This window comes from Citrobacter sp. wls710, from assembly GCF_005281115.1.
Lineage (GTDB): Bacteria > Pseudomonadota > Gammaproteobacteria > Enterobacterales > Enterobacteriaceae > Citrobacter > Citrobacter werkmanii.
The window spans coordinates 1-57,671 of the sequence record NZ_SZXD01000002.1; the positions used below are offsets into that span (position 1 = coordinate 1).

Annotated in this window: 53 protein-coding genes and 4 tRNA genes (1 of these 57 running past the window's edge); 45 read left to right on the plus strand and 12 right to left on the minus strand. The window is 53.2% G+C overall.

The features are described 5' to 3' along the window. Nucleotides 1–2: 2 nt before the first annotated feature. The 3 genes from FDX14_RS00650 to rep all read left to right on the plus strand — a co-directional run bounded on the left by FDX14_RS00650 (nt 3) and on the right by rep (nt 3,548). On the plus strand, nt 3–692 hold the full coding sequence (locus FDX14_RS00650) for a nucleoside phosphorylase (RefSeq protein ID WP_252182509.1): 690 nt from the start codon (nt 3–5) through the stop codon (nt 690–692). Further along, the gene (gene pnuC, locus FDX14_RS00655; protein ID WP_042314067.1) at nt 692–1,420 is read left to right on the plus strand and encodes a nicotinamide riboside transporter PnuC; all 729 of its coding nucleotides are present in this window, start codon (nt 692–694) and stop codon (nt 1,418–1,420) included. The genes FDX14_RS00650 and pnuC overlap by 1 nt, the downstream gene beginning before the upstream one ends. 103 nt (nt 1,421–1,523) lie before the next feature. Beyond that, the gene (gene rep, locus FDX14_RS00660; protein WP_061381060.1) at nt 1,524–3,548 is read left to right on the plus strand and encodes a DNA helicase Rep; all 2,025 of its coding nucleotides are present in this window, start codon (nt 1,524–1,526) and stop codon (nt 3,546–3,548) included. Between the two features lie 37 nt (nt 3,549–3,585). Here rep and gppA read toward each other — a convergent pair whose 3' ends face one another. Both gppA and rhlB read right to left on the minus strand, forming a co-directional pair. After that, the gene (gene gppA, locus FDX14_RS00665) at nt 3,586–5,067 is read right to left on the minus strand and encodes a guanosine-5'-triphosphate,3'-diphosphate diphosphatase (RefSeq protein WP_042314061.1); all 1,482 of its coding nucleotides are present in this window, start codon (nt 5,065–5,067) and stop codon (nt 3,586–3,588) included. Between the two features lie 136 nt (nt 5,068–5,203). Beyond that, nucleotides 5,204–6,472, minus strand: a complete 1,269-nt coding sequence (gene rhlB, locus FDX14_RS00670; RefSeq protein ID WP_003829013.1) for an ATP-dependent RNA helicase RhlB — start codon at nt 6,470–6,472, stop codon at nt 5,204–5,206. 131 nt (nt 6,473–6,603) lie between these two features. Between rhlB and trxA the strand changes: the two genes are divergently transcribed. The 20 genes from trxA (at nt 6,604) to FDX14_RS00770 (ending at nt 23,765) form a co-directional block, all read left to right on the plus strand. Beyond that, the gene (trxA, locus tag FDX14_RS00675) at nt 6,604–6,933 is read left to right on the plus strand and encodes a thioredoxin TrxA (RefSeq protein WP_001280776.1); all 330 of its coding nucleotides are present in this window, start codon (nt 6,604–6,606) and stop codon (nt 6,931–6,933) included. Between the two features lie 158 nt (nt 6,934–7,091). Beyond that, entirely contained in the window at nt 7,092–7,193 is a 102-nt protein-coding gene (locus tag FDX14_RS00680) for a rho operon leader peptide (RefSeq protein ID WP_110496374.1), read from the plus strand. Between the two features lie 78 nt (nt 7,194–7,271). Next, the gene (gene rho, locus FDX14_RS00685) at nt 7,272–8,531 is read left to right on the plus strand and encodes a transcription termination factor Rho (protein WP_002437993.1); all 1,260 of its coding nucleotides are present in this window, start codon (nt 7,272–7,274) and stop codon (nt 8,529–8,531) included. Between the two features lie 238 nt (nt 8,532–8,769). Further along, nucleotides 8,770–9,873: a UDP-N-acetylglucosamine--undecaprenyl-phosphate N-acetylglucosaminephosphotransferase gene (gene wecA, locus FDX14_RS00690; protein WP_042314058.1), complete on the plus strand. Its 1,104-nt coding sequence runs from the start codon at nt 8,770–8,772 to the stop codon at nt 9,871–9,873. Between the two features lie 12 nt (nt 9,874–9,885). Continuing rightward, nucleotides 9,886–10,932, plus strand: a complete 1,047-nt coding sequence (gene wzzE / locus FDX14_RS00695) for an ECA polysaccharide chain length modulation protein (RefSeq protein WP_061381059.1) — start codon at nt 9,886–9,888, stop codon at nt 10,930–10,932. Nucleotides 10,933–10,987: 55 nt separating this feature from the next. Continuing rightward, nucleotides 10,988–12,118, plus strand: a complete 1,131-nt coding sequence (gene wecB / locus FDX14_RS00700) for a non-hydrolyzing UDP-N-acetylglucosamine 2-epimerase (protein WP_079225755.1) — start codon at nt 10,988–10,990, stop codon at nt 12,116–12,118. Continuing rightward, nucleotides 12,115–13,377: a UDP-N-acetyl-D-mannosamine dehydrogenase gene (wecC, locus tag FDX14_RS00705; RefSeq protein ID WP_042314050.1), complete on the plus strand. Its 1,263-nt coding sequence runs from the start codon at nt 12,115–12,117 to the stop codon at nt 13,375–13,377. The genes wecB and wecC overlap by 4 nt, the downstream gene beginning before the upstream one ends. Continuing rightward, nucleotides 13,377–14,444, plus strand: a complete 1,068-nt coding sequence (gene rffG, locus FDX14_RS00710; RefSeq protein ID WP_137348860.1) for a dTDP-glucose 4,6-dehydratase — start codon at nt 13,377–13,379, stop codon at nt 14,442–14,444. The genes wecC and rffG overlap by 1 nt, the downstream gene beginning before the upstream one ends. Before the next feature lie 33 nt (nt 14,445–14,477). After that, nucleotides 14,478–15,359 carry a glucose-1-phosphate thymidylyltransferase RfbA gene (rfbA, locus tag FDX14_RS00715; RefSeq protein WP_042314045.1) on the plus strand — a complete coding sequence of 294 codons (882 nt, stop codon included), beginning with the start codon at nt 14,478–14,480 and terminating at the stop codon, nt 15,357–15,359. Further along, a complete protein-coding gene (rffC, locus tag FDX14_RS00720) occupies nt 15,337–16,014 on the plus strand; it encodes a dTDP-4-amino-4,6-dideoxy-D-galactose acyltransferase (RefSeq protein WP_079225752.1) in 678 nt (225 codons plus the stop codon). Before rfbA ends, rffC begins: the two co-directional genes overlap by 23 nt. Before the next feature lie 4 nt (nt 16,015–16,018). After that, entirely contained in the window at nt 16,019–17,149 is a 1,131-nt protein-coding gene (rffA, locus tag FDX14_RS00725) for a dTDP-4-amino-4,6-dideoxygalactose transaminase (protein WP_079225751.1), read from the plus strand. A gap of 1 nt (nt 17,150) precedes the next feature. Then, complete coding sequence (gene wzxE, locus FDX14_RS00730; protein ID WP_137348861.1) at nt 17,151–18,401, plus strand: lipid III flippase WzxE; 1,251 nt, start codon at nt 17,151–17,153, stop codon at nt 18,399–18,401. After that, nucleotides 18,398–19,477: a TDP-N-acetylfucosamine:lipid II N-acetylfucosaminyltransferase gene (locus FDX14_RS00735; protein ID WP_061381054.1), complete on the plus strand. Its 1,080-nt coding sequence runs from the start codon at nt 18,398–18,400 to the stop codon at nt 19,475–19,477. Before wzxE ends, FDX14_RS00735 begins: the two co-directional genes overlap by 4 nt. Further along, nucleotides 19,474–20,829: an ECA oligosaccharide polymerase gene (wzyE, locus tag FDX14_RS00740; protein ID WP_042314032.1), complete on the plus strand. Its 1,356-nt coding sequence runs from the start codon at nt 19,474–19,476 to the stop codon at nt 20,827–20,829. Before FDX14_RS00735 ends, wzyE begins: the two co-directional genes overlap by 4 nt. Beyond that, on the plus strand, nt 20,829–21,569 hold the full coding sequence (gene wecG / locus FDX14_RS00745; protein ID WP_137348862.1) for a lipopolysaccharide N-acetylmannosaminouronosyltransferase: 741 nt from the start codon (nt 20,829–20,831) through the stop codon (nt 21,567–21,569). The genes wzyE and wecG overlap by 1 nt, the downstream gene beginning before the upstream one ends. Nucleotides 21,570–21,844: 275 nt before the next feature. Further along, nucleotides 21,845–23,230, plus strand: coding sequence for a bifunctional threonine/serine APC transporter ThrP (thrP, locus tag FDX14_RS00750; protein ID WP_042314025.1), 1,386 nt, complete (start codon nt 21,845–21,847; stop codon nt 23,228–23,230). 102 nt (nt 23,231–23,332) lie between these two features. Continuing rightward, a tRNA-Arg gene (locus tag FDX14_RS00755) sits at nt 23,333–23,409 on the plus strand. Nucleotides 23,410–23,465: 56 nt separating this feature from the next. Further along, nucleotides 23,466–23,541: transfer RNA gene (locus FDX14_RS00760), tRNA-His, on the plus strand. Between the two features lie 20 nt (nt 23,542–23,561). After that, nucleotides 23,562–23,647, plus strand: a tRNA-Leu gene (locus FDX14_RS00765). Between the two features lie 41 nt (nt 23,648–23,688). Continuing rightward, a tRNA-Pro gene (locus FDX14_RS00770) sits at nt 23,689–23,765 on the plus strand. A 417-nt stretch (nt 23,766–24,182) separates the two neighbouring features. Here the strand turns inward: FDX14_RS00770 and hemY are convergent. The 4 genes from hemY to hemC are packed head-to-tail and all read right to left on the minus strand — an operon-like array spanning nt 24,183 to nt 28,260. Continuing rightward, nucleotides 24,183–25,382, minus strand: a complete 1,200-nt coding sequence (gene hemY / locus FDX14_RS00775; RefSeq protein WP_137348875.1) for a protoheme IX biogenesis protein HemY — start codon at nt 25,380–25,382, stop codon at nt 24,183–24,185. A 2-nt stretch (nt 25,383–25,384) separates the two neighbouring features. Continuing rightward, the gene (hemX, locus tag FDX14_RS00780; RefSeq protein WP_137348863.1) at nt 25,385–26,560 is read right to left on the minus strand and encodes a uroporphyrinogen-III C-methyltransferase; all 1,176 of its coding nucleotides are present in this window, start codon (nt 26,558–26,560) and stop codon (nt 25,385–25,387) included. Between the two features lie 21 nt (nt 26,561–26,581). Then, a complete protein-coding gene (gene hemD, locus FDX14_RS00785; protein WP_042314019.1) occupies nt 26,582–27,322 on the minus strand; it encodes a uroporphyrinogen-III synthase in 741 nt (246 codons plus the stop codon). Beyond that, nucleotides 27,319–28,260 (minus strand): hydroxymethylbilane synthase, encoded by a 942-nt coding sequence (hemC, locus tag FDX14_RS00790; protein WP_042314016.1) that lies wholly within the window; start codon nt 28,258–28,260, stop codon nt 27,319–27,321. The genes hemD and hemC overlap by 4 nt, the downstream gene beginning before the upstream one ends. A 395-nt stretch (nt 28,261–28,655) precedes the next feature. On the opposite strand from hemC, the gene cyaA reads away from it, so the two are divergent. Next, nucleotides 28,656–31,202, plus strand: coding sequence for a class I adenylate cyclase (cyaA, locus tag FDX14_RS00795; RefSeq protein WP_079225747.1), 2,547 nt, complete (start codon nt 28,656–28,658; stop codon nt 31,200–31,202). A gap of 77 nt (nt 31,203–31,279) precedes the next feature. Here the strand turns inward: cyaA and cyaY are convergent, their stop codons facing one another. Next, nucleotides 31,280–31,600, minus strand: a complete 321-nt coding sequence (gene cyaY, locus FDX14_RS00800; RefSeq protein ID WP_042314014.1) for an iron donor protein CyaY — start codon at nt 31,598–31,600, stop codon at nt 31,280–31,282. A gap of 138 nt (nt 31,601–31,738) precedes the next feature. Here cyaY and lptM point away from each other — a divergent pair, with 138 nt between their 5' ends. The 8 genes from lptM to corA all read left to right on the plus strand — a co-directional run bounded on the left by lptM (nt 31,739) and on the right by corA (nt 38,795). Next, nucleotides 31,739–31,942: an LPS translocon maturation chaperone LptM gene (lptM, locus tag FDX14_RS00805; protein WP_032940199.1), complete on the plus strand. Its 204-nt coding sequence runs from the start codon at nt 31,739–31,741 to the stop codon at nt 31,940–31,942. A 48-nt stretch (nt 31,943–31,990) separates the two neighbouring features. Then, the gene (gene dapF / locus FDX14_RS00810; RefSeq protein ID WP_042314013.1) at nt 31,991–32,815 is read left to right on the plus strand and encodes a diaminopimelate epimerase; all 825 of its coding nucleotides are present in this window, start codon (nt 31,991–31,993) and stop codon (nt 32,813–32,815) included. Next, on the plus strand, nt 32,812–33,519 hold the full coding sequence (locus tag FDX14_RS00815; protein ID WP_038634510.1) for a DUF484 domain-containing protein: 708 nt from the start codon (nt 32,812–32,814) through the stop codon (nt 33,517–33,519). Before dapF ends, FDX14_RS00815 begins: the two co-directional genes overlap by 4 nt. Next, entirely contained in the window at nt 33,516–34,418 is a 903-nt protein-coding gene (xerC, locus tag FDX14_RS00820; RefSeq protein ID WP_006686068.1) for a tyrosine recombinase XerC, read from the plus strand. The genes FDX14_RS00815 and xerC overlap by 4 nt, the downstream gene beginning before the upstream one ends. Beyond that, complete coding sequence (gene yigB, locus FDX14_RS00825) at nt 34,418–35,134, plus strand: 5-amino-6-(5-phospho-D-ribitylamino)uracil phosphatase YigB (protein WP_042314011.1); 717 nt, start codon at nt 34,418–34,420, stop codon at nt 35,132–35,134. Before xerC ends, yigB begins: the two co-directional genes overlap by 1 nt. Nucleotides 35,135–35,222: 88 nt before the next feature. Next, a complete protein-coding gene (uvrD, locus tag FDX14_RS00830) occupies nt 35,223–37,385 on the plus strand; it encodes a DNA helicase II (protein WP_038634502.1) in 2,163 nt (720 codons plus the stop codon). Between the two features lie 247 nt (nt 37,386–37,632). After that, nucleotides 37,633–37,689, plus strand: coding sequence for a YsgD/CorL family protein (ysgD, locus tag FDX14_RS25270; protein ID WP_212723238.1), 57 nt, complete (start codon nt 37,633–37,635; stop codon nt 37,687–37,689). A gap of 155 nt (nt 37,690–37,844) precedes the next feature. Next, nucleotides 37,845–38,795: a magnesium/cobalt transporter CorA gene (corA, locus tag FDX14_RS00835; protein ID WP_038634499.1), complete on the plus strand. Its 951-nt coding sequence runs from the start codon at nt 37,845–37,847 to the stop codon at nt 38,793–38,795. 69 nt (nt 38,796–38,864) lie between these two features. On the opposite strand, the gene rarD is transcribed toward corA, so the two are convergent. After that, nucleotides 38,865–39,761 (minus strand): EamA family transporter RarD, encoded by an 897-nt coding sequence (gene rarD / locus FDX14_RS00840; protein ID WP_137348864.1) that lies wholly within the window; start codon nt 39,759–39,761, stop codon nt 38,865–38,867. Between the two features lie 51 nt (nt 39,762–39,812). Further along, the gene (yigI, locus tag FDX14_RS00845) at nt 39,813–40,280 is read right to left on the minus strand and encodes an acyl-CoA thioesterase YigI (protein WP_003017917.1); all 468 of its coding nucleotides are present in this window, start codon (nt 40,278–40,280) and stop codon (nt 39,813–39,815) included. A gap of 165 nt (nt 40,281–40,445) precedes the next feature. Here yigI and pldA point away from each other — a divergent pair, with 165 nt between their 5' ends. From pldA to rhtC, 3 genes are all read left to right on the plus strand, one after another. After that, on the plus strand, nt 40,446–41,315 hold the full coding sequence (pldA, locus tag FDX14_RS00850) for a phospholipase A (RefSeq protein WP_042314001.1): 870 nt from the start codon (nt 40,446–40,448) through the stop codon (nt 41,313–41,315). A gap of 88 nt (nt 41,316–41,403) precedes the next feature. Next, a complete protein-coding gene (gene recQ, locus FDX14_RS00855; RefSeq protein ID WP_042314000.1) occupies nt 41,404–43,233 on the plus strand; it encodes an ATP-dependent DNA helicase RecQ in 1,830 nt (609 codons plus the stop codon). Nucleotides 43,234–43,296: 63 nt separating this feature from the next. Next, nucleotides 43,297–43,917, plus strand: coding sequence for a threonine export protein RhtC (gene rhtC, locus FDX14_RS00860; protein ID WP_061381047.1), 621 nt, complete (start codon nt 43,297–43,299; stop codon nt 43,915–43,917). A 45-nt stretch (nt 43,918–43,962) separates the two neighbouring features. Here rhtC and rhtB read toward each other — a convergent pair whose 3' ends face one another. Beyond that, nucleotides 43,963–44,583, minus strand: a complete 621-nt coding sequence (gene rhtB / locus FDX14_RS00865; RefSeq protein ID WP_042313996.1) for a homoserine/homoserine lactone efflux protein — start codon at nt 44,581–44,583, stop codon at nt 43,963–43,965. Nucleotides 44,584–44,693: 110 nt separating this feature from the next. On the opposite strand from rhtB, the gene pldB reads away from it, so the two are divergent. The 3 genes from pldB (at nt 44,694) to FDX14_RS00880 (ending at nt 47,506) form a co-directional block, all read left to right on the plus strand. Beyond that, on the plus strand, nt 44,694–45,710 hold the full coding sequence (pldB, locus tag FDX14_RS00870) for a lysophospholipase L2 (RefSeq protein ID WP_137348865.1): 1,017 nt from the start codon (nt 44,694–44,696) through the stop codon (nt 45,708–45,710). A gap of 15 nt (nt 45,711–45,725) precedes the next feature. Next, complete coding sequence (gene yigL, locus FDX14_RS00875; RefSeq protein WP_042313992.1) at nt 45,726–46,526, plus strand: sugar/pyridoxal phosphate phosphatase YigL; 801 nt, start codon at nt 45,726–45,728, stop codon at nt 46,524–46,526. 80 nt (nt 46,527–46,606) lie between these two features. Continuing rightward, nucleotides 46,607–47,506, plus strand: a complete 900-nt coding sequence (locus FDX14_RS00880) for a carboxylate/amino acid/amine transporter (RefSeq protein ID WP_137348866.1) — start codon at nt 46,607–46,609, stop codon at nt 47,504–47,506. Here FDX14_RS00880 and metR read toward each other — a convergent pair. Further along, a complete protein-coding gene (gene metR / locus FDX14_RS00885; protein ID WP_038634477.1) occupies nt 47,394–48,347 on the minus strand; it encodes an HTH-type transcriptional regulator MetR in 954 nt (317 codons plus the stop codon). The two genes, FDX14_RS00880 and metR, sit on opposite strands and share 113 nt — an antisense overlap. A 248-nt stretch (nt 48,348–48,595) precedes the next feature. Here metR and metE point away from each other — a divergent pair, with 248 nt between their 5' ends. Further along, complete coding sequence (gene metE / locus FDX14_RS00890) at nt 48,596–50,857, plus strand: 5-methyltetrahydropteroyltriglutamate--homocysteine S-methyltransferase (RefSeq protein WP_137348867.1); 2,262 nt, start codon at nt 48,596–48,598, stop codon at nt 50,855–50,857. A 54-nt stretch (nt 50,858–50,911) separates the two neighbouring features. Here metE and FDX14_RS00895 read toward each other — a convergent pair whose 3' ends face one another. Then, on the minus strand, nt 50,912–51,718 hold the full coding sequence (locus tag FDX14_RS00895) for a dienelactone hydrolase family protein (RefSeq protein ID WP_061381042.1): 807 nt from the start codon (nt 51,716–51,718) through the stop codon (nt 50,912–50,914). Nucleotides 51,719–51,983: 265 nt separating this feature from the next. Between FDX14_RS00895 and udp the strand changes: the two genes are divergently transcribed. From udp to tatA, 6 genes are all read left to right on the plus strand, one after another. Next, a complete protein-coding gene (gene udp, locus FDX14_RS00900) occupies nt 51,984–52,745 on the plus strand; it encodes a uridine phosphorylase (RefSeq protein ID WP_003828923.1) in 762 nt (253 codons plus the stop codon). A 140-nt stretch (nt 52,746–52,885) separates the two neighbouring features. After that, nucleotides 52,886–54,316, plus strand: a complete 1,431-nt coding sequence (gene rmuC / locus FDX14_RS00905) for a DNA recombination protein RmuC (RefSeq protein WP_137348868.1) — start codon at nt 52,886–52,888, stop codon at nt 54,314–54,316. Nucleotides 54,317–54,410: 94 nt separating this feature from the next. Beyond that, nucleotides 54,411–55,166 (plus strand): bifunctional demethylmenaquinone methyltransferase/2-methoxy-6-polyprenyl-1,4-benzoquinol methylase UbiE, encoded by a 756-nt coding sequence (gene ubiE / locus FDX14_RS00910; RefSeq protein ID WP_003017897.1) that lies wholly within the window; start codon nt 54,411–54,413, stop codon nt 55,164–55,166. A gap of 13 nt (nt 55,167–55,179) precedes the next feature. Further along, nucleotides 55,180–55,785 carry a ubiquinone biosynthesis protein UbiJ gene (ubiJ, locus tag FDX14_RS00915; RefSeq protein ID WP_061381040.1) on the plus strand — a complete coding sequence of 202 codons (606 nt, stop codon included), beginning with the start codon at nt 55,180–55,182 and terminating at the stop codon, nt 55,783–55,785. Beyond that, a complete protein-coding gene (gene ubiB, locus FDX14_RS00920; RefSeq protein ID WP_042313978.1) occupies nt 55,782–57,422 on the plus strand; it encodes a ubiquinone biosynthesis regulatory protein kinase UbiB in 1,641 nt (546 codons plus the stop codon). The genes ubiJ and ubiB overlap by 4 nt, the downstream gene beginning before the upstream one ends. Before the next feature lie 78 nt (nt 57,423–57,500). Further along, nucleotides 57,501–57,671 carry the 5' portion of a Sec-independent protein translocase subunit TatA gene (tatA, locus tag FDX14_RS00925; protein WP_003017888.1) on the plus strand. It continues 84 nt past the right edge of the window, so 171 of the gene's 255 nt are visible here — the first part of the coding sequence; its start codon is at nt 57,501–57,503; its stop codon lies beyond the right edge, outside the window.

The following is a 57,671-nucleotide window of genomic DNA, read 5'->3' on the forward strand; positions in this document are numbered from 1 at the left end:
TGCTGCCGGGCGACCCGTTGCGGGTCGACCGCATTGTCAATTTTCTTGATAACCCAGAACATCTTGGTCAAAACCGGGAGTTTCGCGCCGCGCGAGGTTGGTATCAGGGCGTCGAGATTTTGGTGCTCTCTACCGGGATCGGTGGGCCGTCTACGGCGATTGCCATTGAAGAACTGCGCCAGATCGGCATAACAACCCTGATTCGTATCGGTAGCTGTGGGGCGTTGCAGGATAATCTTGAGCTCGGTGACGTGATTATCGCCCATGCCGCAGTAACGGATGACGGGACCAGCCGTACCTATGCGCCAACGGGCTATCCGGCCTGCGCCGACCCGCAGTTAACCTGGGAACTGATGGCGCAGGCGCGCCAGATGAATATCCCCGCCGCGTGTGGCCTGGTGCGTAGCCACGACAGTTTTTATACCGATCGGGAAGCAGAACTGGATGCGCGGTGGTCGGCGCTCGGCGTTCTGGGCGCGGATATGGAGAGCGCCGCTCTGATGACTATCGGCGCGCTGCGAGGGTTACGTACGGCGTCATTACTCAACGTGGTGGTTGCCCACAACGGTTGTCTGGATAGCAGCATCAATGATTATGTCCAGCAGGACGCGTTGTGCCAGCAGGGTGAAGAACGGCAAATTGCCCTGGCGCTCCGCGCCATTTATTCCGTCAGCCAGTCAGGAGGTCAGTAATGGACTTTTTTAGCATTAACAATGTGATGGTCAACATTCCTCTCGGCGAAGGCGGATATGCGCTATCGTGGATTGAAGCCATTGGTACCGTATTTGGTCTGTTATGTATCTGGTGTGCCAGCCGGGAAAAAATCATCAATTACCTGTTTGGCTTGATTAACGTCACGCTGTTTGCAGCAATTTTTTTCCAGATTCAGCTTTATGCCAGTCTGTTGCTGCAGGTGTTTTTCTTCGCCGCTAACATTTACGGTTGGTATGCGTGGAGCCGGCAAAATGAGGCGCAGGAAGCAGCGCTCAAAGTACGTTGGCTTTCACGCCAGCAAACCCTGGCATTAGGCGGCGTTTGTGCGGTGGCGATAGTTCTGATGACGCTATTTATCGACCCGGTGTTTGCGGCGCTCACCCGCATCATGATTGCCCTGCTGCAAACATTTGGTATGCAGGTCGCTATGCCTGACCTCCAGCCCGATGCCTTCCCGTTCTGGGATTCCACCATGCTGGTATTGTCGATTGCGGCCATGGTACTGATGACGCGCAAGTTCGTCGAAAACTGGCTGCTGTGGGTACTTATCGACGTGATTAGCGTGGTTATTTACGCGGTGCAGGGCGTTTACGCCATGTCGCTTGAGTATGTCCTGCTGACGGCAATCGCGGTGATGGGATCCTACAGCTGGATCAAGAGCGCGCAGCGCAACGGCTATACGCCACTAGCCGCGACGGCTTCCTGATTGACCCGATTTTCTGGCTACCCGCAGAGGTAGCCAGTTACTCTTTCTCCCCCTCTTTCTGCTACAATCCACCTCCCCGTGTTTACAGATTGAGCAATCCTCTATGCGTTTGAACCCCGGACAACAACAAGCCGTCGAATTCGTCACCGGACCTTGCCTGGTGCTGGCGGGCGCAGGTTCCGGTAAGACGCGTGTTATCACCAATAAAATCGCGCATCTGATTCGTGAATGCGGCTACCAGGCTCGACATATTGCGGCCGTGACCTTTACCAACAAGGCTGCGCGCGAGATGAAAGAGCGCGTGGCGCAAACGCTGGGGCGTAAAGAAGCACGCGGGTTGATGATCTCCACTTTCCACACTCTGGGACTGGATGTCATTAAGCGTGAATATGCGGCGCTGGGGATGAAGTCGAACTTCTCGCTGTTTGACGATACCGACCAGGTGGCCCTGCTTAAGGAGCTGACCGAAGGGCTAATTGAAGACGATAAGCTTATTCTCCAACAGCTGATCTCGACGATCTCCAACTGGAAAAACGATCTGATGACCCCGGCGCAGGCGGCAGCCAGCGCAAAGGGCGAGCGCGATCGTATTTTTGCTCACTGCTACGGTTTGTATGACGCCCATATGAAGGCGTGTAACGTTCTCGATTTTGACGATCTGATCCTGCTCCCCACGCTGCTGCTTCAGCGCAATGAAGAAGTGCGCGAGCGCTGGCAGAACAAAATTCGTTACCTGCTGGTGGATGAATATCAGGATACCAACACCAGCCAGTACGAGCTGGTGAAGTTGCTGGTGGGGAAACGGGCGCGTTTCACCGTCGTGGGCGATGACGATCAGTCGATCTACTCCTGGCGCGGCGCGCGTCCGCAGAACCTGGTGCTGTTGAGCAAAGATTTCCCGGCCTTGCAGGTGGTTAAACTGGAGCAAAACTACCGCTCCTCCGGGCGCATCCTGAAGGCGGCGAATATTCTCATCGCTAATAACCCACATGTGTTTGAAAAGCGGCTTTTTTCCGAGCTGGGCTATGGTGCGGAGCTTAAAGTATTGAGCGCCAATAACGAAGAGCATGAAGCGGAGCGCGTCACCGGTGAACTGATCGCCCATCACTTCGTCAATAAGACGCAGTATAAGGACTACGCGATTCTGTATCGCGGCAACCACCAGTCGCGGGTGTTCGAAAAATTCCTGATGCAGAACCGTATCCCGTACAAGATTTCTGGTGGGACATCGTTCTTCTCCCGTCCGGAGATTAAAGACTTGCTGGCCTATCTACGCGTACTCAGCAACCCGGATGACGACAGCGCGTTCCTGCGCATCGTTAATACACCGAAGCGCGAGATTGGCCCAGCGACGCTGCAGAAATTGGGTGAATGGGCGATGACGCGTAATAAAAGCCTGTTTACCGCCAGCTTTGACATGGGGCTGAGCCAGACGTTGACCGGACGCGGATATGATTCACTGACCCGCTTTACGCACTGGTTGGGTGAAATTCAGCGCCTGGCAGAGCGTGAACCCGTTGCGGCCGTACGCGATCTTATCCATGGCATTGATTACGAGTCCTGGCTGTATGAAACCTCGCCGAGTCCGAAAGCGGCAGAAATGCGCATGAAGAACGTCAACACGCTGTTTAGCTGGATGACAGAGATGCTGGAAGGCAGCGAGCTGGAAGAGCCAATGACCCTGACCCAGGTGGTTACTCGTTTTACCCTGCGTGACATGATGGAACGTGGAGAGAGCGAAGAAGAACTGGATCAGGTGCAGTTGATGACATTGCACGCTTCAAAAGGGCTGGAGTTTCCTTACGTATTTATGGTGGGAATGGAAGAAGGATTTTTGCCGCACCAGAGTAGCATTGATGAAGACAATATAGATGAAGAGCGTCGTCTGGCTTATGTAGGGATTACCCGCGCACAGAAAGAACTCATCTTTACACTGTGCAAAGAACGCCGTCAGTACGGTGAGCTGATACGCCCGGAACCGAGCCGTTTCCTGTTAGAACTGCCGCAGGATGACGTTATCTGGGAACAGGAGCGTAAAGTGGTAAGTGCTGAGGAACGGATGCAAAAAGGGCAGGCCAGTATTGCCAATATTCGGGCAATGATGGCAAAGGCAAAAGCGAAGCCGTAGGCCGGATAAGCGCGAGCGCCTTCCGGCAAATCAACGATTAACGTACTTCCAGCGGCCAGTGGACATAGCTTTGCCACTCACTTTCCTGATCGATGAGCTCTTTACCTAGCGGGTGATGTTCCAGCCAGCCTTCAGGTAGTATGACCGTCAGGTGCTCATCTCTTGCATCCAGCTGAATTTCCGGCACCAAATCATCGCGACGACGGCTGGCGAAAATGATCGCCAGTCGTAGCAAACGGCAAAGGTGCTCCGCGATGCGGGGTGGCACGGCGTTTTGCTGATGGAGCGAAGAGAGATCGACCGGATTGGTCTGGTTGAGTAACAGCGTGGCTAACAGTTTTTTCTGCGCCGGCGTAAAACCAGGAAGATCGAGATTGCGCACCAGATAAGCCGCATGCTGTGGCGCCTGTTTAAAATCAACGCTCAGCCCAATTTCATGCAGCTGGCAGGCGCTAATCAGCAGTTCGCGACTAATTGCTTCCAGATGCCACTTATTTTCCACTTGATCGAGGAATTTAGTTGCTAACATGGCAACGCGATGCGCTTGCTCTGTATCGACCATAAATCGACGCTGAATATTACGTAACGTGCGGCTGCGAATATCCTGATCCACTGCCAGATGTAGCATGCCATAGACCAGCCCTTCGCGTAATGCGCCGCCAGCAAGGGTCATGCACTGAATATTCAGTTCGGTGAAAATGGCAATCAGGATCGCCAGCCCGCTGGGGAAAACCAGCGCACGTTCCAGCGTTAAGCCTTCAATTTCCAGCTCTTCCAGACGACCACAATGAATGGCTCGCTGCTTTAGCTGCTGAAGTTTCGCCAGCGTGATACGCTCATCCATGCCTTGCGCCATCATGATTTCCTGCAGCGCCTGGACGGTACCAGAAGCACCAACGCAGACTTTCCAGCCATGAAAACGCAGTTTGTCAGCGACCGGACGCAGCACCTCGCGCGCAGCCTTTTCGGCCTGGTCGAAGTTTTCCTGCGCCAGATTACGATCGGTAAAATACCGTTCGAGCCAGGTGACGCAGCCCATTGACAAGCTAAACAAGGAAGTCGTTTGTGCGCCGGAGCCGGTAACCAGTTCAGTGCTGGCGCCGCCAATATCAACGACCAGACGCTGATCGGCCCCGCCGGTAGTGTGGGCAACACCCTGATAAATCAGTCGTGCTTCTTCTTCGCCGCTAATGACCTGGACAGGACAGCCAAGGATTTCTTGCGCTTTGGCGATAAATACATCGGCATTTACGGCGATGCGTAATGTTGCCGTGGCGACCACGCGGATTTGTGGTTGAGGAATATCCTGCAGGCGTTCAGCAAACAGGCGCAGGCATTGCCAACCGCGCTCCATCGCCTCTGTGGAGAGAACGTAATCGCTGTTGAGTCCAGCGGCCAGACGCACTTTGCGTTTTATACGCGTGAGCGTCTGGATGCTTCCCGCCACCTCGCGTACGACCAGCATATGAAAACTATTGGAGCCGAGATCGATTGCTGCATACAACGAGGTAGAGTTCATACACTTCATCCTTCAACCTGTATCTGTGTTGGCTGCGTTCTCTCACCCGAATCACTTACTTTTGTAAGCTCATCGGGATTCGTTTTCTTGCCGCCTTGATAAAGGCTGAATGATTTTGTGTATGGCATAGCTTTTCTTAACCTGAACGACGACGATTACGCGGAGCGCCACCGGTACGACGCGGGCCATTACCTGTGCGCGGGCGCGTCAGGCGCAGCGGCTTCGGCAGATCGGTCATTAGCGCATCCGGGTTGTACTTGCTGACCGGAATTGAGTGGCCGATATAGGTCTCGATTGCAGGTAAATTCAGCGCGTATTCTTCGCAGGCCAGGCTGATAGAGTGACCGCTTGCGCCAGCACGACCCGTACGACCGATACGGTGAACGTAATCTTCACAGTCATCCGGCAGGTCATAGTTAAAGACGTGCGTTACGGCTGGGATATGCAGGCCACGCGCGGCAACGTCAGTCGCAACAAGAATGTCGAGATCGCCACGGGTGAACTCATCCAGGATACGCAGGCGTTTTTTCTGCGCCACGTCACCGGTCAACAGGCCGACGCGATGACCGTCCGCAGCGAGGCTGCCCCAAATATCTTCACAACGGTGCTTGGTGTTAGCAAAGACGATGGCGCGATCTGGCCACTCTTCTTCAATCAGCGTTTGCAATAAACGCATTTTTTCTTCGTTGGAAGGATAGAAGAGTTCCTCTTTAATGCGGTGACCTGTTTTCTGCTCCGGTTCGACTTCAACGTACTCAGCGTTATTCATCTGTTCGAACGCCAGTTCGCGGACGCGATAAGAGAGGGTTGCAGAAAACAGCATGTTCAGACGTTGGGTGGTTGGCGGCATACGACGGAACAGCCAACGGATATCTTTAATAAAGCCCAGATCGTACATACGATCGGCTTCATCCAGCACCACGACCTGAATCGCGCCCAGGTTAATGTGGTTCTGCTTTGCATAGTCAATGAGACGACCGGTCGTGCCGATAAGAATATCGACGCCGCTTTCCAGCACTTTCAGCTGTTTGTCGTAACCGTCGCCGCCATAAGCCAGGCCTAATTTCAGACCGGTGGTCTGTGCCAGCGGCTCGGCATCGGCGTGGATCTGCACGGCTAACTCACGCGTTGGCGCCATAATTAACGCACGCGGTTGGTTCACCTTGCGATCGGCAATCGCGGGATGAGAGAGAAGATAATGAAACGTTGACGTCAGGAACGCCATCGTTTTTCCGGTACCGGTTTGCGCCTGCCCTGCAACATCACGACCTGCCAGCGTTAGCGGCAGCGCGAGGGCCTGAATGGGCGTGCAGTTATGAAACCCTTTATTTTCAAGGGCTTCTATCACCTTTGGGTGCAGGGCGAAGTCGGAAAACTTCTGTTCTGTTAAATGTGTTTTGCTCATAGTGTGGTAGAATATCAGCTTACTATTGCTTTACGAAAGCGTATCCGGTGAAATAAAGTCAACCTTTAGTTGGTTAATGCTACACCAACAGCCTACACCAACACGCCAGGCTTATTCCTGTGGAGTTATATATGAGCGATAAAATTATTCACCTGACTGACGACAGTTTTGACACGGATGTACTCAAAGCGGACGGAGCGATCCTTGTTGATTTCTGGGCAGAGTGGTGCGGTCCGTGCAAAATGATCGCTCCGATTCTGGATGAAATCGCTGACGAATATCAGGGCAAACTGACGGTTGCTAAACTGAACATTGACCAAAACCCAGGCACCGCGCCGAAGTATGGTATTCGTGGTATCCCGACCCTGCTGCTGTTTAAAAACGGCGAAGTAGCGGCGACTAAAGTCGGCGCACTGTCCAAAGGTCAGTTGAAAGAATTCCTCGACGCGAATTTGGCGTAAGGAAGTCTCATGATCGGGCGACCATACTTCGAATTGATTCGGATGACTGGACGCCCGACTTGAGTCGTGCTAAGTTAGTGTTGACTTCGTATTAAACATACCTTATTAAGTTTGAATCTGGTTACATCCCATACTTCCCGTTGTTTCTCGCGCGAGAAGTGGACAGATTCAGGGCCTTATCACTCAATCCGTCTTGTCGTTTCAGTTCTGCGTACTTTCCTGTGACCAGACAGCGAACAGACATGAGTCGATGGCCGTAAACAGGCATGGATGACCCTGCCATACCATTCACAACATTAAGTTCGAGATTTACCCCAAGTTTAAGAACTCACACCATTATGAATCTTACCGAATTAAAGAATACGCCGGTTTCTGAGCTGATCACTCTCGGCGAAAATATGGGCCTTGAAAACCTGGCTCGTATGCGCAAGCAGGACATTATTTTTGCCATCCTGAAGCAGCACGCAAAGAGTGGCGAGGATATCTTTGGTGACGGTGTGCTGGAGATATTGCAGGACGGATTTGGTTTCCTCCGCTCTGCAGACAGCTCCTACCTCGCCGGTCCTGATGACATCTACGTTTCTCCCAGCCAAATCCGCCGTTTCAACCTCCGCACTGGTGATACCATTTCTGGTAAGATTCGCCCGCCGAAAGAAGGTGAACGCTACTTTGCGCTGTTGAAAGTTAATGAAGTCAACTACGACAAACCGGAAAACGCCCGTAACAAAATCCTCTTTGAGAACTTAACCCCGCTGCACGCAAACTCTCGTCTGCGTATGGAACGTGGTAACGGTTCTACTGAAGACTTAACGGCGCGCGTACTGGATCTGGCATCGCCGATCGGTCGTGGCCAGCGTGGTCTGATTGTTGCTCCGCCGAAAGCGGGTAAAACCATGCTGCTGCAGAATATCGCGCAGAGCATTGCATACAACCATCCAGACTGTGTGCTGATGGTGCTGCTGATTGACGAACGTCCGGAAGAAGTAACCGAGATGCAGCGTCTGGTGAAAGGTGAAGTGGTTGCGTCTACTTTTGACGAACCAGCATCCCGTCACGTTCAGGTTGCGGAAATGGTCATCGAGAAGGCAAAACGCCTGGTTGAACACAAGAAAGACGTTATCATTCTGCTCGACTCCATCACCCGTCTGGCGCGTGCTTATAACACAGTGGTTCCGGCTTCCGGTAAAGTGCTGACCGGTGGTGTGGACGCTAACGCCCTGCACCGTCCGAAGCGTTTCTTTGGTGCTGCGCGTAACGTGGAAGAGGGCGGCAGCCTGACCATCATCGCAACTGCGCTGATCGATACCGGCTCTAAAATGGATGAAGTTATCTACGAAGAGTTTAAAGGTACCGGCAACATGGAACTGCACCTCTCTCGTAAGATTGCGGAAAAACGCGTCTTCCCGGCTATCGACTACAATCGTTCCGGTACCCGTAAAGAAGAGCTGCTCACCACCCAGGAAGAGCTGCAGAAAATGTGGATCCTGCGCAAAATCATCCATCCGATGGGTGAAATCGACGCCATGGAATTCCTCATTAATAAGCTGGCGATGACCAAGACCAACGACGACTTCTTCGACATGATGAAGCGTTCCTGATCCTGGCATCATCTGAAAACGCCACGTTTTTACGTGGCGTTTTGCTTTTGTAGATGTAATCTTAACGACACAATAACAATAATCCGGTATGACATACCGCCAGGCGAAGAAGTGTTATAATTCGTATTTTGTGGTTAATAATCATACAGAACCACCTGATATGGAATCGGGTTTCTCTTCTGAATATGCGCCTCGATGGTTATACTTCATATATTGATATTCTTTGAGAGCATGTATAGTGAATTTACTGACAGCAAGTACTGATCTCATCAGTATTTTTTTATTCACAACGCTGTTTCTTTTCTTTGCCCGCAAGGTTGCGAAAAAGATAGGATTGGTGGATAAACCCAACTTCCGCAAACGTCATCAGGGACTGATTCCGCTGGTTGGAGGGATCTCGGTTTACGCAGGCATTTGCTTTACATTCCTCATCGCCGATTATTACATCCCGCATGCTACTCTCTACCTGGCCTGTGCCGGGGTACTGGTATTTATCGGTGCCCTGGATGACCGTTTTGATATCAGTGTAAAAATTCGCGCGACCGTCCAGGCCATTATCGGCATCATTATGATGGCGGTTGGTAAGCTCTATCTTTTAAGCCTGGGGTATATTTTTGGTCCCTGGGAGATGGTGCTCGGTCCTTTTGGTTATTTCCTTACCCTTTTTGCCGTCTGGGCGGCGATTAACGCCTTTAATATGGTGGATGGCATTGATGGCCTGTTAGGCGGGTTATCCAGCGTTTCATTTGCCGCGATGGGACTTATCCTGTGGTTTGATGGCCAGACGAGCCTGGCTATCTGGTGTTTTGCCATGATCGCCGCCATTTTGCCTTATATCATGCTGAACCTGGGGATACTCGGACGTCGCTATAAAGTCTTTATGGGCGATGCAGGCAGTACACTGATTGGCTTCACGGTAATTTGGATCCTGCTGGAGACCACACAAGGGAAAACGCATCCTATTAGCCCTGTCACCGCACTGTGGATTATCGCCATTCCGCTAATGGATATGGTGGCGATTATGTATCGTCGCTTACGTAAAGGTATGAGTCCTTTCTCCCCGGATCGCCAACATATTCATCACTTAATTATGCGCGCTGGGTTTACCTCCCGACAGGCTTTTGTCCTGATTACGTTGGCTGCAGCGATTCTGGCTGCTATCGGCGTACTGGCCGAATATTCCCGAGTTGTTCCGGAATGGGTGATGCTGGTGCTCTTTTTACTGGCATTTGTTTTATACGACTTTTGTATTAAACGTGCCTGGAAGGTAGCGAGATTTATCAAACGCTTGAAGCGCAAGCTGCGTAGAAACCGTGAAAGTAAACCAAACTTAACCAAATAAATTGAGGGTACGATGACACAACCATTACCGGGAGAACACGCCGTGAGCGCTGAAAATGAACTGGATATCCGTGGGTTGTTTCGTACCTTGTGGGCAGGGAAGGCGTGGATCGTCGGTATAGCGTTCGCCTTTGCGCTAGCCGCTCTTGCCTATACGTTTTTTGCTCGTCAGGAGTGGAGTGCTACGGCGATTTCAGATAGGCCAACGGTCAATATGTTGGGGGGTTACTATTCTCAACAGCAGTTTTTGCGTAACCTGGATATTAAGGCCAGTCTCGCATCTGCGGACCAGCCGTCGGTGATGGACGAAGCCTACAAAGAATTCATCATGCAGCTTGCCTCCTGGGATACGCGCCGTGAATTCTGGCAGCAGACTGATTACTATAAGCAGCGTATGGTGGGTAACAGTAAAGCCGATGCGGCGATGCTGGACGAACTGATCAATAACATTCAGTTTATGCCTGGCGATGCGATGCGTAATACCAATGACAGTGTGAAACTGATTGCGGAGACGGCTCCTGATGCCAACAATCTGCTGCGTCAGTACGTCGCCTTTGCCAGCCAGCGTGCGGCGCGTCATCTGAACGAAGAGTTAAAAGGGGCCTGGGCTGCACGCACCGTGCAGATGAAGGCGCAGGTTAAGCGCCAGGAAGAAGTGGCGAAATCGATATTCTCCCGCCGTGTTCACAATATTGAGCAGGCACTCAAAATTGCCGAACAGCATAACATTTCTCGTACTTCTACCGATGTTCCTGCTGATGAGTTGCCGGATTCTGAACTGTTCTTGCTTGGACGCCCTATGCTGCAGGCGCGACTCGAAAACCTACAGTCCGTTGGTCCGGACTTTGATCTGGACTACTTCCAAAACCGAGCCATGCTTAACACACTGAACGTTGGGCCAACTCTGGATCCTCGCTTTCAGACATATCGTTATTTGCGTACGCCGGAAGAGCCAGTAAAACGTGACAGCCCTCGCCGTGCCTTCCTGATGATTATGTGGGGCATCGTTGGGGCTCTGATTGGTGCTGGTGTCGCATTAACCCGTCGCCGCACGATTTAGCAATACCGTTGCAGTGAGGGGCTGGGCCCTCACTGCCAATCCGAAGAGAATCGATGTGAAAGTACTGACTGTATTTGGCACGCGACCGGAGGCTATAAAAATGGCTCCTCTGGTTCATGCGTTGGCAAAAGATCCTGATTTTGATGCGAAAGTTTGCGTCACGGCGCAGCATCGGGAGATGCTCGATCAGGTGTTGAACCTCTTTTCCATAGTACCTGATTACGATCTCAATATTATGCAGCCAGGTCAGGGGCTAACAGAAATTACCTGCCGAATCCTTGAAGGATTAAAGCCAATTCTGGCTGATTTCAAACCTGATGTGGTGCTGGTTCACGGTGATACCACGACTACGATTGCCACCAGTTTGGCTGCGTTTTATCAGCGCATCCCGGTGGGGCATGTTGAGGCGGGTTTACGTACCGGCGATCTTTACTCTCCCTGGCCGGAAGAGGCGAACCGTACGCTGACCGGGCGTCTGGCTATGTATCATTTTGCGCCAACAGAAAACTCGCGCCAAAATTTGTTACGGGAAGCTATTCCTGATAATCGTATTTTCGTCACTGGCAATACGGTTATTGATGCGTTGATCTGGGTACGCGACCGCGTACTGGCGAGTGATGCATTGCGGGCGGAACTGGCAGAAAATTACCCTTTCCTGAGCGCTGACAAAAAGATGATCCTGGTGACCGGTCATCGTCGGGAAAGCTTCGGTCGCGGCTTTGAGCAAATTTGCCACGCGCTGGCGGAAATTGCCGCGGCTAATCAGAATGTGCAGATTGTCTACCCGGTACACCTGAATCCTAACGTCAGCGAGCCGGTCAACCGCATCCTGGGTCACGTTGAAAACGTGATTCTGATTGAACCGCAGGACTACATGCCATTTGTCTGGCTGATGAATCACGCCTGGCTGATCCTGACCGATTCCGGCGGAATTCAGGAAGAAGCTCCGTCTCTGGGGAAACCTGTGCTGGTGATGCGCGAAACAACGGAACGGCCTGAAGCCATTACCGCAGGCACTGTACGTCTGGTGGGAACTGACCCACAGCGTATCGTAGAAGAAGTCACGCGTTTGCTGCATGACGACAATGAATATCAGACCATGAGCCGTGCCCATAACCCATATGGTGACGGGCAGGCGTGTGGCCGTATTTTACACGCGTTAAAAAATAATCGGGTATCGCTATGAGTTTTACGACCATTTCTGTCATTGGGCTGGGTTATATCGGACTGCCAACGGCGGCTGCCTTTGCTTCCCGTCAAAAACATGTAATTGGCGTAGATGTAAATCAACATGCGGTGGATACTATTAATCGCGGCGAAATTCACATTGTTGAGCCCGATCTGGGCGCCGTGGTGAAAACGGCGGTCGAAAACGGATTTCTTCGTGCAACCATCACTCCCGTAGAAGCTGATGCATATCTGATTGCTGTGCCTACCCCATTCAAGGGAGAGCATGAACCCGATATGGTCTACGTTGAAGCTGCGGCTAAGTCTGTCGCGCCGGTGCTGAAAAAAGGCGCATTAGTGATACTTGAATCGACGTCACCTGTCGGGGCAACTGAACAGATGGCCGCATGGCTTGCAGAAATGCGGCCTGACCTGACGTTTCCGCAGCAGGTCGGTGAACAGGCCGATGTGAATATTGCTTATTGCCCGGAGCGCGTGTTGCCAGGCCAGGTCATGGTTGAACTGATTAAAAACGACCGCGTGATCGGCGGGATGACTTCCGTCTGTTCCGCGCGCGCCAGTGAGCTGTATAACATCTTCCTTGAGGGCGAATGTGTCGTAACCAACGCCCGTACCGCGGAAATGTGCAAGCTGACTGAGAATAGCTTCCGCGACGTCAATATCGCCTTCGCTAATGAATTATCGTTAATTTGCGCCGATCAGGGGATTAATGTCTGGGAACTGATTCGCCTGGCAAACCGTCATCCGCGTGTAAATATTCTGCAACCAGGACCGGGCGTTGGTGGGCACTGTATCGCGGTCGATCCGTGGTTTATTGTGGCGCAGAACCCGCAGCAGGCGAAACTGATCCGTACCGCACGCGAGGTTAATGATGGTAAGCCTCATTGGGTCGTCGATCGGGTAAAAGCAGCTGTAGCCGACTGTCTGGCAGATACCAACAAACGGGCCAGCGAAGTGAAAATCGCCTGCTTTGGTTTGGCTTTTAAACCGAATATTGATGATTTGCGTGAAAGTCCGGCGATGGGAATTGCGCAAAGCATCGCGCATTGGCACAAAGGCGAAACATTGGTGGTGGAACCGAATATCCATCAATTGCCGAAAAAACTGGACGGCATTTGCCAACTGGCGACGCTGGACGATGCGCTGGAAAGCGCCGATGTGCTGGTCATGCTGGTCGACCATAATGAATTTAAAGCCATTAAAGGCGATGCGGTTCTTCAGCAATACATCGTTGATACCAAAGGGGTCTGGCGCTAATGAAACGAATTCTGGTTACCGGTGGCGCGGGGTTTATCGGCTCGGCGGTTGTACGGCATATTATTCATGAGACCCAGGATGCGGTGGTTGTGGTCGATAAGCTGACCTATGCCGGGAATCTGATGTCGCTGGCGCCGGTTGCACAGAATGACCGTTTTGCCTTTGAGAAAGTTGATATCTGCGATCGGGCATCGCTCGACAAGGTGTTTCAACAATACCAGCCAGACTGCGTGATGCATCTGGCGGCAGAAAGCCATGTCGATCGCTCCATTGATGGTCCGGCTGCCTTTATCGAAACCAACATTGTGGGAACCTACACGCTGTTGGAAGCGGCGCGCGCTTACTGGAGTGCATTGGCCAGCGAGAAAAAATCGGCGTTTCGCTTCCACCATATCTCAACTGATGAGGTGTATGGCGATCTCCATTCGACGGATGATTTCTTTACTGAAAGCACACCGTATGCGCCGAGTAGTCCTTATTCCGCGTCGAAAGCCAGCAGCGATCATCTGGTACGCGCGTGGTTGCGAACCTATGGCCTGCCAACGCTCATTACTAACTGCTCTAACAACTATGGCCCCTATCATTTCCCGGAAAAACTCATCCCGCTGATGATCCTCAATGCATTGGCTGGGAAACCGCTGCCGGTATACGGCAATGGGCAACAGATCCGCGACTGGTTGTACGTAGAAGATCATGCCAGGGCGCTCTATTGCGTGGCGACAACGGGCGCGATTGGGGAAACCTATAATATTGGTGGCCACAATGAGCGTAAAAACCTGGACGTTGTCGAAACGGTTTGTAGCCTTTTGGAAGAGCTGGCGCCGCAAAAACCGCAGGGTATTGCACAGTACCGAGACTTGATCACTTTTGTTGACGATCGCCCGGGTCATGATGTGCGGTATGCCATTGACGCGTCGAAAATTTCGCGTGAATTAGGCTGGATACCGCAGGAAACGTTTGAAAGCGGAATGCGCAAAACCGTGCAGTGGTATCTGGATAATCAGGCATGGTGGAAACCCGTGCAGGATGGCAGCTATCAGGGCGAACGTTTAGGTCTGAAGGGCTAACAGCCTGGTTTTGGCTCCCGGAGGAGACAACGCATGAAAGGTATCATTCTGGCGGGTGGCTCAGGTACTCGCCTGTATCCCATTACGCGTGGCGTATCGAAGCAGCTATTGCCCATTTACGATAAGCCGATGATTTACTACCCGCTTTCAGTGCTAATGCTGGCGGGAATTCGCGAAATTCTGATTATTACCACGCCGGAAGATAAAGGTTATTTCCAGCGTTTGTTAGGCGATGGCTCTGAGTTCGGCATTGAACTGCACTATGCCGAGCAACCCAGCCCGGATGGATTAGCGCAGGCATTTATCATTGGTGAAACGTTCCTTAACGGTGAACCGTCATGTCTGGTATTAGGGGATAATATCTTCTTTGGTCAGGGCTTCAGTCCAAAACTACGTCATGTAGCTGCCCGCACAGAAGGTGCGACGGTGTTTGGTTACCAGGTGATGGATCCTGAACGTTTTGGTGTTGTGGAGTTTGACGACAGTTTTCGCGCTATCTCTCTGGAAGAGAAGCCGAAAGCACCGAAATCTAACTGGGCGGTAACCGGCCTTTATTTCTATGACAGTAAAGTGGTGGAATACGCAAAACGCGTGAAACCTTCTGAGCGTGGAGAACTGGAGATTACGTCAATCAATCAGATGTATCTTGATGACGGGCATCTGACGGTAGAATTGCTTGGACGTGGCTTTGCCTGGCTGGATACCGGGACGCATGACAGTTTGATCGAAGCGAGCACGTTTGTGCAGACGGTAGAAAAACGTCAGGGCTTTAAAATAGCCTGTCTGGAAGAGATCGCCTGGCGTAACGGTTGGCTGGATGATGAAGGCGTGAAACGTGCCGCCAGTTCGCTGGCTAAAACGGGGTACGGCCAATATTTGCTGGAGCTGCTTCGTGCTCGTCCGCGCCAGTATTGAGCCGCTTAGCTGGGAAAATACGTTTTTTGGCGTGAATAGCGCCATTATACGTTTTGACCAACACGCGCCGGTTCTGACGGAGGATGCGTTACGTCCCTGGTCGCGGGTACAGGCAAAAATTCCTGCCGCAAATATCCATGAATTAGATGCTTTGCAGCAGTTAGGTTTCTCACTGGTCGAAGGCGAAGTGGATTTTGTGCTGCCAGTGGCATCTACCAGTGGCAACACTGACGCGCAGATTGCTCAAATTACGGATATTCCGGCGTTACGCCGCCTGGCGGAACAGGCGTTCGCGCAAAGCCGTTTTCGCGCCCCGTGGTATGCCGCAGATGCCAGTTCGCGCTTTTATGCGCAGTGGATTGAAAATGCGGTGCTGGGGACGTTCGATCATCAATGCCTCGTTTTACGCACGCCGACAGGTGAAATTCGTGGTTATGTCTCGCTGCGCGAACTGAATGCGACCGAGGCGCGAATTGGCCTACTGGCTGGGCGTGGCGCGGGCGAAGAACTAATGCTGGCTGCGCTTTGCTGGGCGCAGGCCCGCGGTAAAACAACATTGCGCGTGGCAACCCAAATGGGTAACACCGCCGCGCTTAAACGTTACATACACAGTGGTGCGAATGTGGAAAGCACCGCGTATTGGTTATACAGGTGACACGATGATTCCATTTAATGCACCGCCGGTGGTGGGAACTGAACTCGATTACATGCAGTCTGCGATGAACAGCGGCAAACTGTGTGGCGACGGCGGCTTTACCCGCCGCTGTCAGCAGTGGCTGGAGCAGCATTTTGGCAGCGAGAAAGTTCTGTTGACGCCATCTTGTACCGCATCGCTTGAGATGGCGGCATTGCTGTTGGACATTCAGCCTGGCGATGAAGTCATCATGCCGAGCTACACATTTGTTTCTACGGCTAACGCATTCGTTTTGCGCGGGGCGAAAATCGTCTTTGTTGATATCCGTCCGGATACCATGAACATTGACGAAACGCTGATTGAAGCGGCTATTACCGACAAAACCCGCGCTATTGTGCCAGTACATTACGCGGGCGTGGCCTGTGAAATGGATACCATTATGGCGCTGGCCGCTAAATATAACCTGTATGTGGTCGAAGATGCGGCTCAGGGCGTGATGTCGACTTATAAAGGTCGGGCGCTGGGGACGATTGGTCACATCGGCTGCTTTAGCTTCCATGAGACTAAAAACTACACCGCAGGCGGTGAAGGTGGCGCGACGCTGATCAATGATAAAAAATTAGTCGAACGTGCCGAGATTATTCGTGAAAAAGGGACGAACCGTAGCCAGTTTTTCCGTGGTCAGGTAGATAAGTATACCTGGCGCGATATCGGCTCCAGCTATTTGATGTCCGATCTGCAGGCTGCCTATCTGTGGGCGCAACTGGAAGCGGCCGACCGTATTAACCAGCAACGTCTGGCGCTGTGGCAGAATTACTATGATGCCCTCGAACCGCTGGCGCGTGCCGGACGTATTGACCTGCCCTCTATACCGGAGGGGTGTGTGCAGAACGCGCATATGTTTTATATCAAGCTGCGCGATATCGACGATCGCACTGCATTAATTAACTTCCTCAAAGAAGCCGAAATTATGGCGGTGTTCCACTATATTCCGCTGCATGATTGCCCGGCTGGCGATAAATTTGGCGTGTTTGCCGGTGTGGATCGTTACACCACCAAAGAGAGCGAGCGTCTGCTACGTTTACCGCTGTTCTATAACCTGTCGCCGGTTAACCAGCGAACGGTAATTTCGACATTACTCAATTACTTCGCCTGATATGTCGCTTGCTAAAGCGTCCTTATGGACGGCGGCCAGTACGCTGGTAAAAATTGGTGCGGGTTTGCTAGTGGTGAAGTTATTGGCCGTCTCCTTTGGCCCGGCAGGTGTGGGTCAGGCGGGTAATTTTCGCCAAATGGTCACTGTGCTGGGCGTATTGGCGGGGGCCGGCATTTTCAACGGCGTCACGAAATACGTTGCGCAGCACCATGACGATCCGGCCCGGCTCCGTAAGGTGGTCGGTACATCTTCCGCAATGGTAATGGGATTTTCTACGCTGATGGCGGCGGTTTTTCTGCTGGCGGCCGCGCCGATCAGTCAGGGGTTGTTTGGCCATACGCATTATCAGGGGCTGGTTCGACTGGTTGCGCTGGTGCAGATGGGCATCGCCTGGGCTAACCTGCTGCTGGCGCTGATGAAAGGCTTCCGCGATGCGGCAGGCAACGCGCTGTCGCTGATTGTGGGTAGCCTGGTGGGCGTAGTAGCTTACTATGGCTGCTATCGCTTTGGGGGCTATGAAGGCGCCTTGCTGGGTCTGGCCCTGGTGCCAGCGCTGGTCGTTATCCCTGCCATCATTATGCTGCTTAAGCGTGGAACTATTCCGCTGCATTACCTGAAGCCCTCGTGGGACCATGGTCTGGCCGGGCAGCTAAGCAAGTTTACGCTGATGGCGCTGATTACCTCTGTGACGCTGCCTGTGGCATATGTGATGATGCGAAACCTGCTGGCGGCGCAGTACAGTTGGGATGATGTGGGGATCTGGCAGGGAGTCAGCAGTATCTCCGATGCTTATCTGCAATTTATTACCGCCTCATTCAGCGTTTACTTGCTGCCGACGTTGTCGCGGCTGACCGAAAAGCGTGACATTACCCGCGAGGTCATTAAGTCGTTGAAGTTTGTGCTGCCGGCGGTTGCCGCCGCGAGCTTTACCGTCTGGCTATTGCGTGATTTTGCGATCTGGCTGCTCTTTTCCGCAAAATTCACCGCCATGCGCGACCTGTTTGCCTGGCAACTGGTCGGCGATGTACTGAAAGTTGGCGCTTACGTTTTTGGTTATCTGGTGATCGCGAAAGCGTCGTTGCGGTTTTATATTTTGGCTGAAATTAGCCAGTTCATGTTATTGACGGCGTTTGCCCACTGGCTGATCCCGGCACACGGTGCTCTGGGAGCAGCGCAGGCGTATATGGCAACATACATCGTCTATTTTTCTCTTTGTTGTGGCGTGTTTTTACTCTGGCGTAGGCGGGCATGACTGTACTGATTCACGTTCTGGGATCGGATATCCCTCACCATAACCAAACCGTGCTGCGGTTTTTTAACGATTCGCTGGCTGCGACGAGCGAGCACGCGCGCACGTTTATGGTTGCAGGCCAGGATGCTGGATTCAGTGAGAGCTGCCCGGCGTTATCGCTGAGTTTCTACGACGGGAAAAAGGCGCTGGCCCAGGCGGTTATTGCGAAGGCGAAAGCGAATCGCCAGCAGCGCTTCTTCTTTCATGGTCAGTTCAACACCAGCCTGTGGCTGGCGCTGCTGAGCGGGGGAATTAAACCGGAGCAGTTTTACTGGCACATCTGGGGCGCGGATTTATATGAAGTTTCCAGTGGGCTGAAATTCCGCCTGTTTTACCCGATTCGTCGCATGGCGCAGAATCGCGTGGGCTGCGTGTTTGCTACGCGCGGCGATTTACGTTATTTCGCTGGGCAGCATCCGCACGTTCGTGGCGAGCTGCTCTATTTCCCAACGCGGATGGATCCCTCGCTCAATAATCTGAGCAGTGAAAGTCAGCGCAGCGGTAAGATGACGGTGTTGGTTGGCAACTCTGGCGATCGCAGCAATGAGCATATTGCCGCGCTACATGCTGTTCACCAGCAGTTTGGTGATACGGTGAATGTGATAGTGCCGATGGGGTATCCTGCGAATAATACGACCTATATCGATGAGGTTCGTCAGGCGGGTCTGGCACTATTTAGCGCTGATAATTTGCAAATATTGAGTGAAAAACTGGAGTTTGATGCCTATCTGGCACTACTGCGTCAGTGCGATCTGGGCTACTTTATTTTTGCCCGCCAGCAAGGGATCGGCACCCTGTGTTTGTTAATCCAGGCCGGTATCCCGTGCGTGCTCAACCGTGAAAATCCTTTCTGGCAGGATATGGCAGAGCAAAATATCCCGGTCCTGTTTACGACAGATCAACTCAATGAAGGTCTCGTACGCGAAGCGCAGCGCCAACTGGCGTTGGTAGATAAAAATACGATCACCTTCTTTAGCCCGAATTATCTGCAGCCGTGGCATCACGCGCTGCGCATTGCTTCAGGAGAAACCAAATGAGCCTGATGCAATTCAGCGGTCTGCTGGTGGTCTGGCTGCTCTCCACTTTGTTTATCGCCACGCTGACCTGGTTTGAATTCCGCCGCGTGCGTTTTAACTTCAACGTCTTTTTCTCGTTGCTGTTTTTGCTGACGTTCTTCTTCGGATTCCCGCTGACCAGCATCCTGGTGTTCCGTTTTGATGTGGCGGTAGCACCACCGGAGATCCTGCTGCAGGCTTTGCTGTCAGCCGCCTGTTTCTATGCCGTTTACTACGTGACGTATAAAACGCGCTTACGTAAGCGCGTAGAGAATAAGCCGCGCAGGCCGCTATTTACTATCAATCGCGTGGAGGCCCATTTGACCTGGGTTATCCTGATGGCGATTGCGTTGGTGAGCGTGGGCGTCTTTTTTATGCACAATGGGTTCCTGCTGTTCAGACTGCAATCCTACAGCCAGATTTTTTCCAGTGAAGTCTCTGGAGTGGCGTTGAAGCGCTTCTTCTACTTCTTCATTCCGGCAATGTTGGTGGTCTACTTCCTGCGCCAGGACAGCAAAGCGTGGCTGTTCTTCCTGGTAAGCACCGTCGCGTTTGGCTTGTTGACCTATATGATTGTGGGGGGAACGCGCGCCAATATTATTATTGCGTTTGCCATCTTCCTGTTTATCGGCATTATTCGCGGTTGGATTTCGCTGTGGATGCTGGCCGCCGCAGGCGTGTTGGGCATCGTCGGTATGTTCTGGCTGGCGCTGAAACGCTACGGGATGAACGTGAGCGGTGACGAGGCGTTCTATACGTTCCTGTACCTGACGCGTGATACCTTCTCGCCATGGGAAAATCTGGCGCTGTTGCTGCAGAACTACCACAATATTGAGTTCCAGGGGTTGGCGCCGATCGTCCGTGATTTCTACGTCTTTATCCCCTCCTGGCTGTGGCCTGGGCGCCCGAGTATCGTACTCAACTCCGCGAACTACTTTACCTGGGAGGTGTTGAACAACCACTCGGGGCTGGCGATTTCGCCAACGTTAATTGGTTCGCTGGTGGTGATGGGCGGGGCGCTGTTTATACCGTTAGGCGCGATTGTCGTCGGGTTAATCATTAAATGGTTCGACTGGCTATATGAATTAGGTAACCGCGAAACCAATCGCTACAAGGCGGCCATTTTGCACAGTTTCTGTTTTGGCGCCATTTTCAATATGATCGTTTTGGCACGTGAAGGACTGGATTCGTTTGTCTCGCGAGTGGTCTTTTTCCTCGTGATTTTCGGCGTTTGTCTGCTGGCGGCAAAATTGCTGTTCTGGCTATTCGATAGCGCGGGACTTATCCATAAACGAATTAAATCGCTGCCCCGGACACAGATTGAAGGATCGTAATGACAGATAACACAACTGCGCCACTCTATTCGCTGCGCGGGTTACAACTGATTGGCTGGCGCGATATGCAACACGCGCTAAATTACCTGTTTGCCGAAGGACGCCTCAGGCCTGGGACGCTGGTGGCTATCAATGCCGAGAAAATGCTGACGGCAGAAGATAACCCTGAAGTGTGGGATCTGATTAACGCCGCTGAGTTCAAATATGCGGATGGCATTAGCGTGGTGCGTTCGGTGCGTAAAAAATTCCCGCAGGCGCAGGTTTCACGCGTAGCGGGGGCCGATCTCTGGGAAGCGCTAATGGCGAGAGCCGGGCAGGAGGGAACGCCTGTTTTCCTGATTGGCGGCAAGCCTGAGGTTCTGGCGCAAACCGAAGCCAAATTGCGTGCGCAGTGGCATGTGAACATTGTGGGTAGCCAGGACGGTTATTTTACGCCGGAGCAGCGTCAGGAATTGTTTGAGCGTATCCACGCCAGCGGTGCGCAAATTGTGACGGTGGCGATGGGGTCGCCGAAACAAGAAATTTTTATGCGTGATTGCCGGAAGATCCACCCTGAAGCGCTGTATATGGGGGTGGGTGGTACCTACGACGTCTTTACCGGTCACGTTAAGCGGGCGCCTAAACTCTGGCAAAATCTGGGGCTGGAGTGGCTGTATCGCTTACTGTCACAGCCGAGCCGTATCACCCGTCAACTTCGTTTGTTGCGCTATCTCCGTTGGCACTATACCGGCAACCTCTGACGCTCTCTCCTCTGATAAGTAGCGTGATCTGCTAATCACGCTACTTATTCACAACATAATCGCTGCTTTCTCGCACAATCTATTCATTTTTTGAATGCTTTAATTGCCATTTAAGCGATTTTAGGAAACCATTCGCAACAATCATTACAGTGCCGTGGTGTTTTGGCGCCAACCGTTAAGCGGTCGGTGCCGTATGGCCTGTTATGGAATAACAAGATGTACCCATAACGAGAACCGGTAATACCGGACAGCATGCAAACACATCAAGAGGATTTATGGCCGAGAACAAACCTGAGCTACAGCGTGGGCTGGAGGCTCGTCACATCGAATTAATTGCCCTTGGAGGCACTATTGGCGTCGGACTGTTTATGGGCGCCGCCAGTACCCTGAAATGGGCGGGGCCTTCGGTCCTGCTGGCGTATATCGTCGCGGGGCTGTTCGTCTTTTTCATTATGCGTTCCATGGGGGAGATGTTATTCCTCGAGCCGGTTGCCGGTTCATTCGCTGTTTACGCGCACCGTTATATGAGTCCCTTCTTTGGCTATCTCACCGCCTGGTCATACTGGTTTATGTGGATGGCGGTGGGGATATCAGAGATTACCGCTATCGGGGTGTACGTACAGTTCTGGTTCCCGGAAATGGCACAATGGATACCCGCCCTGATTGCTGTCGGGCTGGTTGCGCTGGCAAACCTCGCCGCGGTTCGCCTGTATGGTGAAATTGAATTCTGGTTTGCCATGATCAAAGTGACCACTATCATTGTGATGATCGTCATTGGGTTAGGAGTGATTTTCTTCGGCTTTGGCAATGGCGGCCAGGCGATTGGCTTTGGCAACCTGACCGAGCATGGCGGCTTCTTTGCCGGCGGCTGGAAGGGCTTCCTGACGGCATTGTGTATTGTTGTGGCGTCCTACCAGGGCGTGGAGCTGATCGGCATTACTGCGGGTGAGGCGAAGAACCCCCAGGTCACGCTGCGTAGCGCGGTGGGGAAGGTGCTGTGGCGTATCCTGATTTTCTACGTCGGCGCGATCTTTGTTATCGTCACTATTTTCCCGTGGAACGAGATTGGCAGCAACGGCAGCCCATTTGTGCTCACTTTTGCCAAGATTGGTATTACCGCCGCGGCAGGGATTATTAACTTTGTGGTCCTGACGGCGGCGCTGTCAGGCTGTAACAGCGGCATGTACAGCTGTGGGCGTATGCTCTACGCGTTGGCAAAGAATCGCCAGCTACCTGCTGTTGTGGGAAAAGTCTCTCGCCATGGCGTGCCAGTTGCTGGTGTGGCGATTTCTATCGCGATCCTGCTGATTGGTTCGTGCCTGAACTACATCATTCCCAACCCGCAGCGTGTGTTCGTGTATGTTTATAGCGCCAGCGTGCTGCCGGGGATGGTGCCGTGGTTTGTGATCCTGATAAGCCAGCTGCGTTTCCGTCAGGCGCATAAAGCGGCGATCGCCAGTCATCCTTTCCGCTCGATTTTGTTCCCGTGGGCAAATTATTTGACGATGGCGTTCCTGATTTGCGTATTAATCGGCATGTACTTCAATGAAGATACCCGAATGTCGCTATTTGTTGGCATTATCTTCTTACTGGGCGTGACGCTCATTTATAAGGCTTTTGGCCTGAATCGTCATGGCACAGCCCATAAATTGCGGGAATAAGCGACAAAACGCACAAACCATGACCAAACGATAATTTATTTTAAAAAAGCACTAGACAGAAGACCGAGACCTCCGTAATATCCAGCCCCGCAACGGCGCTAAGCGCCCGTAGCTCAGCTGGATAGAGCGCTGCCCTCCGGAGGCAGAGGTCTCAGGTTCGAATCCTGTCGGGCGCACCATTTAGTTAGGTGCCGGAGCTGCGGTGGTTTTAATACCGCGTAAAAGATTTGCAGTGGTGGCTATAGCTCAGTTGGTAGAGCCCTGGATTGTGATTCCAGTTGTCGTGGGTTCGAATCCCATTAGCCACCCCATTAATTTAAAGTTGTGAAATGCGAAGGTGGCGGAATTGGTAGACGCGCTAGCTTCAGGTGTTAGTGTCCTTAGGATGTGGGGGTTCGAGTCCCCCCCCTCGCACCACGACTTAAAGAATTGAACTAAAAATTCAAAAAGCAGTAAAACGGCGAGTAGCGCAGCTTGGTAGCGCAACTGGTTTGGGACCAGTGGGTCGGAGGTTCGAATCCTCTCTCGCCGACCAATTTTGAACCCCGCTTCGGCGGGGTTTTTTGTTTTCTGATTTCCCTTCACAGCCCTTATTCCCGCGAATTACCTGATGTCTTAAAAAGTTCGAATACCTGGTTTTTGCAGTGCAATCGTGGCATGCGTTGTGCGATAATATACGGGTAGATGCTCATTCCATCTCTTATGTTCGCCATCAGGCCTCATAAACTCAGGAATGATGCAGAGCCGTTTACGGTGCTTATCGTCCACAGACAGATGTCGCTCAGGCCTCATCAAACACCATGGACATAACGTTGAGTGAAGCACCCATTATGTTGTCATACAGACCTGTTTAACGCCTGCTCCTTACCGAGCGGGCGTTTTTTTATGCATCTTAAATGATTTTGTGTAGACGGTAGGCCCGGTAAGCGAAGCGCCACCGGGCAAGAGGGAATTACTGCGGGGGATTGTTGTTCTGCAGCGTCAACATCAGGCCATCACGGCGCATGGTGGCGGCCTCTTCCGGCTGATGCAGTCTGTCCAGCGCGTCAGCAAGCCAGGCGTAGTCGTAGGCGTCCGGGCGCTGTTTGAGCGCTGCACGGAAGGCGAGCGTGGCTTCCTGCCATTCACCATGCTTCATTAACGATTGCCCCAGCGTGCTCCACAGCAACGGGCGATCGCCTACGGCCTTAATCTGCTGGCGCAGCACTTTTTCTATCTGTTCCGGGTTGTTGGTTTTCAGGCGCGGGATCGGCAGCACCAGACGGTCGTCATACTGACGTTTCAGACCGTCAATGATGACCTGCTGCGCCGTATCATGATCGTCGCACTCAATCAGATGTTCAGCCATCGCTACCTGCAGGGCAACCTGATGACGGGTTTTACGGTTCTGGTTTTTCCACCAGGCACGTAGTCCCTCACTGCCCTGATCGGCGCGGACCTGATCCATCAAGCCAACCCATGCCTGTTGTTCCAGCATAGCGCGATGCTCTTCATCACCCACATGCGCTTTAGCCATAGATGGAATGATATCCAGTAACGAACTCCATGCGCCGGTGCGAATGTAGGCCTGCTCAGCCAGACGCAGCACTTCCGGATGACGTGGCGTCACCTCCAGCAGCTTGTCTACGCTGTGGCGTGCGGCGTGATTTTCATTACGCGCCAGTTGCAGACGAACGCGAGCGATTTCTACCGGGATCGTATCATTCCCGGCCAGTTCAGCTGCACGCTCAAGGTGTTGATTCGCGCGCGCTTCATCGCCACGTTGCTGGGCCGCTTCTGCCGCCAGCAGATAATTCACTACTGGTTGTTCAGCATGATCGGCGTTTTTCGACATCAGCTTTTCAACCTGCTGATAATCGCCTTCTGCCAGCTTGAGCAGCGCTTGTTCGGTCTGTTTGCGGGCGCGGCGACGCTTACGGCCGACAAACCATCCGCGGGTATGCGCGCCGGTGCGGAAAATTCGGCGCAGCAACCATTCAATCGCAAACAGAACGACCATCGCGACGATCAGGATGATCACCAGGCCCGTCACGCTGGTTTCAATGTTGTAATTATCGGTTTGGATCAGCACGTAGCCCTGATGACCGGCAATCATTGGACCAACGACGATCCCGGCGATCAACAGTACAAAGAGCAATAATACTTTTAGCATCATTATTCTCCTTGCGGCGCGGTTGCCGGATGGTCTGCCGAAGGAGCAGGAGCGGCGGCAACCGGCGCTGTGACAGGCTGCGCCAGTAAATTACGAACACGGGTCTGCATTAATTTGTCGAGAATAGCCTGGCTCTGCAGCGTTTCTGGCACATCCATACTGATGCTTTGTTGGCTCAGCTGGTCTACCTCTTCCAGGAAAGCTTTGGTGGTTGCATCGTCGGTGTCGTAGTAGGCGCGTACCCAGGTGGAGACATTTTCCAGCGCCTGGCGGTATGTCTCTTCCTGATGACGCGGTACGGCCTGGGCGGCTACTAACAGGCGAGAACGAATGTTCTCACGTAAGTAAACGTCCTGGTTCGGTGCCAGCAGCGGGACGGCGGTTTCATCTCGACGGCGAACAGTGATAAAGCTGTCCATAAAACTCTGCCAACTTTTTTGCAGGTTGACGCGCCATTCACTAATTGAGCTGGACAGCTCACTGCTGTCGGAGTCCATCGGTGAATCGTCGGTGTCGTTGTCGGCCAGACGCAGGTTATCTATCTGGTTAGCGAGCTGATTCACTTTCAGGATAATGCCGTCATAGTCGACCTGAGTTACCGCCGAGAGGCTCGCGATATCGTCAGTAATCGCACGACGGGCGGAAATTAAGCTCGGGTCGTTCATATCAGCCAGACTGGCGTCGGCGCTTTTCAGCAACGCCGCTGCGGTGGTAACGTCCTGATCGCTCCATAATTTACGACCGGCCAGTTTTACCAGAAAATCAGCCTGCGCCAGCAGCCATGTCCCGGCATCGCTGCCGGAAATAGTGGCGACTTTTTGCTGAACTTCATCAAGCTGTTTGACCAGTGCGGCCTGCTGGCGAGTGGCTTCATCAAGCTGCGTTGCCTGCTGTTTAATAATGCCTTCCAGCTCAGCTTTTTGGTTTTCTTGCGCTTTTTGCAGCGCCGTCAGCTGGTTCGCCAGCGCATCGCTGGTTGCCGTCTGCGTTGTTGCCTGCTGTTTCCCCCAGCCATACAGCCCCACACCTGCTGCCAGCGCAATAGCAATCGCCACCGCGCTCAGAATCAGCGCCGTGCTGTTGTTAGCCTTTTTTTCAGTATTGACTGGCTGTGCTGTGGTTTCCACGGCCTCCCTGGTCTCTTCAACCACGGCGGAGGATTTTTCTTGTTCCGTCATTATGGCATCCCATTATGAGAGTTATTGTAATGCGCGTAGTAGCGCATCGTTGTCGGCGTTATCAGCGACCTTAATATCTTGCCAGCCCAGTTCCCGGGCGAGGTGCGCCAGACGCTCACTGACGACCAGCAGCCGACAGCGTAGTAACCAGTGCTCACGATACCACTGCGGAATGAGCGACCAGAGCTGTTGTAACATCTCTCCGCTGGTGACCACCACCGTGGTCACGCCGCGAGATTGCCAGCGCATTGCTTCTTCCGCACCATCGTAATTTTTTGCACTGCGTTGATAACATTCACAAAAATCAACATCGGCTCCGCGCGCCGTCAGGGTTTCACCTATCAGTTCCCGACCGCCGTTGCCGCGTAAAATAAGCGCGCGTTTTCCCGCAATATTTTGTAATTCAGGTAATTGTAGCAAGACTTCGCTGATTTCCCGATCCAGAGGATAGTGAATATTGCAGCCGCTAACAGTATGCAGCGCCAGCGCCGTTGTGCGGCCAATGGCAAAATAATGCGGAAGGGAAGGCCAGCTTTTCCCTTGTTGCTGAAGTTCGGCATCGGCAAAGGTGACAGCGTGCTGCGAGAGGGCAAAAACCAGATCGTTATCCGTCAACGCCGACAGTCGGGAGGCGAGTGTTGCCAGTTCCCGACCCGGGGAAAACTCGATGAGCGGAAAACTCCAGGCCACCTGCCCCAGTGTGCGCAGACGGCTCACTAACTCTTCCCCTGCGGGAGACGGGCGGGTGACCAGAATACTCATGCGGGTGCTTCTCCGTTATAAACTTCAGCCAGAATGGCGCGCGCACCGTTTTCCAGTAGCTCTTCTGCCAGAGAGATGCCCATCTTTTCTGCATCCTGCGGGGCGCCGCGACGTTCTCCGCATACCATCTGCGATCCGTCAGGCGCGCCGACCAGCGCGCGTAGCCAAATCTCACCGTTGATGAGTTCGGCATAGCTGCCGATAGGTACCTGACATCCCCCTTCGAGGCGGGTGTTCATGGCGCGTTCGGCTGTTACGCGTAGTGCGGTCTCTTCATGATTGAGCGGCGCTAACAGCGCCTGAGTGCGCATATCGTCCAGTCGGCACTCTATGCCAACAGCGCCTTGCCCGACTGCGGGCAAGGATACTTCCGGCGGCAGTGCGGTACGGACTCGCGACTCAAGCCCTAAACGTTTTAACCCGGCCACCGCCAGGATAATGGCGTCATAATCGCCGTTATCGAGTTTGCCGAGGCGCGTACCAACGTTACCGCGCAGCGAACGGATGACGAGATCCGGGCGACGCTTTGCCAACTGGCACTGGCGACGCAAACTGGATGTCCCGACAATACTACCCGCGGGAAGGTCATCCAACGTGTTGTACTTATTTGAGACGAAAGCATCACGCGGATCCTCTCGCTCGCAAATGGTGACCAGTCCAAGACCGTCAGGGAATTCAACCGGCACATCCTTCATGGAATGCACGGCGATATCGGCGCGTTTTTCCAGCAGCGCGACTTCCAGCTCTTTAACAAACAACCCTTTCCCTCCGACCTTCGCCAGCGGGGTATCAAGGATCACATCGCCACGGGTTACCATAGGAACCAGTTCCACGATCAGACCGGGGTGATTTGCCATTAAAGCGTCTTTGACATAATGTGCCTGCCAGAGCGCAAGGGGGCTTTGGCGTGTGGCAATTCTCAAAACATTGTCTAACATGCTTGTTACCGTCATTATCAATCATTGACCATCCTAACATCCTTATCAAAGGGATGTCAGCGTTACGCTCAAACGTAAGTGAGAGGAAAAGCTGCTGCATCATCAGTGGCAGTGAATAATGACGAGAAACCTTCCGACCGTATGAAGGAATTTACACGTAACGAACGGTGCTACACTTGTATGTAGCGCATCTTTCTTTACGGTCAATGAGCAAGGTGTTAAATTGATCACGTTTTAGACCATTTTTTCGGCTGTACCGCACAAAAAAATACGGGCGAAAAACAGGTAACGGTTATTTTTGACATACGGTTTATCCGAATTGATGACGATTAATTGTGAGCGCTTGCGCCGCAGTAATCGACAACATGACGGATAGCAACATCAGGCGATACGTCTTGTACCTCTATATTGAGACTCTGAAACAGAGACTGGATGCCATAAATCAACTGCGTGTGGATCGCGCGCTTGCTGCCATGGGGCCTGCTTTCCAGCAGGTATACAGTCTGCTGCCGACATTATTGCACTACCACCACCCTCTGATGCCGGGTTACCTCGATGGTAACGTTCCCAAAGGCATATGCTTTTACACGCCTGATGAAACCCAACGCCACTACCTCAACGAACTGGAACTGTACCGCGGCATGTCACCGCAGGAACCTCCCAAGGGCGAACTGCCGATCACTGGTGTTTACTCAATGGGCAGTACCTCTTCGGTAGGGCAAAGCTGTTCTTCCGACCTTGATATCTGGGTCTGCCACCAATCCTGGCTGGATAGCGAAGAGCGCCAGCTGTTGCAGCGTAAATGTAGCCTGCTCGAAAGCTGGGCCGCTTCGCTGGGCGTGGAAGTCAGTTTCTTCCTGATTGATGAAAACCGTTTCCGTCACAATGAAAGCGGAAGTCTCGGTGGTGAAGACTGTGGCTCGACGCAGCATATCCTGTTGCTTGATGAATTCTATCGCACCGCTGTGCGCCTCGCGGGCAAACGTATTCTGTGGAATATGGTGCCGGGCGACGAAGAAGAGCATTACGACGATTACGTCATGAAGCTCTACGCACAGGGGGTGTTAACGCCAAACGAATGGCTGGATCTCGGCGGACTCAGTTCGCTCTCCGCCGAAGAGTACTTTGGCGCCAGCCTCTGGCAGCTGTACAAAAGTATCGATTCCCCGTACAAAGCAGTGCTAAAGACGCTGCTGCTGGAAGCCTATTCCTGGGAATATCCCAATCCTCGCCTGTTGGCGAAAGACATTAAACAGCGCCTGCACGATGGCGAGATCGTCTCTTTTGGTCTCGATCCCTACTGCATGATGCTGGAGCGTGTTACCGAATATCTCACGGCGATCGAAGACCCGACGCGTCTGGATTTAGTGCGTCGATGTTTCTACTTAAAAGTGTGTGAGAAACTGAGCCGCGAGCGCGCCTGCGTGGGCTGGCGTCGTGAAGTATTAAGTCAGTTAGTGCAGGAATGGGGCTGGGACGAAGCTCGTCTGACAATGCTGGATAACCGCGCTAACTGGAAGATTGATCAGGTACGTGAAGCGCATAACGAACTGCTTGATGCGATGATGCAGAGCTATCGTAATCTGATCCGCTTTGCGCGGCGCAATAACCTCAGCGTTAGCGCCAGTCCGCAGGATATCGGTGTGCTGACCCGTAAGCTGTATGCCGCGTTTGAAGCGTTGCCGGGCAAGGTAACGCTGGTGAACCCGCAGATATCTCCAGACCTCTCAGAACCGAACCTGACCTTTATCCATGTGCCGCCGGGCCGCGCCAACCGTTCGGGTTGGTATCTCTACAACCGCGCACCAAATATGGATTCTATCATCAGCCATCAGCCACTGGAATATAACCGCTATCTCAATAAGCTGGTGGCGTGGGCCTGGTTCAACGGTCTGCTGACATCGCGTACGCATTTGTTTATTAAGGGCAACGGCATTGTCGATTTGCCGAAGTTGCAGGAGATGGTCGCCGATGTATCGCACCACTTCCCGCTGCGCCTGCCGGCACCCACGCCGAAAGCGCTCTACAGCCCGTGTGAAATTCGCCATCTGGCGATTATCGTTAACCTTGAATATGACCCAACGGCCGCATTCCGTAATCAGGTGGTGCATTTTGATTTCCGCAAGCTGGACGTCTTCAGCTTTGGCGAAGAGCAAAATTGCTTGGTAGGAAGCGTCGACCTGCTGTATCGCAACTCGTGGAATGAAGTCCGTACGCTGCACTTCAACGGCGAGCAGGCGATGATTGAAGCGTTAAAAACAATTCTGGGCAAAATGCACCAGGATGCCGCGCCGCCGGATAGCGTCGAAGTGTTCTGCTATAGCCAGCATCTGCGTGGATTAATCCGTACCCGCGTGCAGCAACTGGTCTCTGAGTGTATCGAGCTGCGCCTTTCCAGCACCCGCCAGGAAACCGGGCGCTTCAAAGCGCTGCGCGTGTCTGGTCAGACGTGGGGACTGTTCTTCGAGCGTCTGAACGTATCGGTACAGAAACTGGAAAACGCCATCGAATTCTACGGTGCGATTTCACACAACAAACTGCACGGCCTTTCCGTCCAGGTTGAAACGAACCATGTGAAACTCCCTTCTGTGGTGGACGGCTTTGCCAGTGAAGGGATCATTCAGTTCTTTTTCGAAGAAACGGGCGATGAGCAGGGCTTTAATATTTATATACTGGATGAGAGTAACCGTGCGGAGGTGTATCACCACTGCGAGGGAAGCAAAGAAGAGCTGGTACGTGATGTCAGCCGCTTCTATTCATCGTCGCACGATCGCTTCACCTACGGCTCCAGCTTCATCAACTTTAACCTGCCGCAGTTCTATCAGATTGTGAAAACCGACGGACGTGCGCAGGTGATTCCGTTCCGTACCCAGCCGCTCAACCCAGTCCCGCCAGCTAATCAGGATAACGACACGCCGATGTTGCAGCAGTATTTCTCCTGAGGCTTTTCGCCCGGTGGCGGCTACGCCTTACCGGGCCTACAGTAGGCCGGATAAGCACATCTCATCCGGCAAATAAATCAACGGAAGCCCACCTTTTCTCCCGACTGCTGCGTTGCTGCCTGCTCCAGCAAATCCCAGAACGTTTCGCCGCTACGGTCGCAGATCCACTCGTCGCCTTTCAGGTCAAAGTGGTAGCCGCCCTGTTTGGTCGCCAGCCACACCTGGTGCAGCGGCTCCTGACGGTTAATAATGATTTTGCTGCCGTTTTCGAAGCTGATGGTCAGCACGCCGCCATTGATCTCACAATCGATATCGCTGTCGCCATCCCAGTCGTCCAGACGCTCCTCAATGGTCATCCACAGGGTGTCAGCAAGGCGATGAAATTCACTGTCGTTCATTTTCTTATCCTGTTTTTCGTGATGAGGGCAGTATAACCTGAAACAAAACGCGTTGCAGATTACAGGCTAACTCTTGCTTTTACGCCTTCTCCTGCGATGATAGAAAACAGAAAGCATGAACTTTACAGGCAATCCATAATGAAAAACGTGTTAAAGCCACTCGCTGTCATTTTAACTCTGTTCAGCCTGACGGGCTGTGGGCTAAAAGGCCCGCTCTATTTCCCGCCAGCAGATAAAACCGCGCCGCCTCCGACCAAGAGCGTTCAGCCGCAATCGCAATCCACCACGCCCGAGAAAAACGATCGTGGGATTAGCGACGGCCCTTCTCAGGTGAATTACTGACGGCAGGAATAGATTTACATTTCTGTACCCGCGTGAACGGAGTGAATGATGCAATTCTCTAAAATGCATGGCCTTGGCAACGATTTTATGGTCGTCGACGCGGTAACGCAGAATGTCTTTTTCTCACCAGAGCTGATCCGCCGCCTGTCCGACAGGCATCTCGGCGTTGGGTTTGATCAGTTGCTGGTGGTTGAACCTCCGTATGATCCGGAGCTGGATTTCCACTACCGTATTTTTAATGCCGACGGCAGTGAAGTGTCACAGTGTGGCAATGGCGCCCGTTGTTTTGCCCGTTTTGTTCGCCTGAAAGGGCTGACCAATAAGCGTGATATTCGCGTCAGTACCGCGAATGGTCGTATGGTATTAACCGTAACCGACGACGAGCTGGTGCGGGTGAATATGGGGGAACCCAACTTTGAGCCTTCGCAGGTTCCGTTTCGCGCCAACAAAGCAGAGAAGACCTATATTATGCGCGCGGCCGAACAGACAGTATTGTGCGGCGTGGTTTCAATGGGGAATCCGCACTGCGTAATTCAGGTTGATGATGTTGATACGGCCACTGTGGAAACGCTGGGACCGGTGCTGGAAAACCACGAACGCTTTCCAGAACGTGCCAACATCGGCTTTATGCAGGTGGTAAAGCGCGAGCATATCCGGCTGCGCGTCTACGAGCGCGGGGCGGGCGAAACTCAGGCCTGCGGCAGCGGTGCGTGCGCCGCTGTTGCGGTAGGTATTCAGCAGGGCCTGCTGGCAGAAGAGGTGAGGGTGGAGTTACCTGGCGGTCGACTTGATATCGCCTGGAAAGGTCCGGGTCATCCGCTGTATATGACTGGCCCGGCGGCACATGTCTACGACGGATTTATTCACTTATGAAGCAACCAGGGGAAGAACTACAGGAAACGCTCATGGAGCTCGACGATCGAGCGGTCGTCGATTACCTGCAACGTAATCCTGAGTTTTTTATCCGTAATGCCCGGGCAGTTGAAGCGATGCGCGTCCCACACCCGGTGCGGGGCACGATCTCTTTAGTTGAATGGCATATGGCGCGGGCACGTAATCATATTAATGTGCTTGAAGAGAACATGGCGTTATTGATGGAACAAGCCAACGCCAATGAAAGCCTGTTCTATCGTCTGCTAAATCTGCAAAGCCGCCTGGTGTCGGCCAGCAGTCTTGACGATATGCTGATGCGATTTCATCGCTGGGCGCGTGAGCTGGGGCTGGCCGGCGCGACGGTTCGTCTGTTTCCGGACCGGTGGCGACTCGGTGCGCCATCAAAATTTACGCATCTGGCATTAAGCCGCCAGGCCTTTGAACCGTTGCGTATTCAGCGTCTGGGCCAGTCGCAGCACTATCTTGGCCCACTCAATGGACCGGAACTGTTGGTCATGATGCCGGAGGCGAAAGCGATAGGTTCGGTGGCGATGTCGATGCTGGGGCAAGATGGTTCCTTGGGCGTGATGTTATTCAGCAGTCGTGACGTTAATCATTATCAGCAGGGACAGGGTACGCAGCTATTGCAGGAAATCTCGCTGATGTTGCCGGAGCTGCTGGAGCGCTGGATTGAACGCGTATGACCGATTCACCCCTTTCTCAGGATGTGGCGCGCTTTTTGCGCTATCTGGGCGTTGAGCGCCAGCTTAGCCCGATCACATTGCTTAATTATCAGCGTCAGCTTGATGCCATCATTGCGTTAGCCGGAGAAACCGGTCTGCAAAGCTGGCAACAATGTGATGCTGCAATGGTACGCAGTTTTGCCGTGCGCAGCCGTCGTAAAGGGCTGGGGCCGGCGAGTCTGGCGCTGCGCCTCTCCGCGTTGCGCAGTTTCTTCGACTGGCTGGTTAATCAGGGCGAACTGAAAGCCAATCCGGCAAAAAGCGTTTCCGCGCCGAAAGCGCCACGTCACTTACCTAAAAATATCGACGTTGATGACGTTAATCGTCTGCTGGATATCGATCTCAACGATCCCCTTGCCGTGCGCGACCGGGCGATGCTGGAAGTGATGTACGGCGCGGGACTGCGTTTATCTGAACTGGTTGGGCTGGATATTAAACATCTCGATCTCGACACCGGCGAAGTGTGGGTGATGGGCAAGGGCAGTAAAGAACGTCGTCTGCCGATCGGCCGCAATGCGGTGGCGTGGATTGAGCACTGGCTGGATCTGCGCGGTTTATTTGGCGGGGATGACGATGCGTTGTTCCTGTCTAAACTGGGCAAGCGCATCTCTGCGCGTAACGTGCAGAAACGCTTTGCGGAATGGGGTATCAAACAGGGGCTGAACAGCCACGTCCATCCCCACAAATTGCGCCACTCTTTTGCGACGCATATGCTGGAGTCTAGCGGCGATCTGCGCGGGGTGCAGGAGTTATTGGGGCATGCCAATCTTTCGACCACCCAAATCTATACCCATCTTGATTTTCAACACCTGGCTTCAGTGTACGATGCGGCGCATCCGCGCGCCAAACGGGGGAAATAATGCGTTTTTACCGGCCTTTGGGGCGTATTTCTGCGCTCACCTTTGACCTTGATGACACCCTTTACGATAACCGTCCCGTTATCAAACGCACCGAGCAGGAAGCGCTCGCGTTTGTACAGAATTACCACCCGGCGTTGAATTCGCTGCAAAATAGCGACCTACAGCGCTTACGTCAGGCCGTTCGCGACGCTGAGCCGGAAATCTATCACGACGTTACCCAATGGCGTCACCGCGCCGTAGAGCGCGCTATGCTGGAGGCAGGTCTGTCAGCGGCAGAAGCCTTGATGGGGGCGAATGCGGCGATGATGAATTTTGCCAAATGGCGTAGCCGCATTGATGTTCCGCAATCGACGCATGACACGCTGAAGGCGCTGGCCCGCAAATGGCCGCTGGTGGCGATCACCAACGGTAACGCACAGCCGGAGCTGTTTGGTCTGGGCGATTACTTTGAATTTGTGCTGCGCGCCGGTCCCGATGGGCGATCGAAACCGTTCAGCGACATGTACGCGCTGGCGGCGGATAAACTGAAAATGCCAGTGGGTGAGATTCTGCATGTGGGCGATGACCTGACGACAGACGTTGCAGGCGCTATTCGTTGCGGTATGCAGGCTTGCTGGATCAAACCGGAAAATGCCGACCTGATGCAAACTGCAGACAGCCGTTTGCTGCCGCATATCGAAATTTCACAGTTGGCATCTCTGACCTCGCTGATATAATCACCAGCAGAACTCTGTATATATACCCAGCTTTTTGGCGGATGGCGCTACGCTTCTCCGCCTTACCTACTTTTACGCGGCGGTGCCAATGGACGTTTCTTACCTGCTCGACAGCCTTAATGATAAACAGCGTGAAGCGGTGGCCGCGCCACGCAGCAACATGCTGGTTCTGGCAGGCGCGGGGAGTGGTAAAACTCGCGTACTGGTGCACCGTATCGCCTGGTTACTGACGGTAGAGAACAACTCGCCGTACTCTATTATGGCGGTGACCTTTACCAACAAAGCGGCAGCGGAAATGCGCCACCGTATTGGTCAGATCATGGGAACCAGCCAGGGCGGAATGTGGGTGGGGACCTTCCACGGTCTGGCGCACCGTCTGTTACGCGCGCACCATATGGATGCCAACCTGCCGCAGGACTTCCAGATCCTCGACAGCGAGGACCAACTGCGTCTGCTCAAGCGCCTGATCAAGGCGATGAACCTGGACGAAAAGCAGTGGCCGCCGCGTCAGGCTATGTGGTTTATCAACAGCCAGAAAGACGAAGGGCTGCGCCCGCACCATCTGCAAAGCTACGGCAACCCGGTCGAACAGACCTGGCAGAAGGTCTATCAGGCTTATCAGGAAGCGTGCGATCGCGCGGGGCTGGTGGATTTCGCCGAACTGCTGCTGCGCGCCCATGAACTGTGGCTCAACAAGCCGCACATTCTGCAGCACTACCGCGAACGCTTTACCAATATCCTGGTGGACGAATTCCAGGATACCAACAACATTCAGTACGCCTGGATCCGTCTGCTGGCGGGCGACACCGGCAAGGTGATGATCGTGGGCGATGATGATCAGTCGATCTACGGCTGGCGTGGGGCGCAGGTGGAGAACATTCAGCGCTTCCTCAACGATTTCCCGGGCGCAGAAACCATTCGTCTGGAGCAGAACTATCGCTCGACCAATAATATTCTGAGCGCAGCTAACGCCCTGATTGAAAATAACAACGGGCGCCTGGGTAAAAAACTGTGGACCGACGGCGTCGACGGCGAGCCGATCTCGCTGTATTGCGCGTTCAATGAACTTGATGAAGCGCGCTTTGTGGTCAATCGCATCAAAACCTGGCAGGACAACGGCGGCGCGCTGGAACAATGCGCCATTCTGTATCGCAGCAACGCCCAGTCGCGCGTGCTGGAAGAAGCCTTACTACAGGCTAGCATGCCGTATCGTATCTATGGCGGGATGCGCTTCTTCGAACGCCAGGAAATCAAAGACGCGCTCTCCTACCTGCGCCTGATCGCTAACCGCAATGACGACGCCGCGTTTGAGCGTGTGGTGAATACGCCAACCCGCGGGATTGGCGATCGTACTTTAGATGTGGTGCGCCAGACCTCGCGTGACCGCCAGCTAACGCTGTGGCAGGCCTGTCGTGAACTGCTGCAGGAAAAAGCCCTGGCCGGTCGCGCCGCCAGCGCCTTACAGCGCTTTATGGAATTGATTGACGCGCTGGCACAAGAGACTGCCGATATGCCGCTGCACGTGCAGACTGACCGGGTGATTAAAGATTCCGGCCTGCGCATGATGTACGAACAGGAAAAAGGCGAGAAGGGTCAGACGCGTATCGAAAACTTAGATGAACTGGTGACGGCAACGCGCCAGTTCAGCTACAACGAAGAAGACGAAGACTTAATGCCGCTGCAGGCGTTCCTGTCTCATGCGGCGCTGGAAGCGGGCGAAGGACAGGCGGATACCTGGCAGGACGCGGTACAACTGATGACCCTGCACTCGGCGAAAGGGCTGGAGTTTCCGCAGGTGTTTATCGTGGGGATGGAAGAAGGCATGTTCCCGAGCCAGATGTCGCTGGATGAAGGCGGACGTCTCGAAGAAGAACGTCGCCTGGCCTATGTCGGCGTGACCCGCGCGATGCAAAAGCTGACGCTTACCTACGCCGAAACGCGCCGTCTGTACGGCAAAGAGGTTTACCATCGTCCGTCGCGCTTTATTGGCGAACTGCCGGAAGCGTGCGTTGAAGAGGTGCGTCTGCGCGCCACGGTTAGCCGTCCGGTGAGCCATCAGCGGATGGGCACGCCAATGGCGGAAAACGATACCGGCTACAAACTTGGCCAGCGGGTACGCCACGCGAAGTTCGGCGAGGGCACCATCGTCAACCTCGAAGGAAGCGGCGAGCACAGTCGTTTGCAGGTCGCGTTCCAGGGGCAGGGGATCAAATGGCTGGTGGCGGCTTACGCAAGACTGGAAACGGTGTGATCGCCTGATGTCGCTGCGCTTATCGGGCCTGGTGACCAGGTAACATTTTGATTTGTAGGCCGGATAAGGCGAAGCCGCCATTCGGCTATCTGCCGGTTAATATTCTGAAATCATAGATAAATAATTCCCCTCTGCTAACCTTTCTGTATAAGGGGAAATTATTACTTTTTCGCCATCCGTTGCGTGTTGACGTCAAAATTTTGCTGGCGTAACATGCGCGCACGATTACGCTAAGAGGACATTCGCCTTGGACACACCCAGTAGATACTGGCTCATTATCCTGTCATCCAGGATCAACTCCTAAGGCTATCCCTTTTTGCTGATAGCCTTCGCGGTTGTCAGCGACCTTCTGTTTTTTTCCCGTCGCGCTGAGTCAGGCTGTTTAATGGTCTGAAACCCAATTTGTTTCTGTGTGCCCTCCGAACTGTCCGATAATTTTTTGCATTGGGAGTCCCGGTCATGCTGAGCGCATTTCAACTGGAAAACAATCGGTTAACTCGCCTTGAGGCAGACGAGATCGAGCACCTGGCCAGTTCGGTTTGGGTCGATTTAGTCGAGCCGGATGACGAAGAACGAAACCGTGTGCAAAAGGACTTGGGCCAGAACCTGGCCACGCGCCCTGAACTGGAAGATATCGAAGCATCCGCACGTTTTTTTGAAGACGAAGATGGTCTGCACATTCACTCCTTCTTCTTCTATGAAGACGCCGACGATCACGCGGGTAACTCAACCGTTGCATTTACCATTCGTGAAGGTCGCTTGTTTACTCTGCGTGAACGCGAACTGCCGGCGTTTCGTCTGTATCGCATGCGCGCACGTAACCAGGCGATGGTGGATGGCAACGCTTACGAGCTGCTGCTCGACCTGTTCGAAACCAAAATTGAACAGCTGGCGGATGAGATTGAAAATATCTATAGCGACCTGGAAAAACTCAGCCGTGTGATCATGGAAGGGCGTCAGGGCGATGAGTATGACGAAGCGCTTTCCACGCTGGCGGAACAGGAAGATATCGGCTGGAAGGTACGCCTGTGTCTGATGGATACCCAGCGCGCACTGAATTTCCTGGTGCGTAAAGCGCGTCTGCCGGGTGGTCAACTGGAGCAGGCGCGTGAGATCCTACGCGATATCGAGTCTCTGCTGCCGCATAACGAATCGCTGTTCCAGAAGGTTAACTTCCTGATGCAGGCGGCGATGGGCTTTATCAATATTGAGCAGAACCGCATTATCAAGATCTTCTCGGTGGTCTCGGTGGTGTTTCTGCCGCCGACGCTGGTGGCTTCCAGCTACGGGATGAACTTTGAATTTATGCCGGAACTGCACTGGAGCTTCGGTTATCCTGGCGCGATTGTCTTCATGATGCTCGCTGGTCTGGCGCCGTATCTGTACTTCAAACGTAAGAACTGGCTTTAATGGCGGTGTCTTACCAGGCCTACAGAACCCGTAGGCCTGATAAGCGTAGCGCCATCAGGCAAAAAGCATTCACATCCCCATACGCGTTCTGCGTTGGGTATAAATCGCATCCATCACGAAAATCGCCAGCGCCACCCAGATAAACGCAAACGTGACCATTTTATCCGCTCCCGGCACTTCACCGTAAAAGGTGATCGCCAGCAGGAACATCAACGTGGGTCCGATATACTGGAAGAAGCCCAGCGTGGAAAGACGCAGGCGGGTCGCTGCGCCGGTAAAGCACAGCAGCGGAATAGTGGTCACGACACCCGCGGCAATCAGCAGCAGATTGAGCGACATCGGGTTTTGCCCCATATGGCTGGTTGGGCTATCCGCAATGCCAAACAGATAGATTGCAGCCACGGGTAAGAGCCACAGGGTTTCAATCAACATACCTGTTTGTGCTTCAACGGCAATCTTCTTACGCACCAGACCATAAAAAGCAAAGCTGAACGCCAGTCCCAGCGCGATTATCGGCAACGAGCCGAAGGTCCACAGCTGTACCAGTACGCCGCAGGCGGCTAACAGTACCGCCAGCCACTGCATGCGACGAAAGCGCTCGCCGAGGAAAAGCATCCCCAGCACGATATTCACCAGCGGGTTAATAAAATAGCCGAGACTGGCTTCCAGCATATGGTGATTATTGACCGCCCAAATGAACAGCAGCCAGTTTCCGCCAATGAGCACCGCAGAGAGCGCCAGCAGGAAGATCTTCTTTGGCGTTTGTAGCAGCGTTTTAACACCCGACCACTGGCGGCTGATGCTCATCAGCACCACCATAAAGAAAAATGACCAGATGACGCGGTGCGTCAGGATCTCATCTGCCGGGACATAGTAAATCAGCTTGAAGTAGGCGGGAGCGATACCCCAAATAAAATAGGCAGCAAGAGCGAGTAACACGCCCTGCCGCGTTTGTTTAGCATCCATCGGGAAAACTCATTGCAGAAATGTAACAGCAGTTTACCTTTTTTTAAGCGCTTACCCCACCATATAAGTGGCGGTTGCGCTGGCGATATAGAGCTGTTCTTCGTTATGCAGTTCCACACGCGCAACGGCTACTTTATTACCCGCCCGCAGCAGGCTGCTGGTAGCGGTAAAGCGATTCCCTCTCCCCGGGCGCAGGTAATCAACGCGTAAATCGATGGTGCCCATACGTGACATGCGCTGACGCAGTTCGTCCTCACTGATCGTTTCGTGACGGGTCAACGTGCTGCCTACACACACCAGTCCGGCGGCGACGTCGAGTGCTGAGGCGATCACCCCGCCATGCAAAATGCTTTGCGCCCAGTTCCCGACCATCATCGGTTGATTATTAAACGCTAATTGCGCAAATTCTTTTTCATAGCGTTCCAGTTCCAGCCCCAGCGCACGGTTAAACGGCATATGATAAACAAACATTTCACCCACTAACTTCAGGGCTTCTTCAGCGGTCAGTACAGCAGACATACGATCTTAATACCTTATCGGTTAATGAAATGTTGATATTATGCTTATTATTTGTTGTTTTCTACTTTAGGACGGGATAACTAACGAGGAGCGAGCTAAGTATGTAGAATGCTTGTCAGAAAATTATACAATTCATCAATATTTTGGTTCAGGAGAACATTACCGATGCGGGCGATTCTGGGATGGTTACTACCAGCAGTCATGCTGCCGTTGACCGCGTATGCGCAGGAAGCGACAGTAAAAGAGATTCATGATGCACCAGCAGTTCGGGGCAGTATCATCGCTAATATGCTGCAAGAGCATGACAACCCTTTCACGCTTTACCCTTATGACACCAACTACCTTATCTACACCAATACCAGCGACATGAACAAAGAGGCGATCAGCAGCTATAGCTGGTCGGACAATGCGCGCAAAGATGAGGTGAAGTTTCAGCTAAGCCTGGCATTTCCCCTTTGGCGAGGAATATTTGGTCCGAACTCGGTTCTTGGCGGCTCCTATACGCAGAAATCCTGGTGGCAGCTTTCTAACAGTGAAGAATCTTCACCGTTTCGCGAAACCAACTACGAGCCGCAGTTGTTCCTTGGTTTCGCCACCGACTATCGCTTTGCCGGGTGGACGCTACGTGATGTCGAAATGGGTTACAACCATGATTCCAACGGGCGCTCCGACCCCACTTCACGTAGCTGGAACCGCCTGTATACCCGCCTGATGGCAGAAAACGGCAACTGGCTGGTGGAAGTAAAGCCGTGGTACGTCATTGGCAGTACCGATGATAACCCCGACATCACCAAATACATGGGCTATTATCAGCTGAAAATGGGGTATCACCTGGGCGATGCCGTTATCAGCGTGAAAGGGCAGTACAACTGGAACACCGGCTACGGCGGCGCAGAGTTAGGGGCAAGCTATCCTATTACGAAGCATGTTCGTCTCTACACCCAGGTCTACAGTGGTTACGGCGAATCGCTGATTGACTACAACTTCAATCAAACCCGTGTTGGCGTCGGCGTAATGCTTAACGATATCTTCTAACGGATATTGAGAGTATTTTAATCATTGCAGTTTCTCTCTCAGGCGCTGAAAATAGCGCCTGTTTTTATTTCAGGTTAATGGGGTTAATGTGGCGCAGGCGGAAGTGTTGAATCTGGAAATGGGCGCTAAACAGGTTTTACAGGAAACCTTTGGCTACCAACAGTTTCGCCCAGGCCAGGAAGAAATCATCGACACCGTGCTCTCTGGTCGCGACTGTCTGGTCGTTATGCCCACCGGTGGCGGCAAATCCCTGTGCTATCAAATTCCCGCATTATTACTCAACGGACTCACCGTTGTTGTTTCGCCGCTGATTTCCCTGATGAAAGACCAGGTCGATCAACTGCTGGCCAACGGCGTGGCGGCGGCGTGCCTGAACTCCACCCAAAGTCGTGAACAGCAGCTTGAGGTGATGGCCGGCTGTCGCAGCGGGCAGGTTCGCTTGCTTTATATTGCCCCTGAGCGCCTGATGCTGGATAACTTCCTTGAGCATCTTGGACACTGGAATCCGGTGCTGCTGGCAGTTGATGAAGCGCACTGTATTTCGCAGTGGGGACATGACTTCCGTCCGGAATACGCTGCGCTGGGCCAGTTGCGTCAGCGTTTCCCAACCCTGCCGTTTGTGGCACTGACCGCGACCGCGGATGAAACCACCCGGCTGGACATTGTGCGTCTGCTGGGCCTCAACGATCCGTTAATTCAGATCAGCAGCTTTGACCGCCCGAATATTCGCTACATGCTGATGGAGAAATTTAAGCCGCTCGATCAGCTGATGCGCTATGTGCAGGAACAGCGTGGTAAGTCCGGCATTATTTACTGTAACAGCCGCGCCAAAGTCGAAGACACCGCTGCGCGCCTGCAAAGTCGTGGCATCAGCGCGGGAGCCTATCATGCCGGGCTGGAAAACAGCGTGCGCGCCGAGGTGCAGGAAAAATTCCAGCGCGATGACCTGCAAATTGTGGTGGCGACCGTGGCGTTCGGCATGGGGATCAACAAACCCAACGTGCGCTTCGTGGTGCATTTTGATATCCCGCGTAACATTGAGTCCTACTATCAGGAAACCGGCCGTGCCGGACGTGACGGCCTGCCGGCGGAAGCGATGCTGTTTTACGATCCGGCTGATATGGCGTGGCTCCGCCGTTGCCTCGAAGAGAAACCTGCCGGACAGCTGCTGGATATCGAACGTCATAAGCTCAATGCGATGGGGGCGTTTGCCGAGGCGCAAACCTGTCGTCGTCTGGTTCTGCTGAATTATTTTGGCGAAGGGCGTCAGGAGCCGTGTGGTAACTGCGATATCTGTCTCGACCCGCCAAAACAGTACGACGGGTTAATGGATGCGCGCAAAGCGCTGTCGACGATCTACCGCGTTAACCAACGCTTTGGTATGGGTTACGTCGTGGAAGTTCTACGCGGGGCGAATAACCAGCGCATTCGTGAGCTGGCCCATGACAAACTGCCGGTCTATGGTATTGGCCGTGAGCAAAGCCACGAGCATTGGGTGAGTGTGATTCGTCAACTGATTCATTTGGGCCTGGTAACACAGAATATTGCCCAACACTCCGCGTTACAGCTCACTGAAGCTGCGCGTCCGGTGCTGCGCGGCGAAGTCCCGTTGCAGCTTGCGGTACCGCGAATCGTGGCGCTGAAACCGCGCGCTATGCAGAAATCCTTCGGCGGCAATTACGATCGCAAACTGTTTGCCAAATTGCGTAAGCTGCGTAAAGCGATTGCCGATGAAGAGAATATCCCGCCGTATGTCGTCTTTAACGATGCCACGTTGATTGAAATGGCCGAGCAGATGCCGGTTTCGCCGAGCGAAATGCTGAGCGTCAACGGCGTGGGAATGCGTAAACTTGAGCGTTTTGGCAAAGAGTTTATGGCACTTATTCGCGCGCATGTTGATGGTGACGACGAAGAGTAGTCAGCGAGGCAAAAAAGTGCCAGGATGGTGACTCACTGAACTATTCCCCCGCGAGTCATTTTTATGTTAACGCTATTTTTCACCGTTGCGTTGGTGCATATCGTTGCGCTGATGAGTCCCGGTCCCGATTTTTTCTTTGTTTCTCAAACGGCCGTTAGCCGTTCGCGCAAAGAAGCCATGATGGGCGTGCTGGGTATTACCTGTGGCGTCATGGTCTGGGCTGGCGTGGCGCTGCTTGGCCTGCATCTGATTATCGAAAAAATGGCCTGGTTGCATACCATTATCATGGTGGGCGGCGGTCTGTATCTGTGCTGGATGGGTTACCAGATGCTGCGCGGCGCGTTTAAAAAACAGGACGTAGCGGCCCCTACCCCACAGGTTGAGCTGGCACAGAGCGGACGCAGCTTTTTAAAAGGTCTGTTGACCAACCTCGCCAACCCGAAAGCCATTATCTATTTTGGCTCCGTGTTTTCATTGTTTGTTGGCGATAGCGTAGGAACAGGCGCGCGATGGGGCATTTTCGCGCTGATCATCGTGGAAACGCTGGCGTGGTTCACAGTGGTCGCCAGCCTGTTTGCACTTCCGAAGATGCGTCGCGGCTATCAGCGTCTGGCGAAGTGGATTGATGGCTTTGCCGGCGCGCTGTTCGCGGGCTTCGGTATCCACCTGATTATTTCGCGCTAAGCTCCCTTCATGCCGGATAAGCGCTAACGCCATCCGGCACCGTTATCAGGCATGCCTTGCCGACGCCAGCAGGGCGCCTATCAGCATAAACAGTGAACCAAACACTTTGTTCAGCGCTTTCATTTGCTTTGGCCCCTTAATCCAGCCAGCAATGCGCGTAGCCAGCGTCGCGTAACCGATCATCACAATAATATCGACCACGATGGTCGTGACGCCAAGCACCACATACTGCATCACCTGCGGTTCCTGTGGCAAGATAAACTGCGGGAACAGGGCGGCAAGAAAAACAATGCTCTTGGGGTTGGTCAGATTTACAAAGACCGCGCGTTTGAACAGTCGGCTGCGCGATTGCGTATTCGCCATGGTGTTCAGATCGATAGCGCCCGCCGCGCGCCATTGTTGGATCCCCAGCCAAATCAGGTACGCCGCACCCGCCCACTTCAGCACTTCAAACGCGATCGCTGAACGTGAAAATAGCGTTCCCAGCCCTACGCCAACCAAAACGATATGAATGCCCAGCCCGGTCTGTAGACCCGCAATCGATGCGCTGGCACCGCGATAACCGTGGCTGATGGCGGTGGTCATGGTGTTGATTGCGCCAGAGCCTGGAGACAAGCTCAAAATAATAGAGGTCAACAGGTAGGCGAACCACCATTCAAAGGTCATGAGAAACTCCCGGATTGTCTATTTTTATGCCACAATACGCTACTGTCGGTACGTTGTATCAGACATGGCAAAAAAAACGATTTTACTTGGTCAACGAGGCTGGATACCCGATGTTTCAGCAGCAAAAAGACTGGGAAACAAGAGAAAACGCGTTTGCTGCTTTTTCCATGGGACCACTGACAGACTTCTGGCGTCAGCGGGAAGAGGCGGAATTTACGGGCGTAGATAATGTTCCCGTACGCTTTGTTCGTTTTCACGCAGAGAAAAACGATCGTGTCATCGTCGTCTGTCCTGGACGCATTGAAAGCTATGTGAAATACGCTGAACTGGCGTATGACCTGTTTCATTCTGGTTTTGACGTTCTCATTATCGATCACCGTGGCCAGGGGCGTTCCGGGCGTATGCTTTCGGACCCGCATCGCGGTCATGTGGATAACTTTAATGACTATGTCGACGATTTAACCGCTTTCTGGCAGCAGGAAGTGTTACCCGGTCCGTGGAGAAAACGCTATATACTGGCGCATTCTATGGGCGGGGCGATTGCCACGTTGTTCCTGCAGCGTCATCCGAATCAGTGTGATGCCATTGCGCTTTGCGCGCCGATGTTTGGTATTGTGATGCGCTTTCCCGACTGGATGGTGCGTCAAATTCTGGACTGGGCTGAAGGGCATCCACGGATCCGCGAGGGCTATGCCATGGGGACCGGGCGCTGGCGGGCGCTGCCATTCGGGATGAATGCGGTAACCCACAGTCGACAGCGCTATCGGCGCAATCTACGCTTCTATGCCGATGAACCTCGGCTGCGCGTGGGCGGTCCCACCTACCACTGGGTACGTGAAGGGATTCTGGCGGGTGAACAGGTCCTGGCCGGGGCGGGGGATGACGCGACGCCAACATTACTGATTCAGGCTGAAGAAGAGCGTTTGGTGGATAACCGTATGCACGATCGCTTTTGTGAACTCCGCGCCGCAGCGGGCCATCCTGTAGAGGGAGGTCAGCCGCTTGTCATTAAAGGCGCGTACCATGAGATCCTTTTTGAAAAGGACGCAATGCGCTCAGTCGCGCTTAACGCTATTGTCGAATTTTTCGACAAGCATAACTCATCCAGCGGAACCCGCTTTGCCTAGAGGTTTAATTTTCTTATGTATCAGGTTGTTGCGTCTGATTTAGACGGTACGCTGCTTTCCCCCGACCATACGTTGTCCCCTTATGCCAAAGAGACACTGAAATTATTGACCGCACGTGGCGTTAATTTCGTCTTTGCGACTGGCCGTCATCATGTTGATGTGGGGCAAATTCGCGATAACCTCGGCATTAAAACCTACATGATCACATCCAACGGTGCGCGTGTGCACGATTCTGCCGGGAATCTGGTGTTTACCCATAACCTGGATCGCGACATTGCCAGCGACCTGTTTGGTGTGGTGAATGCAAACCCGGACATCGTGACCAACGTTTATCGTGATGATGAATGGTTTATGAATCGTCATCGTCCGGACGAAATGCGCTTCTTTAAAGAAGCGGTATTTAACTATTCTCTGTTTGAACCTGCGCTACTGGAGCCTGAAGGCGTCAGCAAAGTGTTTTTTACCACCGATTCTCATGAAAGGCTGCTGCCGCTGGAGCAGGCGATTAACGCTCGCTGGGGCGATCGCGTCAACGTCAGCTTCTCTACGCTTACCTGTCTGGAAGTGATGGCTGGTGGCGTGTCGAAAGGTCATGCGCTGGAAGCGGTGGCGAAAGCGATGGGCTACAACCTGAAGGACTGTATCGCTTTCGGTGATGGCATGAACGATGCGGAAATGCTCTCCATGGCTGGCAAAGGCTGCATCATGGGCAACGCGCACCAGCGCCTGAAAGATCTTCATCCGGAACTGGACGTGATTGGACTCAACGCCGATGATGCCGTGCCGCACTATCTGCGTAAGCTCTTTTTGCAGTAACGCCATCGTTCGTTAGTTGACCAGTTGTCAACTAAAAACTTCGCTACAATGGGTGTACCTTTTGTTAAGAGACATCCATTGTGGCGTTACTCATCATTACCACAATTCTGTGGGCCTTTTCCTTTAGCCTGTTTGGCGAGTACCTTGCCGGTCATGTCGATAGCTATTTTGCGGTGCTGGTGCGCGTTGGGTTGGCGGCGCTGGTGTTCCTGCCATTTTTACGTACCCGTGGGCACAGCGTAAAAACGATCGCGCTGTATATGCTGGTAGGGGCCATGCAGCTTGGCATTATGTATATGCTGAGTTTTCACGCCTATCTGTACCTGACGGTTTCAGAGCTGCTGCTCTTTACCGTACTAACGCCGCTCTACATTACGCTAATTTATGACCTGATGAGCGGACGTCGTCTGCGCTGGAGCTACGCCTTCAGTGCATTGCTGGCGGTGATCGGTGCGGGGATCATTCGTTACGACCAGGTGACCAGCCACTTCTGGATCGGCCTGCTGTTGGTACAGCTATCCAATATCAGCTTTGCCATTGGTATGGTGGGCTACAAGCGTCTAATGGAAACACGGCCAATGCCGCAGCACAACGCCTTTGCCTGGTTTTACATGGGGGCATTTATGGTGGCGATAGTGGCCTGGTTCATGCTGGGTAATGCGCAGAAAATACCTGCAACCACGCTACAGTGGGGCATCCTGGTGTTTCTTGGCGTGGCGGCGTCCGGCATTGGTTACTTTATGTGGAACTACGGCGCGACTCAGGTGGATGCGGGTACGCTGGGCATCATGAACAATATGCATGTGCCGGCCGGGCTGTTGGTTAACCTGGCTATCTGGCATCAACAGCCTCACTGGCCGAGCTTCATCATTGGTGCGGCTGTGATAGTGGCCTCACTGTGGGTACATCGAAAGTGGGTCGTTCCGCACTCCGTACAAACGGCAGGTGATCGCAGGCGTGATTCCGCGCTGAGCGAATAAACGCTTCCGTGACCGGTTGTCGCTGCTCGCCATCGCGCACGGCGGCGTACAGTCGGCTCCACAATCCATCACCCAGGGTTTTGGTTACCACCAGGCCCTGGCGCTCAAAACTCTCCACTACCCAGTGTGGTAAAGCCGCGATACCCATTTTAGCTGCAACCATCTGAATCAGCAGCAAGGTGTTATCCACACTCTTCAGCGACGGGCTAACGCCCGCAGGTTGCAGGAAATGCCGCCAGACATCCAGCCGACTCCGTTGTACCGGATAAATAAGCAGCGTCTCGCTGGCTAAATCCTCCGGGGTGATTTGGGTTTTGCTGGCCAGCGGATGGTCCGGCGCCAGGACCAGGCGTACTTCAAAATCAAACATCGGCGAGTAGTGCAATCCGCTGCGCGGCAGAATGTCGGAGGTCAGGACCAGATCCAATTCATCCTGCTGTAGCGCAGGTTGCGGATCGAACGTCACGCCGGATTTAAAGTCCATTTCCACCTGCGGCCAGTTGGCACGAAAATTCTCCAGCGCGGGCGTCAGCCATTGGATACAGCTGTGGCATTCAATCGCGATGCGCAGCCGGGTTTGCTGCGGTTCGTTGCAAGCCTGCAACGCGCGACCGATTTGCGGCAACACCTGATTGGCTAACTGCAGCAGGATTTCTCCCTGCGGCGTAAAGCGCAGAGGCTGGCTTTTACGGATAAAAAGTCGAAAGCCAAGGCGCTGCTCCAGATCGCTGAACTGGTGAGAAAGGGCGGATTGGGTCTGATGCAACGTCGCCGCTGCGGCTGCCAGAGAACCACTATTCCGCAACGCCTGGAGCGTTTTCAGGTGTTTAATCTCGATCATGAAAGTCCTTCACTTCGGCATGAACAAATTGCGCTTGAGGAATATACAGTAACCGCCAATTATGGATGTGTAAACATCTGGACGTCCAAAACTTGTCATATTTCGGCTTGCAGATACGTTGGCTTCCTCGCTTACCCCAGTCACTTACTTCAGTAAGCTCCTGGGGATGCGTTGTGTCGCCGCCTTCCTGCAAACCGAACTATTTAGAGTTTTTGCTTCAGATTCAATAAAATAAGAGAGGAAGAAAAATGACAATATTGAATCACACCCTCGGTTTCCCTCGCGTTGGCCTGCGTCGCGAGCTGAAAAAAGCGCAAGAAAGCTACTGGGCGGGAAATTCTTCCCGTGAAGAATTGCTGGCCGTTGGCCGCGAGCTGCGCGCCCGCCACTGGGATCAGCAGAAGCAGGCGGGCATTGACCTGCTGCCGGTGGGCGATTTTGCCTGGTACGATCACGTGCTAACCACCAGCCTGCTGCTCGGCAACGTTCCGGCGCGTCATCAAAATAAAGACGGCTCGGTTGATATCGATACTTTATTCCGCATTGGCCGTGGCCGCGCCCCGACGGGTGAGCCCGCGGCGGCGGCAGAAATGACCAAATGGTTTAATACCAACTATCACTACATGGTGCCGGAATTCACCAAAGGTCAGCAGTTCAAACTGACCTGGACCCAACTGCTGGATGAAGTGGACGAAGCGCTGGCGCTCGGCCACAAAGTGAAGCCTGTGCTGCTTGGGCCGGTAACTTACCTGTGGCTGGGTAAAGTGAAGGGCGAACAGTTTGACCGTCTGACCCTGCTGAATGACATTCTGCCGGTTTACCAGCAGGTGCTGGCTGAGCTGGCGAAACGCGGTATTGAGTGGGTACAGATTGATGAACCCGCGCTGGTACTGGAGCTTCCGCAGGTTTGGCTGAACGCCTTCAAACCCGCGTATGATGCGCTGGCAGGGCAGGTAAAATTACTGCTGACCACTTATTTTGAAGGCGTAACGCCGAACCTGGATACCATTACCGCGCTGCCGGTGCAGGGTCTGCACGTTGATTTCGTTCATGGCAAAGATGACGTTGCCGAGCTGCACCAACGTCTGCCTGCCGACTGGCTGCTGTCAGCCGGTTTGGTAAACGGTCGTAACGTCTGGCGCGCCGATCTCAGTGAAAAATATGCGCAAGTTAAAGACATCGTCGGGAAACGTGACCTGTGGGTGGCTTCTTCCTGCTCTCTGCTGCACAGCCCGATTGATTTGAGCGTGGAAACCCGGCTTGATGCGGAAGTGAAGAGCTGGTTTGCCTTCGCGCTGCAAAAATGCGGCGAGCTGGCGTTGCTGCGCGATGCGTTGAACAGCGGCGATACGGCGGCAATTGTGGAATGGAGCGCACCGATCCAGGCGCGTCGCCACTCTACCCGCGTACATAACGCCGCGGTGGAAAAACGTCTGGCGGCGATCACCGCGCAGGACAGCCAGCGTGCCAACGCTTACCCGGTTCGCGCTGAAGCACAGCGTGCCCGTTTTAATCTGCCGGCATGGCCGACCACGACTATCGGATCATTCCCGCAAACCACCGAAATTCGCGGTCTGCGTCTGGACTTCAAAAAAGGCAATCTTGATGCTGCCCACTATCGCACCGGTATTGCGGAGCATATCAAACAGGCGATTGTTGAGCAGGAACGTCTGGGGCTTGACGTGCTGGTACACGGTGAAGCCGAGCGTAATGACATGGTGGAATATTTTGGCGAACACCTGGACGGTTTCGTCTTTACCCAGAACGGTTGGGTGCAGAGCTATGGCTCTCGCTGCGTGAAGCCGCCGGTGGTGATTGGCGACGTCAGCCGCCCGGAAGCGATCACCGTGGAGTGGGCGAAGTACGCGCAGTCACTGACCGACAAACCGGTAAAAGGCATGCTGACCGGTCCGGTGACCATTCTCTGCTGGTCATTCCCGCGTGAAGACGTGACGCGTGAAACCATCGCGAAGCAGATTGCGCTGGCGTTGCGTGATGAAGTGGCGGATCTGGAAGCGGCGGGCATCGGTATTATTCAGATTGACGAACCGGCGCTGCGAGAAGGTCTGCCGCTACGCCGCAGTGATTGGGCCGCGTATCTGGCGTGGGGGGTAGAAGCCTTCCGCATTAACGCGGCAGTGGCGAAGGATGAAACCCAGATCCATACCCACATGTGTTACTGCGAGTTCAATGACATCATGGATTCCATTGCGGCGCTGGACGCGGACGTGATCACCATTGAGACCTCTCGCTCTGATATGGAACTGCTGGAATCGTTTGAAGAGTTCGACTATCCGAATGAAATCGGGCCGGGTGTGTACGACATTCACTCGCCGAACGTCCCGAGCGTGGAGTGGATTGAGGCTCTGCTGAAGAAGGCCGAGCAGCGTATTCCGGCGGAACGTCTGTGGGTGAACCCGGACTGCGGCCTGAAAACCCGCGGCTGGCCGGAAACCCGTGCCGCGCTGGCTAACATGGTCAAAGCAGCGCAGAATCTGCGTCAGGCGTAAAAATAAAACGGAGGCTAACGCCTCCGTTTTGATGATCGGTTTGCCTGGCGATACTTACTTCTTCTCGCCGTATTGCGCGAACCACTCCAGCATTCTCTGCCAGCCGTCTTTGGCCGACTCTTCGTGGTAGCTCGGGCGGTAATCGGCATTAAATGCATGCCCGGCATCGGGATAAACCACAATTTCCGCTTTAGCATTGGCGGCGCGTAGCGCCTGACGCATCGTTTCGACGGTATCCTGTGGGATACTGGTGTCCTGACCACCATAAAGTCCCAGGACGGGGGCGTTAAGATCGGTGGCGATATCAACGGGATGTTTCGGCGAGTTGAGGGTCTTATCACCCACCAGTTTGCCATACCACGCTACCGCTGCTTTTAACTGCGGATTGTGTGCGGCATACAGCCAGGTGATGCGTCCACCCCAACAAAAACCAGTGATCATTAATCGATGAGCATCCCCACCGTTGCGGGAGGCCCAACTGGCGACGTGGTCCAGGTCGGCCAGTACCTGAGAGTCAGGCACTTTGGCGACAAGGCCGCTGAGCAGCGTGGGGATATCGGCAAAGTCATTGGGATCGCCTTCGCGGAAGTAGAGTTCTGGTGCGATAGCCAGATATCCTTCCAGGGCCAGACGGCGGCAAACATCACGAATGTGTTCATGAATGCCAAAAATTTCCTGCACGACAATAACCACGGGCAGGGGGCCATCGGTCTGTTTTGGTCGTGCGTGATACGCTGGCATATCATCGCCCTGTGAAGGTATGGACGTTACACCGGCGATAATTGCGTTATCCGGTGTGTGAACCGTGGTAGACGTCGGTGGAGATACAGCAGGTGCAAAGCCAGATTGTCGTGTCGTCATGGTATTCTCCGTACCCTTAAATATTCAGCCAAAAAGCGCATTATTAACTATAGACATATGCAACGTACCACATTGCCTTAAACGGTCTATCTTTTGTGCAAGGTGTCCTTACATCACGCTGTTTATGTGATATCCGTCACTATTTAATGGCAATCGAATGCAATTGATTTACATCATGGTGATGTCTGTCACGAAAATTTGTTTATGCCTTCGGTAAAGTGTGTTTTTGCTTCTTCTGACAAAACCGATTCACAGAGGAGTTTTTATGTCTAAGTCTGATGTTTTTCATCTCGGCCTCACTAAGAACGATTTACAAGGGGCTACGCTTGCTATCGTCCCTGGCGACCCGGAGCGTGTGGAAAAGATCGCCGCGCTGATGGATAAGCCGGTTAAGCTGGCATCCCATCGCGAGTTCACGACCTGGCGTGCTGAGCTGGATGGTAAAGCCGTGATCGTTTGCTCTACCGGTATCGGCGGCCCGTCCACCTCTATTGCCGTAGAAGAACTGGCGCAATTGGGCATTCGTACCTTCCTGCGTATCGGTACGACTGGCGCTATTCAGCCGCATATCAATGTGGGTGATGTGCTGGTCACCACTGCGTCTGTCCGTTTGGATGGCGCAAGCCTGCACTTCGCGCCAATGGAATTCCCGGCCGTTGCTGACTTCGAGTGCACCACTGCGCTGGTGGAAGCGGCGAAATCTATCGGTGCGACTACCCACGTGGGCGTCACCGCGTCTTCTGACACCTTCTACCCGGGCCAGGAGCGTTATGATACCTTCTCTGGTCGCGTAGTGAGCCGTTTCAAAGGCTCAATGGAAGAGTGGCAGTCCATGGGCGTCATGAACTACGAAATGGAATCCGCAACGTTGCTGACCATGTGCGCAAGCCAGGGCCTGCGTGCAGGTATGGTTGCTGGCGTTATCGTGAACCGTACTCAGCAAGAGATTCCTAATGCGGAAACGATGAAACAAACGGAAAGCCACGCGGTGAAAATCGTGGTGGAAGCTGCCCGCCGTTTACTGTAATTCTCCCGTCTGTTCAAAAAGGCCGACGCGTTCGGCCTTTTTATTTTGCGTAGTGCCTCGCAGGAAATTCCTTTTAAACTGGACGTTTATACAGCACAATTCTATTTTGTGCGGGTAAGCCGTGGCTGTAAGGGGGCGTTGTGGATATTACAATTATGATGAGTGCCGTGTTGGCATTAGCCGCAGGGCTGCTGGTGGGGTGGCTGGCGACAAAAGCGCGGGCCGATCAGATCCGTGCCGACCTCATCGAAGAGCGACGTGAACTGGATATTGCGTTAAGCGCAGCCCGTCAACAGCTCTCGCAGGAAGCCCACTGGCGCGACGAGTGCGAACTACTCAATAACGAATTACGCAGCCTGCACAGCATCAATACCTCTCTGGAAGCCGATCTCCGTGAAGTCACTACCCGGCTGGAAGCGACGCAGCAGCATGCGGAAGATAAAATCCGCCAGATGATCAACAGCGAACAACGCCTGAGTGAACAGTTTGAAAACCTGGCGAATCGCATTTTTGAGCACAGCAACCGCCGCGTAGATGAGCAAAACCGTCAAAGTCTGAACAGCCTGCTGGCGCCGCTTCGTGAACAGCTGGACGGTTTTCGTCGTCAGGTTCAGGATAGCTTTGGTAAAGAGGCGCAAGAGCGCCATACCCTGGCGCACGAAATTCGTAATCTCCAGCAACTTAACGCGCAGATGGCGCAGGAAGCGGTAAACCTGACGCGGGCCTTAAAAGGCGATAATAAAACTCAGGGTAACTGGGGTGAGGTGGTACTGACGCGGGTACTTGAAGCCTCCGGTCTGCGTGAAGGTTATGAATACGAAACCCAGGTTAGCATTGAAAACGATGCCCGTTCGCGAATGCAACCCGATGTCATTGTCCGGCTACCGCAGGGTAAAGATGTGGTAATCGACGCAAAAATGACGTTGGTTGCCTATGAGCGCTATTTTAACGCGGAAGATGAATATACCCGCGAGACTGCGTTGCAGGAACATATCGCCTCGGTGCGAAACCATATTCGTCTGTTGGGCCGTAAAGATTATCAACAGCTTCCCGGGCTGCGTTCGCTTGACTATGTGCTGATGTTCATTCCCGTCGAGCCCGCTTTTTTGCTGGCGCTGGACAGACAACCCGAACTGATAACCGAGGCGCTTAAAAATAATATTATGCTGGTCAGTCCCACCACGTTGTTAGTGGCATTGCGCACGATCGCCAACCTATGGCGCTACGAGCATCAGAGCCGTAATGCGCAACAAATTGCCGATCGGGCCAGCAAACTTTATGACAAGATGCGCTTGTTTGTGGATGATATGTCGGCGATTGGCCAAAGTCTGGATAAAGCCCAGGACAACTACCGCCAAGCGATGAAAAAGCTCTCTTCGGGCCGTGGAAACGTCCTGTCACAGGCAGAAGCGTTTCGCAGTTTAGGTGTGGAAATTAAGCGTGAGATAAATCCTGAGCTGGCTGAACAAGCCACTACGCAGGATGAAGAGTACCGCTTGCGCGCGGTCCCTGAGACGCAACAGGATGAGCCTTACCCTGATGATGAAGCAGTAAATCAGCAATCAAACTAGTCCATTTGGGGTAGTTGAACCGGGCAGAAGGGTAGGGCAAATTGGCCCAATCTGTTACACTTCTTGAACATTTTTTGAATGAGCAGGCACTGAGATGGTGGATAATTCACAAGAAACGACGCACTTTGGCTTTCAGACCGTCGCTAAAGAGCAGAAAGCTGACATGGTGGCCCACGTTTTTCATTCTGTGGCCTCGAAATATGACGTTATGAATGACTTAATGTCATTTGGCATTCATCGTTTGTGGAAACGCTTCACCATTGATTGCAGTGGCGTGCGTCGCGGTCAAACCGTTCTGGATTTGGCGGGCGGTACGGGCGACCTGACGGCGAAATTCTCTCGCATGGTGGGTGAAACCGGTAAAGTCGTACTGGCGGATATCAATGACTCAATGCTCAAAATGGGTCGCGAAAAGCTGCGTAATATCGGCGTAGTGGGTAACGTTGAGTACGTTCAGGCGAACGCGGAGGCACTGCCTTTCCCTGACAACACGTTTGACTGCATTACCATTTCTTTCGGTCTGCGCAACGTAACGGATAAAGACAAAGCTTTACGCTCCATGTATCGCGTGTTGAAGCCGGGCGGACGTTTACTGGTGCTGGAGTTCTCCAAGCCGATTATCGAACCGCTGAGCAAGGCCTACGATGCTTATTCTTTCCATGTTCTGCCGCGCATAGGTTCCATGGTCGCAAGCGATGCGGACAGTTACCGCTATTTGGCGGAGTCCATTCGCATGCATCCCGATCAGGACACGCTAAAAGCAATGATGCAAGATGCCGGGTTCGAAAGCGTTGATTACTACAACCTGACGGCTGGTGTCGTTGCGCTGCATCGTGGTTACAAGTTCTGACAGGAGATTGGGGATGCCTTTAAAACCCTTAGTGACCGCAGGCGTTGAAAATCTGCTCAATACCTTTCTGTATCGTTCTCCTGCGCTGAAGTCAGCCAGAACACGTTTACAGAGCAAGGTGCTGCGTGTTGATCTTAAAGGATTTTCAACACCTTTAGTCCTGGTGTTTAGTGAACGCCAGGTCGATGTGCTGGGGGCATGGGAAGGCGAAGCCGATTGCACAGTAATCACACATGCCAGCGTGTTGCCGAAATTACGCGACCGCCAGCAACTTACCACGCTTATTCGCAGCGGTGAGCTGGAAGTTCAGGGTGATATCCAGGTGGTGCAGAATTTTGTGGCTCTGGCCGATCTGGCTGAGTTTGATCCCGCAGAATTGTTAGCGCCCTATACCGGCGATATCGTCGCGGAGGGGGTCAGCAAAGTCTTGCGTGGTGGTGCGAAGTTCTTGCGCCATAACATTCAGCGCCAGCAGCGCTATGTAGCCGAAGCGATCACCGAAGAGTGGCGTATGGCTCCCGGTCCGCTTGAGGTTGCATGGTTTGCAGAAGAAACGGCAGCCATTGAACGCGCGGTCGAATCTCTGGCCAAACGGCTGGAAAAACTGGAGGCCAAATGACGCCAGGTGAAGTACGGCGCCTTTATTTCATCATTCGCACTTTTTTAAGCTACGGTCTTGATGAACTCATCCCCAAAATGCGTATTACGCTGCCGCTTCGGTTGTGGCGTTACTCGTTGTTCTGGATGCCCAATCAGCATAAAGACAAACCGCTGGGAGAAAGGCTGAGACTGGCTTTACAGGAACTCGGCCCGGTGTGGATTAAATTTGGGCAAATGCTCTCCACTCGCCGTGACCTTTTCCCACCGCACATCGCCGATCAGCTTGCGCTATTGCAGGATCGCGTTGCCCCATTCGATGGGCAGCGAGCGAAAGAACAAATCGAAGAAGCCATGGGCGGGCTGTCCGTCGAGGAGTGGTTTGATGATTTTGAGATCACGCCGCTGGCATCTGCGTCTATTGCCCAGGTCCATACCGCGCGATTGAAATCCAATGGTAAAGAGGTGGTGATCAAAGTTATCCGCCCGGACATACTTCCGGTGATTAAAGCGGATTTAAAACTGATCTACCGCCTTGCGCGCTGGGTTCCTCGCCTGCTGCCGGATGGCCGTCGCCTGCGACCAACAGAAGTGGTCCGCGAGTATGAAAAAACGTTGATTGATGAGCTGAACCTGCTGCGCGAATCGGCGAACGCAATTCAGCTGCGACGTAATTTTGAAGATAGCCCGATGCTGTACATCCCGGAAGTGTATTCCGACTATTGCAGTCAGAACATGATGGTGATGGAGCGCATATATGGTATCCCCGTATCGGATGTCGCAACGCTTGAGAAGAATGGCACCAACATGAAGTTGTTGGCTGAACGCGGTGTGCAGGTCTTCTTTACTCAGGTCTTTCGCGATAGTTTTTTTCATGCGGACATGCATCCTGGGAATATTTTCGTCAGTTATGAGCACCCTGAAAACCCGAAGTACATTGGTATTGATTGCGGGATTGTGGGTTCTTTAAATAAAGAAGATAAGCGCTATCTGGCTGAAAACTTCATCGCGTTCTTTAACCGAGACTACCGCAAAGTTGCCGAATTGCACGTGGATTCAGGTTGGGTTCCGCCCGATACCAACGTTGAAGAGTTTGAATTCGCCATTCGTACCGTGTGCGAACCGATATTCGAAAAACCGCTGGCGGAGATTTCCTTTGGTCACGTGCTGTTGAATCTGTTTAACACCGCGCGTCGATTCAACATGGAAGTCCAGCCCCAGCTGGTTTTGCTCCAGAAGACGCTGCTGTATGTTGAAGGTGTCGGACGACAGCTCTACCCACAGTTAGATTTGTGGAAAACGGCTAAGCCGTTTCTCGAATCCTGGATTAAAGATCAGGTCGGTATTCCGGCGCTCGTCAGGGCATTTAAAGAAAAAGCTCCGTTCTGGGTCGAAAAAATGCCAGAAATACCTGAACTGGTGTATGACAGTTTGCGCCAGGGCAAATATTTACAGCACAGTGTTGATAAGATTGCCCGCGAGCTTCACGCTAATCATGTGCGTCAGGGACAATCCCGTTATTTATTGGGCATTGGCGCAACATTGTTGCTAAGTGGAACATTCCTGCTGGTAAGCCGTCCTGAGTGGGGGCTTATGCCAGGCTGGTTAATGGCGGGAGGCGTCATAGCCTGGCTAATCGGCTGGCGCAAAATGCGCTGAATTTTTCATCGCCCAAGGCAGGCCGTGTAACGTATACTACGGCCTTATTAATTCATCATCTATGACAGAGGAACATGTATGGGTGGTATCAGTATTTGGCAGTTGTTGATCATTGCCGTCATCGTTGTACTGCTATTTGGCACCAAGAAACTCGGCTCCATCGGTTCCGATCTTGGCGCGTCTATTAAAGGCTTCAAAAAAGCGATGGGTGATGATGAACCTAAGCAAGATAAAACCAGCCAGGATGCT

What these genes read in the sequence shown, in the direction of transcription:
- yigI (WP_003017917.1), bottom strand. Translation starts at nt 40,280, where the DNA reads ATGTCTGCTGTACTGACCGCTGAAGAAGCCCTGAAGTTAGTGGGTGAA.
- yigL (WP_042313992.1), top strand. Translation starts at nt 45,726, where the DNA reads ATGTATCAGGTTGTTGCGTCTGATTTAGACGGTACGCTGCTTTCCCCC.
- FDX14_RS00735 (WP_061381054.1), top strand. Translation starts at nt 18,398, where the DNA reads ATGACTGTACTGATTCACGTTCTGGGATCGGATATCCCTCACCATAAC.
- lptM (WP_032940199.1), top strand. Translation starts at nt 31,739, where the DNA reads ATGAAAAACGTGTTAAAGCCACTCGCTGTCATTTTAACTCTGTTCAGC.
- hemX (WP_137348863.1), bottom strand. Translation starts at nt 26,560, where the DNA reads ATGACGGAACAAGAAAAATCCTCCGCCGTGGTTGAAGAGACCAGGGAG.
- wzzE (WP_061381059.1), top strand. Translation starts at nt 9,886, where the DNA reads ATGACACAACCATTACCGGGAGAACACGCCGTGAGCGCTGAAAATGAA.
- pldB (WP_137348865.1), top strand. Translation starts at nt 44,694, where the DNA reads ATGTTTCAGCAGCAAAAAGACTGGGAAACAAGAGAAAACGCGTTTGCT.
- pnuC (WP_042314067.1), top strand. Translation starts at nt 692, where the DNA reads ATGGACTTTTTTAGCATTAACAATGTGATGGTCAACATTCCTCTCGGC.
- uvrD (WP_038634502.1), top strand. Translation starts at nt 35,223, where the DNA reads ATGGACGTTTCTTACCTGCTCGACAGCCTTAATGATAAACAGCGTGAA.
- wzyE (WP_042314032.1), top strand. Translation starts at nt 19,474, where the DNA reads ATGAGCCTGATGCAATTCAGCGGTCTGCTGGTGGTCTGGCTGCTCTCC.
- wecC (WP_042314050.1), top strand. Translation starts at nt 12,115, where the DNA reads ATGAGTTTTACGACCATTTCTGTCATTGGGCTGGGTTATATCGGACTG.
- rffG (WP_137348860.1), top strand. Translation starts at nt 13,377, where the DNA reads ATGAAACGAATTCTGGTTACCGGTGGCGCGGGGTTTATCGGCTCGGCG.
- xerC (WP_006686068.1), top strand. Translation starts at nt 33,516, where the DNA reads ATGACCGATTCACCCCTTTCTCAGGATGTGGCGCGCTTTTTGCGCTAT.
- gppA (WP_042314061.1), bottom strand. Translation starts at nt 5,067, where the DNA reads ATGAACTCTACCTCGTTGTATGCAGCAATCGATCTCGGCTCCAATAGT.
- rep (WP_061381060.1), top strand. Translation starts at nt 1,524, where the DNA reads ATGCGTTTGAACCCCGGACAACAACAAGCCGTCGAATTCGTCACCGGA.
- wzxE (WP_137348861.1), top strand. Translation starts at nt 17,151, where the DNA reads ATGTCGCTTGCTAAAGCGTCCTTATGGACGGCGGCCAGTACGCTGGTA.
- rfbA (WP_042314045.1), top strand. Translation starts at nt 14,478, where the DNA reads ATGAAAGGTATCATTCTGGCGGGTGGCTCAGGTACTCGCCTGTATCCC.
- thrP (WP_042314025.1), top strand. Translation starts at nt 21,845, where the DNA reads ATGGCCGAGAACAAACCTGAGCTACAGCGTGGGCTGGAGGCTCGTCAC.
- rho (WP_002437993.1), top strand. Translation starts at nt 7,272, where the DNA reads ATGAATCTTACCGAATTAAAGAATACGCCGGTTTCTGAGCTGATCACT.
- rhlB (WP_003829013.1), bottom strand. Translation starts at nt 6,472, where the DNA reads ATGAGCAAAACACATTTAACAGAACAGAAGTTTTCCGACTTCGCCCTG.
- rffA (WP_079225751.1), top strand. Translation starts at nt 16,019, where the DNA reads ATGATTCCATTTAATGCACCGCCGGTGGTGGGAACTGAACTCGATTAC.
- yigB (WP_042314011.1), top strand. Translation starts at nt 34,418, where the DNA reads ATGCGTTTTTACCGGCCTTTGGGGCGTATTTCTGCGCTCACCTTTGAC.
- cyaY (WP_042314014.1), bottom strand. Translation starts at nt 31,600, where the DNA reads ATGAACGACAGTGAATTTCATCGCCTTGCTGACACCCTGTGGATGACC.
- pldA (WP_042314001.1), top strand. Translation starts at nt 40,446, where the DNA reads ATGCGGGCGATTCTGGGATGGTTACTACCAGCAGTCATGCTGCCGTTG.
- trxA (WP_001280776.1), top strand. Translation starts at nt 6,604, where the DNA reads ATGAGCGATAAAATTATTCACCTGACTGACGACAGTTTTGACACGGAT.
- ubiB (WP_042313978.1), top strand. Translation starts at nt 55,782, where the DNA reads ATGACGCCAGGTGAAGTACGGCGCCTTTATTTCATCATTCGCACTTTT.
- ubiJ (WP_061381040.1), top strand. Translation starts at nt 55,180, where the DNA reads ATGCCTTTAAAACCCTTAGTGACCGCAGGCGTTGAAAATCTGCTCAAT.
- corA (WP_038634499.1), top strand. Translation starts at nt 37,845, where the DNA reads ATGCTGAGCGCATTTCAACTGGAAAACAATCGGTTAACTCGCCTTGAG.
- ubiE (WP_003017897.1), top strand. Translation starts at nt 54,411, where the DNA reads ATGGTGGATAATTCACAAGAAACGACGCACTTTGGCTTTCAGACCGTC.
- FDX14_RS00815 (WP_038634510.1), top strand. Translation starts at nt 32,812, where the DNA reads ATGAAGCAACCAGGGGAAGAACTACAGGAAACGCTCATGGAGCTCGAC.
- FDX14_RS00895 (WP_061381042.1), bottom strand. Translation starts at nt 51,718, where the DNA reads ATGACGACACGACAATCTGGCTTTGCACCTGCTGTATCTCCACCGACG.
- rhtC (WP_061381047.1), top strand. Translation starts at nt 43,297, where the DNA reads ATGTTAACGCTATTTTTCACCGTTGCGTTGGTGCATATCGTTGCGCTG.
- metE (WP_137348867.1), top strand. Translation starts at nt 48,596, where the DNA reads ATGACAATATTGAATCACACCCTCGGTTTCCCTCGCGTTGGCCTGCGT.
- metR (WP_038634477.1), bottom strand. Translation starts at nt 48,347, where the DNA reads ATGATCGAGATTAAACACCTGAAAACGCTCCAGGCGTTGCGGAATAGT.
- hemC (WP_042314016.1), bottom strand. Translation starts at nt 28,260, where the DNA reads ATGTTAGACAATGTTTTGAGAATTGCCACACGCCAAAGCCCCCTTGCG.
- hemD (WP_042314019.1), bottom strand. Translation starts at nt 27,322, where the DNA reads ATGAGTATTCTGGTCACCCGCCCGTCTCCCGCAGGGGAAGAGTTAGTG.
- dapF (WP_042314013.1), top strand. Translation starts at nt 31,991, where the DNA reads ATGCAATTCTCTAAAATGCATGGCCTTGGCAACGATTTTATGGTCGTC.
- rarD (WP_137348864.1), bottom strand. Translation starts at nt 39,761, where the DNA reads ATGGATGCTAAACAAACGCGGCAGGGCGTGTTACTCGCTCTTGCTGCC.
- wecG (WP_137348862.1), top strand. Translation starts at nt 20,829, where the DNA reads ATGACAGATAACACAACTGCGCCACTCTATTCGCTGCGCGGGTTACAA.
- rhtB (WP_042313996.1), bottom strand. Translation starts at nt 44,583, where the DNA reads ATGACCTTTGAATGGTGGTTCGCCTACCTGTTGACCTCTATTATTTTG.
- udp (WP_003828923.1), top strand. Translation starts at nt 51,984, where the DNA reads ATGTCTAAGTCTGATGTTTTTCATCTCGGCCTCACTAAGAACGATTTA.
- hemY (WP_137348875.1), bottom strand. Translation starts at nt 25,382, where the DNA reads ATGCTAAAAGTATTATTGCTCTTTGTACTGTTGATCGCCGGGATCGTC.